The following is a 56918-nucleotide window of genomic DNA, read 5'->3' as shown; positions in this document are numbered from 1 at the left end:
CGTGGACGGACGCGTCGGTCCACGGCTCGCGGAGCGACTCGACGCCGCGGCGCACGGAGTCGAGGTTGCCCAGGATCGTGCGGGCCGTGCCCAGGCGCGCGAACTGGTAGCCCTCGAGGCCCGGGTCCTGCTCGCGGAGCTGGGCCACCATGACGTTGCGCGGGGTCTCGCGCAGCCCCTCGACCCAGGACGACGAGATGGACTCGCTGCGCACGAGCGTGGCGTAGAGGATCGGCATGGGCCGCTCGCGCAGCCGCTGCCCGATGCGTGCGACGGCGATGGCGACGTCGGAGACCGTCGCCATCGCCTCGGCCGTCACGTACGGGGCCATGGACTCGTCGAGCGGCGCCGGGAAGTAGCGCAGGTAGGTGCCGCCGCGGCGGTCGGCCGAGCGCATGGCGCTGAGGTCGCCGGCCTGGTGCTCGCGCTGCCAGAGCGCACCGTCGCGCATCGTGTCCCCTTCCCGAGACCATCCTTGGGTTAAGGATAGTGCCATATCCTTGACTGTAGCCAGGGAGGGGCCGGGGTTCGGGAGGTGCGCCCGCCGCTCGCCCGCGGGATCGTGGAGCCATGCCGACGGCGGTGACCGACGGGCTCGCCTGGTGGGGCGCCGGCGACTACGACGTGGCCCGCCAGGTGCTCCAGCGCGGCGTGGCCGCCCTCCTGGTGCTGGCGTTCGCCCAGGTGGTGACCCAGTTCCGGCCCCTGCTGGGGTCGCACGGGCTGCTGCCCGTGCCGGACTTCGTCGCCCGGGTGCCGTTCCGCGTCGCGCCGTCGCTGTTCCACCGGCGGTACTCCGACCGGCTCGTCGTCGGCGTCGGCGTGGCCGGCGCCGTGCTCGCGGCGTCCGTCGTCGCCGGGCTGCCGCAGCGGGGGCCGTGGTGGGTGCCCGCCCTGGTGCTGCTGGCGTGCTGGGCCCTGTACCTGTCGGTCGTGAACGTCGGCCAGCGGTTCTACGGGTTCGGCTGGGAGTCGCTGCTGTGCGAGGCCACGTTCCTCGTGGCCTGGCTGGGCTCCGACGCCGAGCCCGTGCCCTGGGTGGGGGTCGTCGCGGCCCGCTGGCTGCTGTTCCGGCTCGAGCTCGGCGCCGGGCTCATCAAGTGGCGTGGCGGGCACGAGTGGCGCGACCTCACCGCGCTCGACTACCACCACGAGACGCAGCCGATGCCCGGCCCGTTCTCGTGGCACGCCCACCACCTGCCGCGCTGGTGGCACCGCGTCGAGGTGGTGGGCAACCACGTCACGCAGCTCGGGTTCCCGTGGCTGCTGCTGCTCCCCCAGCCGTTCCCGTCGGTCGCGGGCGCCGTCGTCGTGCTCACGCAGGCGTGGCTGGTGCTGACCGGCAACTTCGCCTGGCTCAACTGGGCGGCCATGGTCCTCGGGGCCGCGATGGTCTCGGACGGCGTGTGGCGCACGGTCGGGTCGTGGACCGGCGTCGCACCCTCCGCGAGCGCCGCGACCTCGGTGGCGTCGTCGTCGTTCGTGGTGGCGACGGCGCTGGTGGGTGCGTTGCTGCTGGGGCTGTCGTGGCGGCCGGCGCGGAACCTGGTGGGGCCGCGGCAGCTGATGAACGCGTCGTTCGAGCCGTTGCGGCTGGTGAACGCGTACGGGGCGTTCGGGCGGGTGACGCGGCGGCGGGAGGAGGTGGTGGTGGAGGGGACGGACGCGGAGCGGCCGGGGGTGGAGGCGGTGTGGCGGGAGTACCTGTTCCGGGGGAAGCCGTGCGAGCCGGGGCGGCGTCCGCCACAGGTGGCGCCGTGGCACCTGCGGTTGGACTGGGCGTTGTGGTTCGTGCCGTTGGGGTCGCCGTCGGGGTGGGTGGTGGTGCTGGTGGAGCGGTTGCTGGAGGCGGACGCGACGACGTTGCGGCTGCTGCGGGTGGACCCGTTCGGGGGTGGGCGGCCGCGGTGGGTGCGGGTGCGGCTGTTCCGGTACCGGTACACGACGCGGGCGGAGCGGCGGGCGTCGGGTGACTGGTGGGTGCGGGAGCCGGTGATGGTGCTGGTGGACCCGCGGGGGCGGTGAGGGTCGTCAGACGAGGGAGTCCTGCCAGGCGTTGTGGAGGCGGGCGTAGTGCCCGTCGGCGGCGATGAGCTGGGCGGGGGTGCCGTCCTCGATGATGCGGCCGTGCTCCATGACGAGGACGCGGTCGGCGCCGGCGACGGTGGAGAGGCGGTGGGCGATGATGATGGCCGTCCGCCCGGCCAGCAGGCTCTTGAGGCCTTGCTGGACGAGCCGCTCCCCGGGGATGTCGAGCGACGACGTGGCCTCGTCGAGCACGAGGACGGCGGGGTTGGCGAGGAAGGCGCGGGCGAAGGAGAGCAGCTGGCGCTGGCCGGCGGAGACGCGGCCGCCGCGCTTGTTGACGTCGGTGTCGTACCCGTCGGGCATGGCGGTGATGAAGCCGTGGGCGCCGACGGCGCGGGCGGCGGCCTCGATCTCGGCCTGGGTGGCGTCGGGGCGGCCGAGGGCGATGTTCTCGCGCACGGAGCCGGAGAACAGGTAGGCCTCCTGGGTGACCATGACGACGGCGCGGCGCAGGTCGGGGGTGGCGAGGTCGCGCACGTCGACGTCGTCGAGCCGGACGTGGCCGCTGGAGGCGTCGTAGAAGCGGGTGACGAGCTTGGCGAGGGTGGACTTGCCGGCGCCGGTGGTGCCGACGAGGGCGAGGGTCTGCCCGGCGGGGATGTGCAGGTCGAGGTCGGGCAGGACGACGGGGCCGCGCGGGTAGCGGAAGGTGACGTGGTCGAGCCGGACGTCGCCGCGGGCGGTGCGCAGCGGGACGGGGGTGGCGGGCTCGACGACGGTGGGCTCTTCGGCGAGGAGGGCGGAGAGCTTCTCGAGGGCGGCGGCGGCCGACTGGAACGAGTTGTAGAACATGCCGACCTGCTGGATCGGCTGGAAGAACCGCTTGACGTAGAGGAGGGCGGCGACGAGGACGCCGACGGTGAGGTCGCCCTGGAAGACGCGCCAGCCGCCGTAGGCGAGGGCGGCGACGACGGTGAGGTTGCCGATGAGGACGAGCCCGGGCTGGTAGCGCCCGTTGAGGGAGAAGGTGTCGAGGTTGGCCTGCCGGTACTCCTCGGCGAAGCGGTCGTAGTCGTGCTCGGTGGTGGCCTCGCGGCGGAACGCCTGGACGGCGCGCATGCCTGTCATGGTCTCGACGAACTTGACGATGAGGCGGGCGGACGCGGTGCGCTGCTGGCGGTAGAAGAGCTGTGAGCGCCGCTGGAACCAGCGGGTGAGCAGCCAGGCGGGGACCATCGCGACGGCGAGCACGAGCGCGGAGCGCCAGTCGATGAGGGCGAGGCCGACGGCGGTGAACACCATCGAGAGGACGGAGGACACGACGCCGGTGAGGCCGCCGTCGAGGAGCTCGCGGAGGGCTTCGAGGTCGGACGTCTGGCGGCTGATGATGCGCCCGGACGTGTAGGACTCGTGGAACTCGAGGGAGAGGCGCTGGGTCTGGCGGAAGACGCGGCGGCGCAGCTCGAGGAGGACGGCCTGGGAGATCTGGGCGGCGGCGCGCACGTAGGCGCCGTTGGCGAGGCCGGCGACGACGGCCGCGACGACGAGCAGCGCCCCGTAGGTGACGAGGGGGCCGTGGCGGCCGGCGTCGAGGGCGGGCAGGGCGCTGTCGACGGTGGCGGCGACGAGGGCGGGCCCGGCGACTTGTCCGGCGGTGGACGCGATCACGAGGACGCCGGACCACGTCAGGAGGCGCTGGTGGGGCCGCAGGAGGGTGCCGAGCAGGGACAGGGAGCGGGTGCGCGCCTCCCGGGACTCGTCGCGCGTGAGGTCGTCGGTGGTGCTCACAGCCGGGCTCCCGTCGCCTCGTCGTCGTGCAGGGTCTCGTCCTCGCCGTCGCGTGCGGCGTCGGGGGGTGCGGGCGCCTCGGCGAGGGTGCCGATGCCGTGCTCGGCGGCGTCGCCCTCGAGGCTGGAGATGACGTACCGGTAGTGGGCGTCGGTGGCGAGCAGCTCGGAGTGGGTGCCCACGGCCGTGATGCGCCCGTCCTGGAGGACGGCGACGCGGTCGGCGAGCGCGACGGTGGAGGGGCGGTGCGCGATGACGAGCGTGGTGGTGCCGTGCAGCACCTCGCGCAGCCGGCCGGTGACGGCCTCCTCGGTGGCGACGTCGAGCGCGGAGAGCGGGTCGTCGAGCACGAGGACGCGGGGGCGGGCGGCGATGGCGCGGGCCAGGGCGAGGCGCTGGCGCTGCCCGCCGGACAGGGACAGGCCCTCCTCGCCGATGCGGGTCTCGACGCCCTGTGGCAGGCGGGCGGCGAAGTGCGCCTGGGCGACGTCGAGGGCCTCGGCGAGCAGCTCCTCCTTGACGGCGCCGGGCAGGGCGTCGTCGACGCCGAGGAGGACGTTGTCGCGCACGGACGCGGAGAACAGCGTCGGGTCCTCGAACGCGACGGCGACGGCCTGGCGCACGTCGGCGCGGCGCAGGTGGCGCACGTCGACGCCGTCGAGCTCGACGGAGCCCGACGTGACGTCGTAGAGGCGCGGCAGCAGCATCGCGAGCGTCGACTTGCCGGACCCGGTGAGCCCGACGAGCGCGGTCGTGGTGCCGGCGGGCAGGTCGAGGTCGACGTGCTCCAGCACGGGCACGGCCGCGTCGTCGTACCGGAACGTCACGTCGCGCAGCCGCACGTGCCCGTGCGGCTCCCCCGGCGCGGCCGGCTCCGCGGGGTCGGTCAGCGGGTTGGCGGTGGTGAGCACGTCGAAGTACCGGTCGACGGCGGTGCGCGCGTTGAGCGTCATCGACAGCGTCATGCCCAGGTCGACGACGGGACCGTTGATGACGGCGACCGTGGCGAAGAACGCCGTCAGCGACCCGACCGTCAGCTGCCCGTCGTGGGCCAGCAGCGCCCCGAGCACGAGGCAGACCGCGAGCGTCAGCTCCGGGATGAGGGTCAGGGCGACGTTGACGGACGCCTGCGAGCGCGCCTTGGCCAGCTCGGTGGTGCGCAGCCGCTCGGCCTGCCCCGTGAAGGAGTCGAGCGCGTCCCGGCCGCGGCCGAACGCCTTGAGGACGCGGATGCCGTGCACCGACTCCTCGACCGTGGTGGCCAGGTCGCCCGCCTGGTCCTGGGAGCGCCGCGCGATGACCCGGTACCGGCGCGCGAACCGGAACGCGATCACGGTCACGGGCACCGCCCCGGCCAGGTAGACGAGCCCGAGCCAGCCCGTGGTCGCCACGAGCAGCCCGACGCCGACGACGACCGTGGCCACGGACACGACGAGCTGCACGAGGCCGAACACGAGCCAGCGGCGCAGCAGGCCCAGGTCGGACATCGACCGGGACAGCAGCTGCCCGCCGGCCCACCGGTCGTGGAACGCGACGGGCAGGTCCTGCAGGTGGCGGAACAGCGCCATGCGCATGACCGCCTCGACCTTGGTGCCGGGCAGCATGACGAGGTTGCGGCGGGCCAGGATGAGGCCGGCCTCGGCGAGGCCGAGGGCCAGGACGAGGCCGATCGCGCCCCACAGGGCGGACGCGTCCTGGTCGCGGGCGCCCTCGGCGAGCGGGCCGTCGACGAGGTGCTGCAGGACGCGCGGGATCGCGAGAGCGGCCAGCGAGGCGCCGAGGGCGGAGGCCATGCCGCCGACGATGCGCGGCAGCGCCGGGCGGATGAACGGCATGAGCCGCAGCAGCGCGGCGACCGTGGAGCGCTCGGCGGCAGGGAGGGAGGCGGGCGTGGGCGTCGGGGCTACGGCGGAGGGCATCGGTGCCATTCTGCACCCGAAACGATCCGATCGTTGCCCCGATCACCCACTGGACGGACCCTGCCGGCGGACCCTGCCGGGCTAGGCCGCCCCGACCCAGCCCGCGTCCGGCACGTGCGGGGTGAGCAGCAGCTCCATGCCCGCCTCCGCGGGCGTGCGGTCCGCCTTGAACCCGTTGCACGCCGAGCAGGCCGCCACGAGGTTCAGCCACGACGACGCTCCCCCGCGCGAGCGCGGCAGCACGTGGTCCACGGTGTCCGCCGGGCCGCCGCAGTACGCGCAGCGCCCGTCGCGGGCCCGCACGCCGGCCTTGGTGCACGACGGCGCCTGGTCGCGCCGGTAGCGCCACCGCATCGCCACGTACCGCACCAGGCGCAGCACGCGCGGCAGCGGGTAGGGCCCGAACGTCCGCTCCCCCACCGACTCCTCGACCACGGCGACCCCGCGCACGAGCATGTGGATGGCGTGCCGCACCGACACACGGTGCAGCGGCTCGTAGCCGGCGTTGAGGACCAGCACGTCAGCCATGGTCGCCTCCTTCGTCGTCGTCGGTCGTACAAGGTCCCAGGACGACGAAAGCCGCCCAGGGACAGGTCCCTGCGACGGCTCCGGGGCTGACCGGGCGATGCCCGTCAGGCGTGGTGAGGGCCGCAGGAATGGTCGATGAGATCGGTGCGGTGCAGGTCGAAGCGCCGCTGCGCGCCCAGCTCCGGGCGCGCGACGACGACGCCGCGCGTCGGTGCGATCGACCAAGGGGTCACGGTGCCTCCTTCGTGTGCTCGTGCGTGTGCGTGCAGCGCCAGGTGCCCTGCCTGCAGCCGAATGTACGCCCCGCGACGACGTCGAACCAGAGTTTTCGGCGGGATGTCGCCCAAACGCCACCTGGCGTTCACGCGCGACGCGTTCACGCGCGACGCGTTCACGCGCGACGCGGGCCTCACTCGACGTGCGCGGCGAGCAGGTCCTCGGTGCGCTCCCACGCCGCGCCGGCCAGGGCCTCGTCCGCGAGCACCGGCGGCTGGCGGCGGGCCGGGCGGCCGCGCTCGTAGTACAGGCCGGGCTCCCAGTCCCGGGCGGACGCCATCGCGACGAGCTGCTCGGCGCCCTTCGCCGGGGAGGACAAGAGGACGTCCTTGAGGCGGGACCGGTAGAACCAGCCGACGACGCCGTCGCCGTCGGCGGAGAAGTGGGAGCCGACGACGCCGGGGTGGAACGCCGCGGTGGTCACGCCGCGGCCCGCGACGCGGCGGTGCAGCTCGGCCATGGCGAGCAGCCCGGCGGCCTTGGCCTCGGCGTAGGCGCGCAGCGGCCGGTACCGGGCGCCGGGGTCGGGGGTGCCGAGCGTGGCCGGGTCGAGGGTGCGCACGGTGCGGGCGGCGGCGCTGGAGGTCCACAGGACGCTGCCGCGCGCGGCGAGGACGTTGCCGAGCAGCAGGCGCGTGAGCAGGTAGGGGGCCAGGTGGTCCACCTGGAAGGTGCGCTCGAACCCGTCGGCGGTGGTGGCGAAGGACTCGTGCAGGGCGCCGGCGTTGTTGGCGAGCACGTCGATGCGCGGGTGCGCCGCGACGAGGTCCGCGGCGAGGCGCGAGACGTCGTCGAGGCGGGCGAAGTCGGCGACGTGGCCGGTGGTGCCGAGCTCGCCGGCCAGCCGGGCCGTCTTGTCCGGGTCGCGGCCCACGACGACGACGGTGTGCCCGGCCGCGTGCAGCGCGCGGGCGGCGGCGGCCCCGATGCCGTCGGACGCGCCGGTCATCACGATGGTGCGGGCGTCGGGCTGGTGGCTCGTCATGCCCGCATCCTGCCGTACCGCGGCGCCGCAACACCCATACGATGCCTTGCATGGAGTTCGTCGGGCTCGTGGTGATCGGTGCCCTGGTCGTGGGAGGTGCTGTGGTTCTCGGTGTGTTCGGACGACGTCGGGACCGGGAGAGGCAGGCGGCGCAGCTGTCGGCGTCCCTGGCGGGCCTCGAGAAGGAGGCCGGCACCGCGCTGGTGCGCACCGACGAGCGGCTGCGCCTCGCCGACGACGAGGCCGGGTTCGCGACCGCGCAGCTCGGCGAGCAGGACGCGCGCGAGCTGACGACGGCGCTGCGCGCGGCCCGCACGAACCTGCAGGAGGCGTTCCATCTCCAGCAGCTGCTGCACGACGAGGTCCCGGACACCGACGAGCAGCGTCACGCGTGGCTGACCCGCATCGTCGAGCTGTGCCGCGGCGCGGACGAGGCCGTCGCCCGGCAGACCGCCGGCCTGGCCGCGCGCCGGGAGGCGCAGGGCCGCACGCCGTCGACGATCGCGGCGGTGCGCGCCGACGCCGAGCGGCTGCGCGCCACGGTCCCCGTCGCGCAGGGCACGATCGACGGGCTCGCCGCCCGGTACACGCCCGCCGCGCTGCAGGCCGTGGCGTCCAACCCGGAGCAGGCCGAGCGGCTGCTGGAGTTCGCCGGGCGCAGCGCCGAGGTGGCCGCCAAGAAGCTCACCGAGAACCGCGGCCGGGACGCCGAGGCCGCCGCGACGGCCGGCACGGAGGCCGTGCACCGCGCGCAGGGGCTGCTGGAGGCCGTCGACCGGTTCGAGATGGACGCGCTGTCGGCGGAGGCGACCCTCGGCGCGATGATCGCCGAGTCGCGCCAGGAGCTGGCCGCCGCCGGCGCCCTGCCCGCCGCGCAGCGCGCCGGCGCCGTGGACGCCGGCATCGCCGGGCTCGAGCAGGCGCTCGCGTCGCTGCCCGCGCCCGGGGCGCCGGCCGACCCCGTGGGCGGGCTGACCCGGGTGCGGCAGGCCAACACGGCCCTCGACGACGCCGTGGCGGCGGTCGCCGCGGCCGGGCAGCGCGCGCAGGCCGTGCGCGCCCAGCTCGGCACCGCGTTCGACGACGCCGAGCGGCAGGTCCTGGCGGCGCGACGCGCCGTCGACGACTACCGGGCGCCCGTCGGGCCAGAGGCCCGCACGCGCCTGGCCGAGGCGGAGCGCGAGCTGTCCGAGGCGCGCGCCGAGGCCGACCCCGAGCGGCAGCTCACGCGCGCCCGCCGGGCCGCGTCGCTGGCGGCCGAGGCCTCCGCGCTGGCGAACCGCGACCTGGCCAACGTCGGGTACGGGCAGCCGGGCTACGGGCAGGGCGGGTACGGGTACGGCGGCTGGCAGGGCGGCGGACAGCGCTCGGGCGGCAACATGCTCGGCGGCATCCTGGGCGGCATGGTGCTCGGCGGCATCCTCGACGACATCGGGGACATCTTCGACTGACGACGCCCCCGGGTCCTGCGACGGTCCTGCGACGTCGTCCCGCGCGCCCGTCGTCCCGCGCGCCATCGCAGGACCAGGCGTCAGGACGCCAGCGCGGCGCCGAACCGGTCGGCCACGATGGCGACGAGCTCCGGTGGTATCGGCCCGTCCGCGGTCAGCAGCGGGGCCGTCGTCACGTCGCCGCCTGCGGCGGCGACGAGGTCGGCGAAGTAGCCCGGCGCGAGCAGGAAGGTCGCGACGACGACACGCGGCGCGCCGCCCCCCGACGCCGCGGCCGGACCGCGGGCCGCCGCGACCGCGGCCGGCACGCGCGGCTGCGCCGCCGAGACGTACGCGAGGGTGACCGGCTGCGTGCGTAGCCGGGCGGCGAGCTCCCGGGCGACGGCCTCGCAGTCGTCGAGGGCGCGGGCGTCGGAGGACCCGGCGGCGGCGAGCACGACGTGGTCGCCGTCGCGCAGCCCCGCCTCCGCGAGGCGGCGCTGGAGCACGTCGACGAGGCGGTCGTCCGGGCCGAGCGCGCCCGCGAGCCGCACGTCGGCCCCGGCCGCGCGCGCGGCGGCGACGTCGTCGCGCAGGTCGACGTGCACGTGGTACCCGGCCGCGAGCAGCAGCGGGACGACCACGACGGGCGCGCCGCCGGGCCCGTCCGCGCCGAGCGCGGCGAGGCTCGCGGGCACGTCGGGCTGCTGGACGTCGACGAACCCGCCCGCGACGCGGCCGCCCCGGTGGTCGACCTCCTGGTCGAGACGGTGGTCGCGGAGGTGGTCGCGCACGGCGTCGACGAGCGCGGCGACGGCCGCGGCGCCCGTGGGCGAGGACGTGCCGTGCGAGACGGCGAGCAGGTCAGCCATGGGCCCTCTCGATCCGGTAGCCGCGCTTGACGACGGTGCGGATCAGGTCGCGGCGCCCGACGGCCTCGCGCAGCCGCCCGACGGCCACCTCGACGGCGTGCGGGTCGCGCGACTCCCCGGGCAGCACGTCGAGCACCCGCTCGCGCGAGACGACGGCGCCGCCTGCCGCGGCGAGCAGGCGCAGCACCTCGACGCCCGTCGGCGACAGGGGCAGCACGTGCCCGTCGAGCACGGCCACGCGCGCGCGCACCACGAGGGGCCCGGCCACCGTGGCCAGCGCGACCGACTCGACACGCTCGTAGTGGGCCACGAGCGCCCGCACGAGGGCGCCCAGGCGGCCCCGTTCCGGCTGGACCGGCGTGATGCCCCGCTGGACCAGCGGTCGGGCGGTGACGGGCCCCACGGCGGCGGCGACGAGGTCGCCGGCGAGGAACCGCTCGATCACCTGCGGGCCGTACCCGGCCTCCTCGGCGGCCGTGAGCCACGCCTCGGCGCCCGGCGCGGACGTGAACACGACGGCGTCGACGTCGCCGGCGGCCGCGGCGCGCGCGGACTCGGCGACGACGGCCGGGTCCGGCGCGGGCCCCCACCGGTAGACGACGAGGTTGGTGACGCGGGCGCCCGCCTTCTCCAGGACGACGTCGAGGCCGTCGGCCCCGGCCCCGTGCTGCTGGACGGCCACGTGCAGGCCCGCCACGCCCTCCGACAGGAGCCACTCGGCCACCTCGGCGGACGTCTCGGACTCGGCCACCCAGTCGGCCTGGAGCCCGGCGGCCTGGATCGCCCCGCGCGCTTTGGGCCCGCGCGCGACGAGGCGCGTGCCCGCTAGCGCCGTGGCGAGCTGGTCGGCGAGCCCGTGGGCGTCGGCGGCCTCGATCCAGGCGCGGAACCCGACGCCGGTGGTGGCGACGAGCACGTCGGGCGGGTGGGCGAGCAGGGTCCGGGTGGCGGCGACGAGGGTCTCGTCGTCGACGTGCGGGACCATGCTGAGGGCGGGCGCGTGCCGGACGCGCGCGCCGCGGCGCTCGAGTGCGGCGGCGAGCTCGCCGGAGCGGCGGTCGGCCGTGATGAGGACGGTGGCTCCGGCCATGACGGGTGCCAGCGGGCGCAGCTCAGCCACGAACGGCGCCGTGGCGGGCGACGGGTCGTGCGTCATCCGAGTCCTCCTGAGGCAGGTGGCTCAGAGTATCCGGCGTGCCGCGTGAGCAGGAAGGTCGTCCGCGGCCGGGGGCGGCGCTCACGCGGTCTCGCCCGCAGCGTCGTGACCCGTGCCGTGACCCGGGGCGTGCGGGGCGCCGACGTGCACGACGCCGTCGCGGACGGCGACCTCGTAGGTGGTCAGGTCGGGGCCGTGGCCGGCGACGGGCTGGTAGCCCATCGTCTCGAGGCAGCGGCCGGTGCGCAGCGAGAAGACCTGCTTGTAGACCGGGGAGGCGACGGTGGGCTCGCCGGAGCGGGTGCCGACGAGGCCGCGCGCGAGGACGTTGGCGCCGGAGAACGGGTCGGCCTGCTGGACGGCGAGCACGGCGTCGTCGTGCAGGCGGAAGAGCGCGACCTGCACCGGGGTGCCGTCGACGGCGACGAGGGCGGCGGCGCCGCGCTCGACGGCGAGGGAGGTCAGGGGGCAGACCGGGGCGAGCTCGGCGGTGGGCACTGCGGTGGACACGGCGGCGGACATCAGGCCTCCTCGGGGCGGCGGACGGGCAGGGTGGCGCCGGCGACCAGGACGGGGGCGCCGAGCAGGTCGGCGCCGGCCGCGCGCTCGGACGCCGTGGCGGGGCGGCGCTGGCCGCGCTCGGCCACGTAGGCGAGGTCGGGGTCGGGGGTGGTGGGCGCGTTGACGAAGCTGGAGAACCGGGCGAGCTTGTCGGGGTCGTCCAGGACGGCCTTCCACTCGTCCTCGTAGGCGTCGACGTGGGAGGCCATCTGGGCGTCGAGGTCGGCGCAGATGCCGAGCGCGTCGTCGAGGACGACGGCGCGGACGTGGTCGAGGCCGCCCTCGACGTCGTCGAGCCAGGCGGCGGTGCGCTGGAGGCGGTCGGCGGTGCGCACGTAGTAGAGCAGGAACCGGTCGATGGTGCGGACGAGCTCGTCGTCGGTGAGGTCCTCCGCGAGGAGGCGGGCGTGCTTCGGGGAGAAGCCGCCGTTGCCGCCGACGTACACGTTCCAGCCCTTCTCGGTGGCGATGACGCCGACGTCCTTGGCGCGCGCCTCGGCGCACTCGCGGGCGCAGCCGGACACGCCGAGCTTGAGCTTGTGCGGGGAGCGCAGGCCGCGGTAGCGCAGCTCGAGCTGGACGGCCATGCCGACGGAGTCCTGGACGCCGTAGCGGCACCACGTGGACCCGACGCAGGACTTCACGGTGCGCAGCGACTTGCCGTAGGCGTGGCCGGACTCGAAGCCGGCGTCGACGAGCCGCTGCCAGATGGCGGGGAGCTGCTCGATGCGGGCGCCGAACATGTCGACGCGCTGCCCGCCGGTGATCTTCGTGTAGAGGCCGAAGTCGCGCGCGACCTCGCCGACGGCGATGAGGCCCTCGGGGGTGACCTCGCCGCCGGGCATGCGCGGCACCACCGAGTACGTGCCGTCCTTCTGCATGTTGGCGAGCACGTGGTCGTTGGTGTCCTGCAGGGTGGCCTGCTCGCCCGCGAGCACGTGGCCGTTGCCGAGGCTCGCGAGGATGGAGCCGATGACGGGGCGGCAGATGTCGCAGCCGCGCCCGCCCTGCCCGAGCCGGTCGAGGATCTCGGAGAAGGTGTGCAGCCCGGCGACGCGGACGGCCTCGAACAGGCCGGCCCGGGACAGCGCGAAGTGCTCGCACAGCGCCGTGGAGACGGTCACGCCCGCCTTCTCCAGCTCCGTGGTGGCGATCTTCTTGACGAGCGGCAGGCAGGACCCGCACGTGGTGCCCGCCCGCGTGCACGCCTTGACGCCGGCCAGGTCGGTGCAGCCGTGCTCGGTGACCGCCGCGCGGATCGCGCCCGCGGAGACGTTGTTGCACGAGCAGACGTTGGCGTCGTCGGGCAGGTCGAGGTTCGGTGCGCCGCCCGTGCCCTCCGGCAGCAGGTACGCGGACGGGTCGCCCGGGAGGGTCGCGCCGAGCATCGGGCGCAGCGACGCGTACGGGGCGGCGTCGCCGACGAACACGCCGCCGAGCAGCGTCGTCGCGTCGTCGGACAGGACGAGCTTCTTGTACACCCCGGCGACGGGGTCCGCCCAGACCACCTCGACCGCGCCGGGCGTGCGGGCGTGCGCGTCGCCGAAGCTGGCGACGTCGACGCCGTTCAGCTTGAGCTTGGTCGCGGTGTCCGCGCCCGGGAAGGTGGCCTCGCCGCCGAGCAGGCGGTCGACGACCACCTCCGCCATCGCGTAGCCGGGGGCCACCAGGCCGTAGCAGACGCCCTCGACGGCGGCGACCTCGCCGATCGCGTGGACATGCTCGTCGGACGTGCGGCACGCCAGGTCGACGACGACGCCGCCGCGCGCGCCCACCTCCAGGCCGGCCGCGCGGGCGAGCTCGTCGCGCGGGCGCACGCCCGTGGCGAGCACGACGACGTCGACGTCCAGGCGGCCCCCGTCGGCGAACTCGAGGCGACCCACGTGGCCCGTGCGGCGGTGCGGCCTCATGGCCTGCGTGGCGGTGCTGCATCGCACGCCGATGCCCTTGGCGTTGATGAGCCGGGCCAGCGCCTGCCCGCCGCCCAGGTCGGTCTGCACGTCCATGAGGTGCGTGCCGAACTGGATCACGGTGGCGTGCGCGTCGAGCGCCGTCAGCGCCCCCGCCGCCTCCAGGCCCAGCAGGCCGCCGCCGATGACGGCGCCGCGCACGGGCCTGCCCGCCGGGTAGTCGCGCCGCTTCTGCTCGACCCAGCCGCGCAGCGCCGCGACGTCGTCCACCGTGCGGTACACGAACACGCCGGGCAGGTCGTTGCCCGGGATGGGCGGGACGGCGGCGTACGAGCCCGTGGCGAGCACGAGCTCGTCGTACGCGTGCACGCGGCCCAGGCGGTCCGTGACCGTGCGCGCCTCGCGGTCGATCGACTCGACCTTCACGTCGCGGTGCAGGGTCACGAGCGGGTCGGCCCACAGGGCGGGGTCGCCGAGGGCGAGCTCGTCGGCGTCGCGCGCCTCGAAGTACTTGGTGAGCTGGACGCGGTCGTACGGGAGGCGCGGCTCCTCCGCGAAGACGTCCACGTGCCACGCGCCGGCCTCGTCCCGGGCGCGCAGCGCCTCGACGAGCCGCTGGGCGACCATGCCGCCGCCGACGACGACCACCCTGCCCGGTGCCTGCGATCGTGCCTGTGATCCGCTCATGCCACGACGGTAGGAACGCGCCGTTACCCGCGGACGCGCGGCCGGTTACCCTCCGGGAACGTTGTCCTCACACCCGCGGGGGCGGGGGCGTGAGCGGCCCGCGGCCGGACGCCGTCAGGCGCCGGTGCGAGCAGCGAGCGCCGCGTAGGTGGTGGCGCGCACGTCTCGCCAGCCGTCGTCGCGCAGCACCGTCGCGGCGCCGCGCGAGCGCAGCCCCTGCTCGCACACGACGACGAGCGGGGCGTCGACGGGGTGGTCGAGGACAGCGTCGGGCAGCCGCCCGGCGACGAGGTCGTCGAGGCGCACCCAGACGCCGCCGTCGACGACGGCCTCCACGCCGACGTCGACGACGAGCGTGCCGGGGGCGGCCGCGCCCACGGGCGGGGCGGCCGCGGCTCGCTCACCCGCCCGGCCCTCGTCGTCCGCCACCAGCGGGACCGTGTCCCACGTGCTCGTGCGCGCGTCGTAGGTCAGCAGGCGGCCCAGGGCCGGGTCGCCCGTGCCCGTCACGAGCTTGACGAGCTCCACGGCCATGGTCGTGCCGACGACGCCGCACGCGGGGCCGAGCACGCCCGCCGTCTCGCAGGAGTCGCCCTCGGCGGGCTGCTCGCCGAACACGTCGCGGTACGTCAGCGCGCGCCCGTCCGGCGCCGCCGACCACCACACCGACACCTGCCCGTCCCAGCCGAGCACCGTGCCCCACACGACCGGCAGCCCCAGCCGGGCGGCCGCGTCACCGACGACGTAGCGGGTGGCGAACGTGTCGCACGCGTCGACGACGACGTCGTAGCCGGTCAGCAGCGCCGCGGCGTTGCCGGAGGTGAGCCGCAGCGGGTGCTCGACGACGTCGACGTCGGGGCGCAGCGCCCGCAGGGCCGCGGCGGCCGAGGCCGTCTTGCGCTCCCCCAGGTCGGCGTCCGTGTGGAGCACCTGGCGTTGCAGGTTCGACGGCGAGACGACGTCGTCGTCGACGATGCCGAGCGTGCCGACACCGGCCGCGGCGAGGTACTGGAGCACCGGCGACCCCAGGCCGCCCGCGCCGACGACGAGCACGCGCGCGGACGCGAGGCGCGCCTGCGCGTCGGGGCCGAAGCCGTCGAGGAGCAGGTGCCGCGACGCCCGGCGCCGCTCGACCTCGTCGAGGCGCACGCGCACGGGCACGGGCACGACGGGTGCCAGCGCCCCGGTCATCCCAACGCCCCGGTCATCCCAACGCCCCGACCCACTCGGAGGTCCCGTCCGTGAAGCCCTGCTCCTTCCAGATGGGCACCTCGGCCTTGAGGTCGTCGACGAGGTCGGCGACGGCCGCGAAGGCCGCCCGGCGGTGCCCGGACGCCACCGCCGCGACGACGGCGGCGTCACCGACCGCGAGGGGCCCCACCCGGTGCACCACCGCCACGCGCAGCGCGTCGCCCGTCTGCGCGGCGACCCGCGCGGCGACCCGCTGCGCGACCTCCGCGAGGACGGCGGCGGCATCGGGGTGCGCCTCGTAGGCGAGCGCGGTCACGCCGCGGCCCTCGTCGTGGTCGCGCACGTACCCGGTGAAGGTGGCGACGGCCCCGCACGTGTCGTCGCGCACCAGGGCGACGAGCGCGTCGAGGTCGAGCCGGGCGGCGACGACGTCGGCGAGCAGGACGGCGGCGGCGCCCCCGGCCGGGTGCGTCACCGCGTGGTGGGCGACGTCGTGGTGGTGGGCGGCGTCGTGAGCAGGGCCGTCGTCGGCTTGCGCGTGGTCGCGGCCGCGGAGCTGGGCGGCCGCGTGCGGGAGGACGTCGGCGAGCGCGTCGAGCCCGTCGACGACGCCGCCCGGCGACCCGGGCAGGTTGACGACGAGCGTGCGGCCGGCGACGCCCGCGACGCCGCGCGAGAGGGCGGCCGTCGGGACGGGGTCCCGCCCGCCGCGCGGGGCCAGCGACGCGGCGCGCACGAGCTCGGCGATGCCGGGCACCTCCGTGTCGAGGAGGTCGCGCGTCACGTCGGGGGTGCGGTCGGTGGGCGAGATGCCCGTGCCGCCGCTCGTGACGACGACGTCGGGCGCGTCGGCGGACCGCAGCAGCGCGCGGAGCGCGGACCGGACTGGCTCGCCGTCGGGGACCACTCGGACGCTGACGGACCAGCCACGCTCCTCGAACCAGGCGCGCGCGGCGGGACCGGACCGGTCCTCGTACACGCCCGCGGCCGCCCGGTCGGAGGCGACGACGACGGCCGCGCGCAGCCCGTGCGTCCCGCTCATGCGTCCTCCCGCGTCCAGTCGCCGGACCTGCCGCCCGACTTGGCGACCACGCGCACGTCGGTGAGGACGGCCTCGCGGTCGACGGCCTTGATCATGTCGTACACCGTCAGGCCCGCGACCGTCACGGCCGTGAGGGCCTCCATCTCGACGCCGGTGCGGCCGCGGGTGCGCACGGTCGCGGTGATGTCGACGACGTCGTCGTGCGGGACGACGTCGACGTCGACGCCCGTGATCGGCAGGGGGTGGCACAGCGGCACGAGGTCGGGGGTGCGCTTGGCGCCGAGGATGCCCGCGACGCGGGCGGTCGCGACCGCCTCGCCCTTGGGCAGGTCGCCCGACGCGATGCGCGCGACGACGTCGGGGCGGGTGCGCAGCACGCCCACGGCGGTGGCCTCGCGGGCGGTGACGTCCTTGGCGGACACGTCGACCATGTGCGCGGCGCCGTCGGCCCGGTAGTGGGACAGGTCGGTCATGAGATCTCCCAGATGTCGACGACGTCGCCGGCCTCGAGGCGGGCGACGCCGGCCGGCACGTGCACGAGCACGGTCGCGGCGGCGAGGTGAGCGAGCAGGTGCGAGCCGGGACCGCCGACGAGGCGGACGCGGCCGTCGGCGTCGAGGCGGCCGCGGCGCACCTGCAGCAGGGCGGGCGGCGAGTCGAGGGGCTCGGCGAGCGGAGCCCGGCGGGCCGGGCGGGCGGCCGGGGCGACGCCCGTGGCGCGGGCCAGGACGGGGCGCAGGAAGAGCTCGAAGCTGACGAGGGCGCTGACGGGGTTGCCGGGGAACGCGACGAGCGGGACGACGCGGCGGGCGTCGCCCACGGTGACCAGCCCGAGGCCCTGCGGGCCGCCGGGCTGCATCGCGACGCCGCCGAACCAGGCGTCGTCGAGCGTGCCGCGGACCACCTCGTAGGCGCCCGCCGAGACGCCGCCCGTCGTCAGGACGACGTCGGCGTCGCCGGCCTCGGCGAGCACCCCGAGGAGCGCGGCCGGGTCGTCGGGGACGACGCGGGCGGTGACCCGGCACCCGACCTGGCCCAGCCCGACGGTCAGCGCCGCCCCGTTGGCGTCGCGCACCTGGGCGGGCCCGAGCGGCCGACCGGCGGGCACGAGCTCCGTGCCGGTCGAGAGCACCAGGACGTGCGGCGGCCGCTCGACCAGCACCTCCGCGACGCCCGACGCCGCGAGCGCCCCCGCCTGCGCCGCGCCGAGCGGGGTGCCGGCGGCGACGACGACGTCCCCGGCGGCGACGTCGGAGCCGGCGACGCGCACGAAGGTGCCGGGGGCGACGGGGGCGGCGAACGCGACCGCGGTGACGGTGACGCCCCCGCCGGGGCCGGCGCCGAACGTGGGCGGGTCGGCGTCCTCGATGCGGACGACGGCGTCGGCGCCCGGCGGGACGGGTGCGCCGGTCATGACAGGGGCCGCGGTGCCCGGCACGAGGGGGCCGGGTGCGACGCCGGCGGGGACGGCGGGCCCGACGGCCTGCCGGACGGGAGCGGCGGGCGACGCGGCGGCGAGGTCGGCCGCGCGGACGGCGTACCCGTCCATCTGGGAGTTGTCGAAGCCGGGCAGCGCGACGACGGCGCGGGCGTCGGCGGCGAGACGCCGCGGGAGCGTGGCGCCGGTCGCGGCGGCGGCGAGCAGGGCGGCGACGGTGACCCGCTCGGCGGGTCGGGCCGCGAGCGCCGGGGCCACGAGGGCCTCGACCCGTGCGGCGTGCTCGGCCGGGCTGCGGCGGTCGGTCCCAGTCACGCGTGCACCTTACTCACCCGGCGTCGGGCACGGCCCGGCCGCGGGGTTCGCCGGGTTGTGCCGGAGGGCGGGTGAGCGGGCCGGGCAGGCGGGGCAGCCGGGCGCCTGAGCGGGTCGTGCGGTGCACCTAGACACCGCCGGACCGGATGCCCTCCGCCGTGCCCGACCGGACCTCGTCCGTCGTCCCGCCGTCTGCGGCGGGGCCCGGCCGGTCGTCCCCGCCCGCCCCGCCCGCCCCGCCCCGCGTCCCGGCGAGCCAGCCGCACAGCCCGCGGACGGCGTCCGTGCAGCCGCCGCAGCCGGTCGTGGCGCGGGTGGCGCGGGCGATGTCGGCGACGTCGCGGGCTCCGCCGTCGACGGCGGCGACGACGTCGGCCTTGGAGACGCCGTTGCAGCGGCACACGACGGCGTCGTCGGGCATGTGCTCGGGGCTCGCGGCGGGAGCCGCGGCCGGGGCGACGGGCGTGAGGAGCAGGAACGCGGGGTCGGCGGGGACGGGGGTGCGGCGCGTGTAGGCGGCGGTGAGGTCGGCGGCGACGCGCGGGTCTCCGACGCACGTGGCGCCGACGAGGAGGCCGTCGGCGACGACGGCCTCGACCCAGCGCCCGCCGGCGGGGTCGTCGAGGCGCACGGACCGCTCGCCGGGGCGCGGCGTGCGCCCGGCGCCGCAGGCGCCCATCGCGACGACCGACAGGGGCCCGGCCTTGACCTTGACGACGTCGGTGCCGCGGGTCTCCACCCCGCGGTCGGTCGCGGCGCGCGTGGCGAGCAGGGTGCCGAGGCGCAGCGCGAGCGAGGGCCGCTCGGCCTCCCAGGGACCGCGCAGGTGGACGCGGGGCCCTGCGGGGACCGCGGGTGGCGGGGGCTGCCGGGAGGCGTCGGCGAACGCCTGGGCGAGGCGGCGTGCCTGGTCCCAGCCCTCGGCGACCAGGCCGCGGGACCCGTCGGGCGGCTGCGCGCAGTCGCCGATCGCGTACACGGCGGAGTCGTCGACGGAGGCGAGGTCGGCGCCGACGACGACGCCGCGGGCGACGCTGAGCCCGGCGTCGGCGGCGAGCCCGGTCTCGGCGGTCGTGCCGCAGGCGAGCACGACGAGCCCGGCGGCGAGCACCTCGTCCCCGGCGGGCCCGTCGACGCGCACCCCGACGGCCCGTCCGCCGACGACGAGCACCTCGGACCGCCGCGTCCCGGTCACGACGCGCACGCCGTGCAGCGCGAGCGACCCGGCGAGCACCGCACCGGCGCCGGCGTCGAGCTGGCGGTCCATGACCGTGGCGCCCGGGTGGACCAGCGCGACCTGGAGGCCGCGGGCGGCGAGCCCGAGCGCCGCCTCGACGCCGAGCACTCCCCCGCCGACGACGACGGCGCGCGGCGCGTTGAGGGTGGCGGCGACGATCTCGCGGGCGTCGTCGAGCGTGCGCAGGGGGTGGACGCCGGCCGGCAGGGCGGCGCCGTCGAGGCCCGGGATCGCCGGGACGCGCGCGGCGGAGCCGGTGGCGAGCACGAGCCGGTCGTACGGGTGCCGCGACCCGTCGGACGCGAGGACGACGCGCGCCTCGCGGTCGATGCCGGCGGCGGCGACGCCGCGCAGCACCTGGGCCCGCCCGCCCGGCAGGGGCAGGTGGATCGCGGCGAGGTCGGTGCGGCCGGCGACGACGTCGGACAGGAGGACGCGGTTGTACGGCTCGTACTCCTCGGCGCCCAGCACGGTGACGTCGAGGCCCCACGGGTCGCGGCGCTCGAGCTCGTCGACCAGCCGGGCGCCGACCATGCCGAACCCGACGACGACGACGCGCACGGGCACGCGCGGCCCCGCAGAGGTCGCAGGAGACGCGGTCACGGGGGTCATGCGGCCTCCTCGACGACGGGCGCCACCTGCACGGCGCACACCTTGAACTCGGGCATCGCCGAGACCGGGTCCACGGCGTCGGTGGTGAGCAGGTTGGCGCTGCCCTCCCCCGACCAGTGGAAGGGCAGGAACACGGTGTCCGGGCGGATCGTGTCGGTCCAGCGGGCCGCCGCGGTCGTGGTGCCGCGGGCGGTGGTCAGGCGCACGCGGGCGCCGTCGGGCACCCCGAGGCGCGTGCCGAGCAGGGGGTGCAGCTCGACGTACGGGCGCGGGACCAGCCGTTCGAGCTCGGGCACGCGGTGGGTCTGCGCGCCGGACTGGTAGTGCTGGAGCACCCGCCCGGTGATGAGCCACAGGGGGGCGTCGGGGCGCAGGTCGTCGCTCGGGCCGACGTGGTCCACGGGGATCATGCGGGCGCGGCCGTCCGGCGTCTCGAACCGGTCGAGGAAGTGCCGGGGCGTGCCCGGGTGGTCGGCCGCCGGGACCGGCCAGTGGAAGCCCGGGCCGCCCGCGGCCTCGTCGGCGTCGAGCCGGGCGTGCGAGAGGCCCGCGTAGTCGGCCGGGCCGCCCGCGGACGCGCGCGCGAGCTCGTCGAACACGTCGGCCGGGTCGGTCGCCAGGTGCACGGGCGAGCCGAGGCGGCGGGCCACCTCGGCCCACACCCACAGCTCGGAGCGGGCCTCGCCGGGGGCGTCCACCGCCTTGCGCCGGCGGATGACACGCCCCTCGAGCGACGTCATGGTGCCCTCCTCCTCGGCCCACTGCGTCACCGGCAGCACGACGTCGGCGACCAGCGCCGTCTCGGACGGCACGACGTCGCACACCACGAGCAGGTCGAGCGCCGCGAGACGTTCCCGGACCTTGTCCGCCGACGGCGCAGAGACCAGCAGGTTGGACCCGTGGACCAGCAGGGCTCGCGGCCCGCCGGGTGTGCCGAGGGAGGCCAGCAGCGCGACGGCGGGCACCCCCGGGCCCGGGATCGTCGCGGGGTCCACGCCCCACACGGCGGCGACGTGCTCGCGGGAGGCAGGGTCGTCGATCTTGCGGTAGCCGGGCAGCTGGTCTGACTTCTGCCCGTGCTCGCGCCCGCCCTGCCCGTTGCCCTGGCCCGTCAGGGCCCCGTACCCGGAGCCGACCGTGCCCACCAGCCCCAGGGCGAGCGCGAGGTTGACGGCCGCGGTCACGGTCGCGGTGCCCTGCGTCGACTGCTCGACGCCACGGCCCGTGAGGACGTACGCGCCGCGCCCGCCGCGCGCCGGAGACGCCGCGGCCAGCAGCCGGGCCACCCGTCGCAGCTCGCCCTCGGGCACGCCCGTGACGATCTCGACCCGCTCGGGCCACCAGGCCGCCACCGACCGGGCGACGGCGTCGAGCCCCGTGGTGCGCGCGGCCAGGTAGGCGGCGTCGGCGAGGCCCTCGGCGAGCACCACGTGCAGCAGGCCGAGCAGCACGGCCAGGTCCGTGCCCGGGACGGGCTGCAGGTGCACGCCCTGCCCGTCCTCCGTGAGCCGGGCCGTCGCGGACCGCCGCGGGTCGACGACGACGAGGCCGCCCGCCGCCCGCGCCCCGGCGAGGTGCTGCACCGACGGCGGCATCGTCTCGGCCACGTTGGAGCCGAGCAGCAGCACGGCGGCGGCACCGCCCAGGTCGGCCAGCGGGAAGGGCAGGCCGCGGTCCGCGCCGAGCGCCCGGTTCGCGGCGGCCGCCGCCGACGCCATGCAGAACCGCCCGTTGTAGTCGATGAACGGGGTGCGCAGCACCGCCCGGGCGAACTTGCCGAGCGTGTACGCCTTCTCGTTCGTCAGGCCGCCGCCGCCGAACACGGCGACCGCCTCGGGGCCGGACTCCGCCTGGACCGCGGCGAGCCGGATGGCGACGACGTCGAGGGCCGTGTCCCAGTCCGTGGGCTCCAGCGCACCCGACGCCCCGCGCACCAGCGGGACCGTCAACCGGTCGGCGGCGCGCAGCACGGCAGCCGAGGTCCACCCTTTCTGGCACAGCCCGCCCCGATTGGTGGGGAACTCCCGCGGGCTGACGTCGACCGGCTGCGGTCGCGCGACCCTGGATGTCCGGTTCTCAGGCCCAGAAGCGGACATCGAGGGTCGCCCGCCGGCGGTGACGGTGGTGGCGGTGGTGGCGGGGGCCGTGGCGTCGGTGGCGGCGGCCGGGGTGATCGTCAGGGTCATGGCGCACTGCAGGGCGCAGTACGGGCAGTGGGTCGCCGTCCCGTCCAGCTCTGGTCCGGCGGGCCCGGTCCCCGCGTGCTCCGCCGCCGGCGTCGTCGTGCCTCCTGCGACGCTCACACCCGCACCGCGCCCATCCGGCCGCGCGTGTACACCGCCGCGGTGAGCGCGGCGAGCGCCACGTACACGCCGACGAACACGAGCAGCGCGGGCACGAGCGAGCCGGTCGCCGTCGTCGAGACGGCGAAGCCGCGCGGCACGAGGAACCCGCCCAGGGCACCGACGGCGCCCGCGATGCCGATGCACCCGGCCGCGGCCCCGGCCCCGGCGCCCGTCTCGCGGAACACCGCGGGGATCATGCGGTACACCGACCCGTTGCCGATGCCGGTGGCGACGAACAGGACGAGGAACGCTCCGAGGAACAGGCCGAAGTCGTGCCGCTGGAGGGCGACGACGGCGCCCAGCGTGCCGGCCGCCATGACGCCGAAGGCGGCGATGGTGACGCGGGCGCCGCCGACGCGGTCGGCGAGGATGCCGCCCAGCGGGCGGGCCAGCGAGCCCACGAGCGCGCCGAGGAACGCGACCTTGAGACCCACGTGCGGGAACACGCCCGCGAGCAGCGTCGGGAACGCGCCCGAGTAGCCGATGAACGACCCGAAGGTGCCGATGTAGATCGCCGAGATGATCCACGTGTGGGGCAGCCGGGCCGCGGCGGCGTACGTGCGCGGGTCCGACCTCGCCGTGGCGAGGTTGTCCATGAACCGCCAGGCGAGCACCGCCGCCACGAGCACGAGCGGGACGAACATGAGCCCCGCACGCTCCAGCGCGAGCCCGCCGCCCGCGACGATCACGAACGGCACCGCGAGCTGCACCGCGGCCGTGCCGAGGTTGCCGCCCGCCGCGTTCAGCCCGAGCGCCTTGCCCTTCTCAGCCGCCGGGTAGAAGAACGAGATGTTCGCCATCGACGACGCGAAGTTGCCGCCGCCGAACCCGGCGAGAGCAGCGACCCCCAGGAGCACCCCGAAGGAGGTGTCAGGCCGCTGGACGACGACGGCCAGCGCCGTCGTCGGCAGAAGCAGCAGCAGCGCCGAGACCACCGTCCAGTTGCGGCCGCCGAACAGCGGGACCGCGAACGTGTACGGCAGGCGCAGGAACGCGCCGACCAGGGACGGGACGGCGATCAGCCAGAACATCTGGTCGGCGGTCAGGGTGAACCCGGCTGCGGGGAGCTGCGGCACGACGATCGACCAGAGCGCCCACACGGAGAAGCCGAGCAGCTCGGCCACGACCGACATGGCCAGGTTGCGGCGGGCGACCCGGCGGCCCCGTGCGGCCCAGAAGGCGGCGTCCTCAGGGTCCCAGCGGTCGATCCAGCGTCCTGGGCGCCGGGCGGCGCTCCCGGTCGCCGGGACGGTCGTCGGCGTGGTCTGCGTGGTCTGCACCGCCATGCGGCCTCCTTCGCCACGCGCCCGACGACGTCGGGCGCCCTGGACCGCCGGCAGGCACCGGCGGCGGGTGCGGTCCGAGGTCTCCACAGCGGCTCCGGACCAGCGGGCACGACGCTAGGGACGGGGTGTTTCGGGGCCGCCGTGGGTGCGTGAACTTCCCGTGAGGTCTAGCGCACAGGGTGCGGCGCGGGCCTGAGAGGTGCGGAACGGTTCTCATCATGAACATCGATGACGCCAAACTCGATGGCATTCCCCAAGGGCGTTAACTGCCCTTCCTTGACCGAAGGCATACCCCTTGATGGGCCCTTAAGTCACGAGCACACATCGCCGCCAGGCCACCGTGCGTCCGGCGACCGCTCGCTCCTCGGCCCCCTCTAGTTGTCACTACCTTGGGGCCACCTTCGAGCGACCGTGGTGGCCGCTCGAGCATCAGTGGAAGTACGGAGGTGCTGTCGATGCGACTGCGTAGATCTATCGCGGCAATCGCGGTCGTGGCGGCGGGGATCGGCGTGGGGCTGGGGACGGCGTCGCCTTCGACGGCGGGTGTGATCAACGAGCCGTCACCAGGTACGCCACAGCAACTGCTGAAGGAAACCTTCACGGGCTCGACGTTTACCAACAGTGCGTTCACTCTGCTCGGCCACGCCGGCCTCACTAACGCGCCGGACCCAACGCCGACAGAAGACCCATCGACCTTGGATCCCTGCAAACCGATGCCCAGCGCGAGTTTCGCACCGAAACTCGGGTGCGACCTGAAGGACGACGACGGGAAGGCGCTCTCTCCGCCACTTCTCCAAGCCGACGCACGTAGAGACGCCCCAAAGCCGAGTGAAGCAGACGAAGGGTTCCTTCAGCTCACGGACAGCAACCACGACAAGGTCGGCGGGGTGCTTTACAACTCTCCCCTTCCCACCAGGGGAGGCCTCGATATCACCTTCGAGATGTACCAATTCAACTCGACGACGCGGGGCCAGTACGCCAGAGGGCACAGGGACGCTCCCGCAGCCGACGGCATCGGGTTCTTCATCACCGACGGCACGGAAGACAAGCAGTTGACGGAGCCTGGCGCCTATGGCGGCTCCCTCGGCTACGCGCAGAAGTACGACCAGTGGAACGGCACGTGGACGCCCGGAGTCTCCAACGGATATCTCGGCATCGGCTTTGACGTGCTTGGGAACTACATCCAGGACGATACCGAGTGCCGCGGGTCCACCGGCATGAAATGGCGGTGCACTTTCGCGCCCGGCGCGAGCCGCTCACCAGCCGGGACGGAATGGGGGCAGAACGTCCCCAACACCATCACTTTGCGAGGCCCCGGCAACGGGTTCAACGGATACGAGTATCTGACGTCGACCGTTGTACTGGACGGCGACGGCGTCGCTCGGACCAGCTCGCTCGGCAGCAGTCTCCTGAGGGGACCCAGCGTACTGGACGAGCCCTGGCGCACCCTCCCCGAGCGCCTCGCGTCATCAAAGCGCCTGGTGCGAATCATAGTCTCACCGGAGGCCAATCCATTGGTGCGCGTGTTCATAGCCTTCGACGGCGCCGAGAGCACTCTCGCGGCGAGCACACCGCTGCTGTCACACCGGATGACTCAGGCCATGCCGGAGTACTTCAAGTTCGGATTCACCGGATCGACGGGCGACTTCACGGACGTCCACCTGATCCGCATGCTTGAGGTCACCACACTCGTGAATCCTCCGTCGCCTGCCCTTACCATCGAGAAGAGCGTCGACGGTAAGGTCGACGGTTACCAGAAAGACGAACAGATCGCCTACAAGTTCGATGTGGTCAACACCGGGGACACCGTATTGACGGGAATCACCATCGAGGACGACCTGATCGACCACGGCACGCTCAGCCCATCAGCGGGGGTCACCCTCGCTCCCGGTGAGACGGCCCAGTTCACTGGGCACCACAAGCTCACCGCGGCGGAGATCGATGACGCCCAGACGGCACCGCAGAAGTGCGAGTTCGTAAACACCGCGCACGCCACCGCTCGGTTCGGAGCGCAAGAGGTCACCTCGGTGAGTTCCGCAGCGAGCGTCACAGTCGCGGGTTGCTCGGAGCCTGCGTCGCCGCCGCCTAACCCTGGCGACGCCGCTGGCACAGTCCCTCTGCCGGCCGTTGGTGGGCCCCCCAGTACGTCTGGTGGCGGGGCCATTGCGGTCATCGTCGCCCTTACCGCCTATCTCTTTGCCGCCCGTCGTCGCCGCGGAACGCGCAAACCGTAACTCCAGACGTTTCGCTGTCCCCCGATGCCCGGGGCCCACCCAGAGAGAAGGAACCTGCAGTGGTCAAGAACACCAGGGGCCGCATAGCGGTTCCCCTCGCTGCAGCGCTTGCGTTGCTCACGACACCGCTCATCGCATCAGGCGCCGCCGCGGCAGATCCGCCAGCCCCGCCCGCGACCATCGACTCAACCCACGCGCGCAGCCTCACCATCACAAAGCTGGCCGCGACCGAAGTCCCTGGGGCGCCCGCGGACGGCTCCGTTCTGGATCACCAGGGGTTCCCCATCAAGGGGGTTGCGTTCACAATCGAACTCGTACCTGGCATCGATCTGACACAGAGTGCTGGGTGGGAGGCTGCAGCAGAGATGGATGTCGATGCAGCCCGAGACGCCATTGATGCGGCTGATGACGCCAGTCGCCTCAAGAGATCTGGGACGACCGACGAGAAGGGGGAACTGAGGTTCGTTGGCAGTGCGCCATTCGAGGATCTCCCCCTTGGCGTGTACCTAGTCACTGAGACGGGCAACAGCTCGTCCTCTTCGAGTGTCACGCTCGACGGCAACCTCATGAAGTTCCTGGTGACACTCCCGCTACCGGACCTAGACAATGGCGGATGGGTCTACGACGTGAACGTCTATCCGAAGAACACGGCAAACTTCATGGTTAAGGAGGTCAGGGACTCAGATCCGTATTTTGAAGATCGTCTTGTCCACTACGACGTGCGCATCGAGGTCCCCAAGAGTGCGACAAAAGTCGAGCTCAGCGACACGTTTGATCCTCTGCTCTCGGTTGACTGGTCGACTCTGGAGACCGGTGCAGGGTGGGGTCATTTGTCACATCCTAGTTGGAGCGCCGAGTCGTCACCGAAGCCGAACGACACGCGGCCGCAGGAAGCTACTTTTGGCACCGCTAAGCTTACCGACAGGACACTCACCGTTGTCTTCTCGGAAGACGAGATCGCCGACCGCTTCAGCGATCAGACCGGCGAGACGATGGTTTTTCGGTTCTCAGTGAACGCTCGGGCCATCGGAACCGGCATGATTGAGAACGATGCTTCGTACATCGTTACCTCACCTGCCGGAACCTACACTGGCGACTCGTCTCCGGTGTACACGAAGTGGGGCAAACTTGTAGTCACGAAGACGAGCGAGAGCGGATCTCTTCTCCCGGGTGCCGTCTTTGAGGTTTACAAGGATAGCGATGTCGAAGACGGCGCACTGAAGAATGGTGCCACGCCATTGGCAACGGAGCGTACCGATGACTCTGGCATCGCTACGTTTCTCCTGCGGTACTCGGACTGGGCCGACGGCGGAGGAACGGAGGGAAATCCCGGAAAGGGAGACGTAACCTATTGGGCTGTCGAGAAGACGCCGCCTGCAGGCTACAAGGTCGGCCCGGATAACAAGCCGCGCCAGTTCCGCATCACCAACCGTGACAACGCCGTCGTCACTATGGAGTATGTGAACTCGCAGCGAGAGGGCTTCGAACTTCCTTCCATCGGTGGCAACCGCGCCATCCTCCCGATCCTCGCGACTCTCGTCGTCGCTGGCGGCGTCGTCTGGCTCGTTCGGTCCCGTCGCGTGAACGACTGACCTCACGCAACGCACGGTGCGGCCCCGGGGCGTCACTTCCGGGGCCGCACCACCGATCGCACCTTCCCAGCAACTCCGCACCTTCCCAGCAACTCCCACTAGGGAGGAGGTTCCATGTCCCGTCACAAGCTCGAGAAGCCCGGCCAGCGCCGCGACCTCACGCGTCGGGTCGTCGTCGCCACCGTCGTTCTCGGCGCGCTGGTCGTCTGGCAGTGGAACCCCGCTCTCACATGGTTCAACGACCGGGCCGCATCGCAACGCACGACGGAGTTCGCCCGGATGACGGCGTCGACGCCCTCGGACGAGCAGGACGCCCAGTTCGCCGCGGCGCAGGAGTACAACGCGTGGCTGGCAGCGGGCGGCGCGAGTGAGATCGGGCACGCCATCCACGAGTTCGGTGCGGCCGACGAGACGGCCCTCCTGTACAGGGACTACGAGAAGCTGCTCTCGCTCGACGGCACCTCCTTGATGGCCGACCTGACCGTCGACTCCATCGACGCGCGCCTGCCCGTCGTCCACGGCACCTCCCCCACGTCGCTCGACGTGAGCGCCGGCCACCTCTACGGCACCTCGCTCCCCGTGGGCGGCCCGTCGACGCACGCGGTGATCGGCGCGCACTCCGGCTGGAGCAAGGCGACGCTCTTCAACCGGCTCGCGAAGGTCGAGGTCGGCGACGTCTTCACGATCTCCGTGATGGGCCGTCAGCTCGCGTACAAGGTCACCGACATCACCCCGGTCAAGGCGACCGACTCGACGGACCTCATCCGGATCGAGGAGGGCAAGGACCTGGTGACCCTCACGACGTGCTACCCCACGTACGTCAACACCCACCGCCTGCTGGTCCGGGGCGAGCGGACCACCGATCCCGCCCCCGACACGGACGACACGGTGACGTACCAGACCGCCGACCCCGGCTTCCCCTGGTGGGCCGCCACCACCGGCGGCGGCGCCACCGGAGTGATGGCGCTCGCCTTCTGGCCGACGCGCCGCAAGCCCACCCCGAGTACCACGGAAGGCACCTGTGATGAAGCGCCCCGCAACCTGGCTCGTCGCGCTCGCCGCGGCCTTCGCGCTCTCGCTCGCGGCACCCGTCGCCGCCTCGGCCGCGTCGATCGACCCGTCGAGGCCGTGCAGCCTCACGGTCCGCAAGTACCTGGTCGGCGACGATGACGCGACCCTCGGGACGCCCGACGCCGGAGCCGTCTTCGCCCTGGGGCGCGTGCCCGGGGTCGACCTCACCACGACCGAGGGCTGGCTCGCCGCGGAGGCTCTCGCCGGCCAGGACCCCGCCACCGTCACCACCGAGCCGGTGAGGCAGGGCGTCACCGACGCGGACGGCGAGGTCGCCTTCCGGAACCTCGCCCTGGGCCTGTACAAGGTCACGGAGGTCGCGCCCGACGGCGCCGACGTCGTCGCACCGTTCCTCGTCACGCTCCCCATGACCGACCCCGTGGCTCGCGACAAGTGGCTGTACGACGTCGTCGCGTCCCCCAAGGTGACGCCGTCGCCGGCCGACGACGCACCGGTCTACGACCTCGCCCTGCGGACCTGGGTCTCGGAGGTCTGGCGCGACGGCGCGCGCGTGTTCGAGCGGCAGTCGCCGACCACGGACACCGGGCCGGAGTTCGTGGTCCCGCACGTCACGTTCGACGACCCGACGGTCGACATCCGCGTCGGCGACCTCGTGGTCCACGACATCCACCTGTTCAACCAGGGCAACCGGACCGCGCGCGTCGACGAGCTCGTCAACCACTCCGCCGCGGGCCTGGACTACGCGGGCGGCCTGCTCATGAACACCGTGCCCGGCCACGACAACGATGGCTGGGAGCTCGCGGCGGACGGCCTGTGGCACATGTCGATGGAGGAGGCCGGCATCGTCCTCGCACCGGGCGAGGACTTCGAGGTCCACCTGACGCTGCAGGTGCTGCCGGAGGCGCTCGGCTCGGGCGTCGACGTGGCGGACCACTACAGCTTCGTCGAGATCTCGAAGTTCAGCGGGTGGGTCCCGACCTCGGCCGAGCCCGCGCAGAACCGCACCGCCTCGGCCGGCGCCGTCACGGCCTCGAACGTTGCCTTCGGCGTCGACGTGCAGCCCCGGGTGACCGCGCGACCCCTCGCGGCGACGACGTACGACGGCGTGCCCGGCACCTGGCAGCAGGTCGCGGACGTCGACTCCACCCCCGCGCGGACGAACCTCGCCGTCGAGCGAGACCGGCTCGTCTACCACTCGTGGGAGGACAACGAGATCGACGAGTCCAACACCTCGATGAGCTCGGACGACGAGCGCAACGACTACGACAACGACGAGGACGACCACGACGGCACCATCATCCAGGTCGTCCGCGACCTGGGGCAGGCCACGACCCCGCCCGTCGTGCGGCTGCCGCGCACGGGTGCCGAGATCGGCGCCGCGGCCGCTGCCGCGGTGGTCCTCGTCGTCGCCGGCGCGTGCATCGTCGGGGCCGTCCGCCGTCGTCGTGACCGAGAGGTCCCGCCCTCCCGCGCCTGACGGCGGCCGCTGCGGCCGTACGTCGTGCTCGCTCACGCGATGCCGGCCAGGTCGTGCGTCCCCGCCGCGCCGCGGCGGGGACGCACGCAATGACCCAGGTCCTCACCGCTCGACGACGCCGGCCGTGAGCATTCCGCCACGAACGCGAGATCTCGGCCCGGTACGGTTCCACGCCGTGAGCAGCACGCCCTCCGTCCGCACGATCGACGAGCACGTCGCGACGCTGCTCGCGCGCATCGCGGCCGTGCGGGGCGCGGCCGTGCGGGGCGCGGCCGTGCGGGGCGCGGCTGGGCGCGGCACCGGCAACCACGTCCACAGCAGCGGCGCCTTCGTGGACGGCGGACCGTCCGCTCCGGCATGGCTGCCGCTCGACGACGCGGCCCTCGCCGAGCCCGGGATCGCGCTCGCCGACGACGTCGTCGCCGTCGCGCCCGTGCCCGGCTTCGACCACGCAGCGGTCGACGGGTACGCGGTGCGGCTCGCCGGCCTGCCCGACGACCAAGCGGTGACGCTGACCGTCGCCGGTGCCGTCCGCGCGGGCGATCCCGGACCTGCCGTCCTCGGACCCGGCGAGGCCGTCCGGATCATGACGGGCGCGCCCCTGCCGCCCGGGGCCGACGCCGTCGTGCCCGTCGAGGCGACCTCGACAGGGCGGTTCGCCCCCGGCCGCGACGGCACCGAGGCCACCGTGACCCTGACCCGGCCGCACAAGGCCAACGTCCGGCGGCGCGGGGAGGACGTCGCCGTCGGCGTGGTGCTCGCGCGGCGTGGCGACGCCGTGACCCCCGCGCTGATCGCCGCGGCGGCGGCCTCCCGCGTGGGCGGGCTGCGGGTGGCCCGCCGGCCCGCCGCCGGCGGACCCGGCGCCGCCCGGCCGGGCGCCGGGTCCTCACCCGCGTCCTGCCGTCCCGGCACCACCGAGTCGGGCGCCGCACACCCGCTCGCCTCGGACACGCACGCCCCGGACGGGCCGCCCGCCGTCCCGACTCGCGGCACGGGCACCCCGCGCCCCTACATCGCCGTCGTCTCGACGGGCTCCGAGCTGCGGCCCTGGGGCGGGAGCGTCGGCCCGGGCGGCGTCGTGGACTCGAACTCGCTCATGGTCGGCGCGATCGTCCGGGCGGCAGGCGGCGAGCCCGTCCGTCGCGGCGGCGTGCCCGACGACGCCGCGGCGCTGCGCGCGGTCCTCGACAAGCTCGCTGGGGACGTCGACCTGATCGTCACGACGGGTGGGGTGTCCGCGGGAGCGTGGGACGTCGTCCGCGAGGTGCTCACCGCACCGGGCGGTCCGGCGGCCGACGTCGACCTGACGGGCGTCGCCATGCGCCCGGGGCGGCCGCAGGGGCTCGCGACGTGGCGCGGCGTCCCGTGGGTCGCCCTGCCCGGCACGCCCGTGGCGGCGTTCGCGGCGACGTACCTGTTCGTGCGGCCCGCGCTCGCCGCGCTCCGGGGCGAGACGGGTCCCTGCTCGGCGCTGCTGGCCGTGGCGCCGGATGCGGTGGGCTGGGGGACGGCGCACGGCCGCGGCTGCGGCAGTCCCGGGATGTTCACCCGGGTCGTCCCGGTGCGGACGACGGTGGACGGCGTCGTCCCGGCGTCCGGTGCCGCGACGGGCGGGCACGCGCTGTCCGCGCTGCTCGGCGCCGACGGCCTCGCCCTCGTCCCGGCCGACGGTGCCGGCCCCGGCGACCTGCTGGAGGTGGTGCCGCTGTGACGGCCTTCGACGCGATCGTGCTCGCGGGGGGCCGGGCCGCCCGCCTCGGCGGCACTCCGAAGCCGGGCCTGCTGCTCGGCGGGACGCGCCTGCTGGACCTGGCCCTGGCCGCTGTCGCCGAGGCCACGGCGGTCGCCGTCGTGGGGCCGGCGGACCTCGCCGACGCCGTCGGGCGGGCGGTGCTCACGCGCGAGGACCCGCCCTTCGGTGGACCGGTGGCCGGGATCGACGCGGGCCTGCGGGCGCTCGCACGGCCCGGGTCGCCGGGCGTCGTCGTGCTCCTCGCCGTCGACGTCCCCGGCGCGGGCCGCGCGGTGCCGCGGCTGCTGGCGGCGGTCACCGACGACGTCGACGGCGCCTGCCTCGAGCGCGGCGGGCACGCGCAGTGGCTCGTCGCGGCCGTGCGCCGCGACCGGCTGGTGGCCGCGGTGGAGACGCTGCGCGCGCAGGCGGGTAGCGTGCACGACCAACCGGTCCGTCGTCTGGTCGCCGCGCTGCGGCTGGCCGCGGTGCCGGACACCGACGGCGCGAGCGACGACGTCGACACGTGGGACGACCTCGCACGAATGAACCAGGCGCGGCGCGACGCCGCGGCACGGAAGGGGATGCCGTGAACGACCCGGAGACGCTGCTGTCCGGCTGGGTGGCCGCCCTCGAGCGCGAGCTCGACCTGCCCGCAGGCACCGTCGACATCCAGTCCGTGCTCGACCTGACCCGCGAGGTCGCGCACCACGTCGCCCGCCCCGCCGGACCGGTCGCCGCGTACGCCGCGGGGTACGCCCGCGCGCTGGCGGACGTGGCCGCGCGCGCCGCCGCGGCCGTGTCCGAGGCGCCCGTGCCCGAGGCCGCACCCCTGACCGCGGGCGCGTCGGACGCCGTCGAGCGGGCCGCGGCGCTCGCCCGGGCGTGGGAGCCCGACGCCGCGGGGACGCCATGACGGCCGTCGCCCTCGGCATGCCCGTGCTGCCGTCCGCGGTGCGCGCGGGGGACGTCTCCCTGCCGGACGACCGGCCGCGGGTGCCGGGGCTGGTCGACCGGTTCGGCCGCACGGCCACGGACCTGCGCGTCTCGCTGACGGACCGCTGCAACCTGCGCTGCACCTACTGCATGCCCGCGGAGGGCCTGCCGACGCTCCCCCGGGACGCCGTGATGACGCGCGAGGAGATCGCCCGCCTGGTCGGCGTCGCCACGCGCGACCTCGGCGTCCGGCAGGTGCGGTTCACGGGCGGCGAGCCGCTGCTCCGGGCCGACCTGGTCGACGTCGTCGCGGACGTCGCCGCGCTCCCGGCCCGCCCCGAGATCTCCCTGACCACCAACGCCGTGGGGCTGGACCACCGCGCGCGGGCGCTCAAGGACGCGGGCCTGGACCGGGTCAACATCTCGCTCGACACGCTCGACCCCGACACCTTCGCCCGGCTCGCGCGGCGACCGTTCCTGGAGCGGACGCTCGCGGGGATCGAGGCGGCCGCCGCGGTGTTCGACGTCGTCAAGGTCAACGCCGTGCTCGTCCGCGGTCTCAACCTGGACCATGCGGCCGACCTGCTCACGTGGTGCCTGGACCGCGGCTTCGAGCTGCGGTTCATCGAGCAGATGCCGCTCGACGCCGACCACGCCTGGGACCGGGCGGCGATGGTGACGGCCGCGGAGGTGCGCGAGCAGCTCGGCGGGCGGTTCGCGCTCGCCCCCGACGAGGAACCGCGCGACGGCGCGCCCGCCGAACGGTTCGTGGTGCGCCCGCGCGCGGGCGGCGACCCGCTGGGCCGCGTCGGCATCATCGCCTCGGTCACCGAGCCGTTCTGCGACGACTGCCGCCGCACACGGCTCACGGCCGAGGGCGGGGTGCGCAGCTGCCTGTTCGCGCACACCGAGACCGACCTGCTCGGGCCGCTGCGCGCCGGCGCGGACGACGAGGCCTTGGCGACCCTGTGGCGGACGGCCATGTGGGGCAAGGCCGCGGGGCACGGCATGACGGCGGCGGGGTTCGTGCAGCCGGCCCGCACGATGAGCGCGATCGGAGGCTGACGATGACGACGAAGACGACGACGACGGCGGCGGCGGCGGCGGCGGCGACGGTCGAGGTGAGCGCCTTCGCGGCGGCCCGCGCCGCGCTCGGGTGGTCGCAGCACCGCGTGGTCCTGGACGCCGGGGCGTCGGTGGCGGACGTCGTCGCCCGCCTCGCCCAGGAGGCCCCGGGCGCGGCACCCGTGCTGGCCCGCTGCGCGCTGCTGCTCGACGGGCGGCGGGTCGCGGACGCCGCCTCCGCCGTCGTGCCGGACGGCGCCCGGCTCGACCTGCTGCCGCCCTTCGCCGGCGGCTGAGCGACCCGCCCGCACAGATCCGTCTGCACAGATCCGTCTGCGCAGACCCGTCCGCGCAGACCCGTCGACGCAGGCCCGGGCCCTTCCCTGCACCGACGGACGGGCGCACGCCGATCCGTGAGCCGCGACCGGGCGAAACGCGCCAGGCGCGGGGCGCCCCCGGTTTCGGCCTGCCAGGATCGCCTCCCCTCGTGCTTCCGGGGGTCCGCGTACGTGCTAGCACGGTCCGTGCCGGGGCCCGGCCTGTGCCGCGGCGTGGAATTGCCTCCAGATGGCAAGGCAGCCAGCCCCGCCGCTAGGAGGCACCAGCACGATGACCCCGAGCCCGCACCGGACGCTCCACCGTCACCGCGGAGTGACCCCCCGTCACGCTCACACGACGGCCCCGACCTCGCGCGTCCCCGCACGCGGCCAGGCACGGTCGCGCACCGCCCGCTTCGGCGAGCTCACCGTCACGTACCTCGAGCACGGCGCCGTGCGCCTGGACACCCCCGAGGTCGCCTGGGGGTCCGACCCCGAGACGCTGCGCCTCATGGTCGTCGTCGAGGGCGAGGTCGGGCTGCGCCACAGCGAGGCCGCCGCGACGCTCACCGCGCGCGACTCGGCGCTGATCCTCGGCACCAGCCCGGTCTCTTACACCTCCGAGGCGCCCGCGCGCGTCGTCATCTGCGACATGCCGGCCGACCACGCGGGCCTCGCCGCCCTGCCCCGCTCGGCCCCGTTCGTCGTCGGGCGTGCCGACGCCGCGGTGCCCTGCGCGCTCGGCGCGTTCCTGCTGGACCTCCTGCGGCAGGACGCCGACCGGCTCGCGCCGCTGGCCCGCGCCCAGGTCGGCGACGTGCTCCGCACGCTCGCGACCAGCACGATCATGGCCCTCGCCGTGGCCGGCTGCTCCGGCTGGGAGCTGCGCCGCCAGCGCCTGGCCGCGCTGCGCCACATCGCCGCCCGGTACACCGACCCCGAGCTGTCGTCGGCGTCTGTGGCCGAGCACCTGGGCCTCTCGCGCCGCTCGCTCCAGCGCCTGTTCGAGGGCGAGGAGCGCACGGTGGCGCAGCGGATCCAGGAAGTCCGCACGCAGCACGCCATCACGCGCCTGCGCGACTCGCGCCTGGCCGCGGCGTCGCTCGCCGAGATCGCGACCCTCTCGGGCTTCGGCTCGACGGTGGCCATGCGCCGCGCCGTCCAGGACGCGACCGGCGTGACGCCGTCGGAGCTGCGCCGCGAGGCGGCCGTGGCGACGACGGAGGGCGCCGACGAGCCGGCCGACGACCACACCGGCGAGAGCCTGCACGTCACCGCCGTCGACGGCTGAGCACGGCTCAACCGTCGACGGCTGAGCACGGCTCAACCGTCGACGGCTGAGCGTGGGCCGGGCGCCCGGCGGAGCGGCCGCCTGCCCGGCGGGGCGGCCGTCCGTGGCACGATCAGGGCCGTGCCCCGCTCTCGACTCGCCCCGTGGTTCGTCTGGGCGGCCGGGATGGCCGTCTACGTCCTGGCGGTCGCGCACCGCTCGTCGTTCGGCGTCGCCGGTCTCGACGCCGCCGCGCGGTTCGACGTCCCGGCGACCGTCCTGTCCCTCTTCGCGGTGCTCCAGCTGGGCACGTACGCGCTCATGCAGCTCCCCATGGGCATGGCGCTGGACGCGTGGGGCCCGCGCCGGCTGCTGACGTCCGGCGCGGTGCTCATGGCCGCGGGGCAGGTCGGGATGGCGTTCGCCCCGAACGTCGGCGTGGCGATCGCCGTGCGCGTGCTGCTCGGGACCGGCGACGCCGCGGTGTTCATCTCGGTGCTGCGGCTCGTGTGGTCGTGGTTCGAGCCGCGGCGCGTGCCGCTGCTGACACAGCTCACGGGGCTCGTCGGACAGCTCGGGCAGGTCGTGTCGGCCGTCCCGTTCGCCCTCGCGCTGCACCGGTTCGGCTGGGCGCCCGCGTTCACCGCGATGGCCCTCGTGGGCGGGCTCACCGCGGTCGCCGCGGCCGTCGGCGTCCGGCCCGGTCCGCAGGACGAGCCGCCGCTGCGCCGCGGCCTGGAGGGGCTGGGCGCGGCCCTGACCAGCCCAGGCACCTGGCTCGGGTTCTTCGCGCACCTGCTCGGCGGCGTCAGCATCAACACGTTCCTGCTCATGTGGGGCGTCCCGTTCCTCGTCGAGGGGCAGGGCCTGAGCACCGGCCAGGCGGGCGCGCTGCTGTCGCTCAGCACGGGCGTCGCGATCGTCGCCGGCCCGGTCGTGGGCGAGTTCACCGCCCGCCACCCGCTGCACCGCACCTGGGGCACGCTGTCCGTCACGGCGCTCACGTGCGCCGCCTGGGCGCTCGTCCTCCTCCCGACGACGCCGCGGCCGTTCGGGGTGCTCGTCCTGTTCACGGTGCTCGTCTCGGTGGGCGGCCCCTCCGCGCTCATCGGCATGGACCTGGCTGCCTCGTTCAACCCGCCCGAGCGCCGCGGCACCGCCCAGGGCGTGGCGAACATGGGCGGGTTCCTCTCGGCCGTGCTCGTCATGCTCGCCGTCGGCGTCGTGCTCGACCACCGCTCCCCCGGCGGCACGCCCTCGCTCGCCGACTACCGCGCGGCCCTGTCCGTGGTGCTCGCGCCGATCGCTGTCGGTGTCGTCGGCGTGCTCGTCACGCGGCGCCGTGTCCGCGCGGCGGCGGGCATCGTGGTGCCGACCATGGCCGAGCTGTGGGAGCGCCGGCGGAGCTGACCCGCGTCGAGGCCGCCTGAGCAGCGGCTTTGCCGGGCGCTGCGGGGCGTGCGACTCTCGTCCGAGGACCTGACAAGGTCTCCGGACGAGGGGTGCCGTACCCGGTCAGCGACAAGACGGCTCCAGGGAGCACGTCATGTCCTGGCTCGTCGCCGCACCGTCCGCCTCGCTCGTCGCCTGGGGCGCCCTGGCCGTCTCCGGCCTCCTCGAGGCCGTCTGGGCCACCGCCCTGTCCCGCTCGCACGGCCTGACCCGCCTGGGGCCCACCGTCGTCTTCGCCGTGGCCGTCGTGCTGAGCATGGCCGGGCTCGCCCACGCGATGCGCACCATCCCCGTCGGCACCGCGTACGCGGTGTGGGTCGGCATCGGCGCCGCCACCACGGTGGCGTACGCGATGGCCACGGGCGCCGAGCCCGTGTCGCTGGTCCGCATCGCGCTCATCGCGGGCCTGATCGCCTGCGTCGTCGGCCTCAAGCTGACGTCCTGACGGTGGCGGGCGTCCCGGTCCGTCACGCCACCGATCCCGATGGCGTGACGGACCGGGACGCCCGGCGCCCGCTGCGGCGCCCGGTGCGGCGCGCTACAGCGTCGCGCGCACCGCGCGGGCCGCCGCGACCAGGTGGCGCAGCGACGCCGTCGTCTCCTCGTAGCCGCGCGTCTTGAGGCCGCAGTCGGGGTTGGCCCACACGAGCGCCGGGTCGACGGCGCCGGCAGCGAGCGTCAGCAGCTCGGTGAGCGCCTCCGTCGTCGGGACGCGCGGCGAGTGGATGTCCCACACGCCCGGGCCGATGCCGCGCGCGTACCCCGCCTGCTGGAGCTGCGGCACGATCTCCATGCGGGAGCGGGCCGCCTCCAGCGACGTCACGTCCGCGTCGAGGCCGTCGATCGCGTCGATGACATCGCCGAAGTCGGAGTAGCACAGGTGCGTGTGCACCTGGACGTCCGGCGCGGCGCCGCCCGTCGCGACGCGGAAGGACCGCACCGACCACGCCAGGTAGGCGGGCTGGTCGGCCGTGCGCAGCGGCAGCAGCTCGCGCAGCGCGGGCTCGTCCACCTGCACGACGGCGGTGCCGGCGGCCTCGAGGTCGGCGACCTCGTCGCGCAGGGCGAGCGCCACCTGGCTCGCGACGTCGGCGACGGGCAGGTCGTCGCGCACGAACGACCAGGCGAGGATCGTGACCGGCCCCGTGAGCATCCCCTTGACCGGACGCGACGTCAGCGACTGCGCGTAGCGCGTCCACGCGACGGTCATGGGCGCAGGCCGGGAGACGTCGCCCCACAGGATCGGCGGGCGCACGCACCGCGACCCGTACGACTGCACCCAGCCGCCGGCCGTCACGGCGAACCCGTCGAGCTGCTCGGCGAAGTACTGGACCATGTCGTTGCGCTCGGGCTCGCCGTGCACCAGCACGTCGAGGCCCAGCTCCTCCTGGAGCGCGATGACGTGGGCCACCTCCGCGCGCATGGCGTCCGCGTACGCGGCGTCGGTCGTGGTGCCCTGCGCCCAGGACGCGCGGGCCGCGCGGATCTGCGGGGTCTGCGGGAACGAGCCGATGGTCGTGGTCGGCAGCGGCGGCAGGCCCAGGCGCGCGGCCTGCGCCGCGGCCCGCTCCGCGTACGGGGCGCGGGTCGCGTCGGCGTCGTCGAGCGCCGCGGCACGCGCCCGCACCTGCGGGACGACGACGCCGGCCGCCGTCGCCCGGTCCGCGAGCGCCGCCGACGCCGCGGCGAGCCGGTCGGCGACGGCGTCGGCCCCGTCGCGCAGGCCGCGGGCGAGGGTGACGACCTCGGCGACCTTCTGGTCGGCGAAGGCGAGCCAGCCGGCGAGGCGGGGGTCGCGGCCGTCGGTGCCGTCCCAGGTCTCGTCGGCGACGTCGTGCGGCACGTGCAGGAGCGACGTGGAGGTGGCGACGGTGACGGCGCCGGCGCCGGTGCGGGCGCCGAGGGCGGCGGCCTGGTCGAGGCGGGCGGCGAGGTCGGCGCGCCAGACGTTGTGGCCGTCGACGAGGCCGGCGACGAGGGTCTTCGTCTCCAGGCCGGCGACGGGGGCGTCGGCGGGGGCGCCGCGCACGAGGTCGACGGCGAGGGCCTCGACGTCGGTGGCGGCGAGCACGGCGAGGAGGTCGTCGCGGCCGGTGCGCAGGTCGCCATAGGGCGCGGCGACGAGGATGGAGGGCCGCCCGGGGACGCCGGTCAGGGCCGTGTAGGTGCGGCGCACGGCGGCGGCGAGCTCTCCGGGCGCGAGCCCGGCGGTGACGGTGTCGGCGACGAGCGCCGGCTCGTCGAGCTGCACCCACGGCGCCCCGGCGGCGCCGAGGGCGGCGAGCAGCTGCCCGTAGGCGGCGACGGCGTCGTCGAGGCGGTCGAGGGGCCGGAACCCGTCGGGCGCCCCGGCGGCCGCGGTGGCGAGCAGCAGGAAGGTGACGGGCCCGACGACGACGGGCCGCGTGACGACGGGTGTGCCGCCGTCGGCGGGGCGCGCGGCCTCGGCGAACCAGCGCACGGGGGCGTCGTCGGCGTACGTGATCGGGGTGTCCGGGCCGATCTCGGGGACGAGGTAGTGGTAGTTGGTGTCGAACCACTTGGTCATCTCGAGCGGCGGGCGGGTGGCGTCGCCGCGCGCGGCGGCGAAGTAGCCGTCGGCGGGCTCGACGCCGAGCAGCACGGCGGCGTCGAGCACGTGGTCGTAGGGCGAGAACGACGACGGGACGGAGCCGTCGGCGGGGTCGAGGCCGAGCGCGACGAGCCGGCGCACGGTGGCCAGGCGCAGCGCGGTGAGCGTCTCGTCGAGCTCGGCGGCGGTGGTGCGCCCGGCCCAGTGGGCCTCGACGGCGCGCTTGAGCTCGCGGCGGCGCCCGATGCGGGGGTAGCCGAGGATGGTGCCGCCGGGGAACGCCGGGGTGATGGATGGCATGAGAAGTCCTGACGATGGTGGGACTGCTCGGGCCCTCGGCCGTCAGGCCAGGTTGCGGGGTCGCAGCCGCCGAGGTGTTCACCCTCGAGCGGGCGCCGGAGCGCGGTACGCGTGATGCCGTTGGCTCCCCACGACGGCTACGTCGAGCCGGGGCCAGCTGCCCTGTGGGGAATCGCGTCCGCACCGTACGCACGGGCGGATCCGGAGGTCAAGGCTCGGGATGGTCCGTCCCGGCCACCGGATGCAGCGCCTCCCTGACGAGGGTTTTCCACCGTGTGAAGGGGTCGGCCTCGGCGGCCGGGACGCCTTCGCGGATCGCGCGGGCCTCGTCCCAGTCCAGCGTCTTGTGCTGCCGGTAGTGGCTCAGGATCAGCACCAGGCACACGGCCTGCACGGCCACGCCGATGACGACGGACGTGATCATGAGGGCCTGCGGCAGCGGGTCGGCGGCCTGCGCGACGGACTCGGCCGCCATGGGGGCGGTGTGGCCGGGGCTGGAGAACATGGTCACGAACGCGAGGATGATCGCGGTGTTCATGATCGACGTCGCGATGACGGTGATCATCATGTTCTTGCGCAGGGCCATGCCGGCCAGGCCGACGAAGAAGAGCACGACGGCGGTGTTGGGCCCGTTGAGCCAGTCGAGCACGTCAGGCCTCCGAGGCGAAGTAGAGGAACATGATCGACAGCCCGCAGAACACCTTGAGGCCCAGCAGGCCGTTCATCGCGATCATGTAGGGCGCGTACACGTCCGGGGTGACCTCGCGCAGGCCCATGAGGACGTACGTGACGACCGACAGCACGAAGACGACGAAGATGACCTTCTCGAGCGTCTCGAGCCCCTGGGTGGTGCGCGGCCCGCGCGCCCCCACGAGGTAGCGCCCCACCACGACGGCGGCGAGCAGGCCGGCGCCCTGGAACCCGCCGCCCGGGGTCTGCGGGTCGCCCACGACGAGCGCAGCGCCGGCGACGACGAGCACGGGCGTGAGGATCTGCATCGCCTTGACGAGCGTGGGGTGGCTGCGGCCGAGGGCCTCGTTCTCGGGGGCCGACATCTGCCCGTCGGAGCGGGTCAGGTGCATGACGCCCAGCACGGCGACGAGCAGCATGAGCGCCTCGAGCACGGTGTCGAGCACGCGGTAGTGCAGCAGGATGCTCGTGACGGGGTTGACCGTGCCGGACCCCTCGAGGAAGCGGCGCATGACCTCCTCGTGGACGGGCGCGACCGCCACCTGCGGGGACCGCGCGGTGAGCCACAGCACGAGGGCGGCGCCGCCGAGCATGAGCAGGTCGACGCCCTTGCGGTGCCAGATCATCCGGGGGATGCCGGGCACGGAGACGTCGTCGTAGTTGCGGATCGTCAGGATGAGCAGCACGGTGCCGAGCGAGGACGCGACCACCGCCTCGGAGACCGCGACGTCGGGCGCGTGGTAGAGCAGGTACGCGAGCGAGGCGAACAGCCCGAACACGCCCGCCGTGATGATCGCGTGCTTGAGGCACGACGCGAACACGGCCCGCACCGCGAACACGATGAGGAACAGGAAGACGACCTGGTCGATCCCCATGTCAGTCCTCCCCTTGGGCGCGCGCCTGCTGCCTGGCGTACCCGGCCGCGATCGCGGAGGTCACCACGGGGTTGGCGACGATGACGACGGCCAGGATGAGCAGCGCCTTGGCGCTGAACCACGTGACCCCGGACCGCAGCACGAGCCCGACGACGATGGCGACGAACCCGACCGTGTCGATCTTGGCGCCCGCGAGCAGCCGCAGGGTGAAGTCCTTGAACCGGAACACCCCGACGAGCCCGAGCAGCACGACGAGGGCCCCGACGGCCATGACGACGTCGCCGACGACCTCAAGCATCGGACGGCTCCTTCCCGGCCATGTACTGGGACAGGACGAGCACGCCCACGTAGCTGAGCAGCGTGTAGACCAGCGCGATGTCGAGGTAGAACGTGCGGCCCGACTGCAGCCCGAGCACCACGACGAGCATGTTGACCTTGCCCGCGACGAGGCAGTAGCCGAGCAGCCGCGACCACGCGTTGCTGCCGCGCAGCACGACGATCCCGCTGAGCACGCACGCGGTGGCCAGCACGTAGCTGATGACGGTGAGGATCACGAGCGCCCCTTCCCGATGCGGGCGATCGCGCGCTCCACCCGGCGGCACGCGGCGACCGCGCGCTCGACGTCGTCGTCGCACGTGAGCACGACGATCCGCCGCCCGTCGCGGTCGAGCGCGACGGACCCGGGCGTGAGGATGATCGAGTTGGCGAGCAGGAAGAGCAGCACCTCGTCCTCGAGCTCGCTGACGAGCTCGAACCGTGTGACGGTGGCGCGCCCGCGCACGATGGTCACGGCCATGTGCCACGCCGCGACGGTGATCTCCTTGGCCAGCAGCAGCCCGTAGCGGACCGTCGCGACGGGGCTCAGGAACACCGTGGTGGCGTAGTCGATCCGCAGGAGCCGGTTCGTCAGCCAGAGGGCGGCGACGCCGACGACGAGTCCCGAACCCACGGCGAGCGGGCTGAGCCGCTCGTTCATGACCACCCAGACGAGCGCGAGCAGCAGGACGACGACGACGTTGCGGCGCAGCACGGCCATCACCTCACCGCCACGGTGCCGGCCAGGGCCGTGACCCCGAAGAACACGGTCAGCGCGACCACGCTCTGCGGCAGCGACAGCGACGTTAGGAGCAGGCCGCGCGCCTGGCGGGCGTACGGCAGCGTCGCGCGCCGCAGCAGGTACGCCCCGACGGCCAGCAGCGCGAAGACGCCCACCTTGGTGGCGCTCACCCCCACGGCGGCGACGACGTCGGGGCCGAGCATGAGCGTGGAGAGCTGCGGCGCGAGCACGCCCGCCGCGAGCGCGACGGCGGTCAGGGCCAGCACGACGACACGCTGGGTCGGGTCGACGCCGCGGCGCGGCGCCGCAGCGGGCGTGGCCGGCGTGCCGAAGAACATCGCCCCGTACTTGAGGAACACGAGCATGGTGCCCGCGTTGACGACCCACGCGGCGACCTCGGCCCAGCCCGTGGCGCCGAGCAGGATGAGGTCCTTGGACGCGGCAGCGCCGGTCAGGGGCGCGCCGACCATGCCCAGCACCGCGACCATGCTGGCGCCCGCCACCCACGGCAGGCGCCGCGCGACGCCGCGGAGCTCGGCGAGCTTCGCCGTCCCGTAGGTGCGCACGACGACGCCGGCCGCGAGGAACAGCACGGACTTGAGCAGCGCATGGTTGACCAGGTGCAGCAGCCCGCCGCCGGTCGCCGTCGCGGTGCCCGCGGCGAGCCCGATCGTGACGAGGCCCGCCTGGGACACGGTCGAGTACGCGAGGATCAGCCGGACGTCCTGCTGCGCGAGCGCCTTGACCGCGCCCGCGACGCCGGTCAGGAGCCCGAGGGCGACGAGGAACCCGCGCAGGTCGAGCGCCGGGACGAACACGGCGACGAGGCGCGCGACCCAGAACATCGCGCCCGTGGCCAGCACCCCGGACATGAGCATGAGCACCACGGTGGGCGCGCCGGGGTTGCCGTACGCGCGCGGCACGTAGCTGAACAGCGGAAAGAAGCCTGCCTTGAGCGCCAGCCCCGTGAGCAGGAACGCGAACGGCAGCACGAGCGCGTGCGGGTCGGCGCCCGTCGCGACGAGCCGGCCGATCTCGGTGACGTCGAGGACGCCGAAGGCGCGGTACAGGTACGCGACGCCGAACAGGAAGAAGAGCATCGCGACGATCTGGATCGTCAGGTAGAAGAGCCCGTCGTACACCGACCGCCGCTCGACGCGGAACATCACGAGCAGGATCCCGACGAGGGTCGCGACCTCGAACAGGACGAACAGCGTGAAGATGTCGTCGGCCAGGAAGAGGCCCGCGGTCAGGCCCTGCAGGGCGAGCAGGAGGAGCAGGAGCGTGGTGCTCGCGTACCGCTCCCCCAGCACGTAGACGATCGCGGCGGAGAAGAGCACGACGCTGAGCAGCACGAACGTCAGCGCGGCCGCGTCGGCGCGCAGGGTGACGTGGAGCAGGCGCTGCGTCCCGCCGAGCACGTCGACGAGCTCGCCGTCGCGGGCGGTGCGTGCGAGCAGCGCCACGGTCGCGGCGCCCAGGCCCGCCTGGCCGAGCAGCGCGAGGACGCGCGCCGCGGCGAGCGGCAGCTTGTAGAGCGCGACCCCGAGCAGGACGGGGGCCAGCACCAGGGCGACCATCGTCCGTCCTCCCGTCTCGGTGGCGTCGTGGAGGAAGGTGGGCGCCGGGCGCGCGGCGGGCCCCCGCCCCCCGCGTGCCGGCCGCGTCGTCCCCCGCGTGTGCCATCTGAGACTAGGTCGAGGATGCCTCGCGAACGCGGGGGAGGCTCGAAACGCCCCGGGTTTCGGCACCCGCGGCCACGGTGGGAGGACGCCGCCGGGCGGGCTCGACCTGCCCCGCACCGGGACGACGCCCGTCGGACAGGTGACCGGCCCCACAGCCGACGAGCTGGCGAATTAAACCCCCGGGGGTATATGGTCTCGACCATGGCACCCCGGGAGAACACCTTCGAGACGACCCCCGACGACAGCGCACGCCCGACCAGGATCGTGGTCGTGGGCGGCGTCGCCGCCGGGATGAGCGCAGCGGCACGCGCCCGCCGCCTCGACGAGTCCGCCGAGATCGTCGTCCTCGACCGGGGCGAGCACGTGTCGTTCGCCGGGTGCGGGCTGCCGTACCACGTAGGCGGCGAGATCGCCTCGGCCGACGCCCTGCTCGTGCAGACGCCGGACTCGCTGCGCGCCGCGCTGAACCTCGACGTGCGCACGCGGCACGACGTCGTCGCGCTCGACGCCGCCGCCCGCACCGTCACCGCCCGCACGCCCGACGGCGACCGCACGATCGCGTACGACGCGCTCGTGCTGGCCCCCGGCGCGCAGGCCGTCCGCCCGCCCCTGCCCGGCATCGACTCGCCGCGCGTGCGCACCCTGCGGACCGTGCCCGACGCCGTCACGCTGCGCGGCTGGGTGGGCGCCGGCGCCCGCCGGGCCGTCGTCCTGGGGGCCGGGTTCATCGGCCTCGAGGCAGCCGAGCAGCTCGCCGCCGCCGGGCTGGACGTCGCGCTCGTCGAGCTCGCCGACCACGTGCTGCCCCCGCTGGAGGCCGAGCTCGCCAGCCTCGTGCGCGACGAGCTCACGCGCCTGGGCATCGCGGTCCACGAGGCCACCGCCGCCACGGCCGTCGAGCCGGGGCCGGAGCACGACGTCGTCGTCCTGGGCGACGGCGCGCGCCTGCCCGCCGACCTGGTCGTGCTGTCCGTCGGCGTGCGCCCCGACACGGCCGTGTTCGAGGCGGCCGGGATCGCCACGGAGCGCGGCGCGATCGTCGTCGACGCGCACGGCCGCACGAGCCTTCCGGGCGTGTGGGCCGCCGGCGACGCCGTCGTGTCCACGCACGCGGTCACGGGCGCCCGCCGCCCGGTCCCGCTCGCCGGACCCGCCAACCGCGCCGGGCGGCAGGTCGCCGACGCGATCCTGCGCCCTGCGACAGCCCGCCCGATCCCCCCGGCCGTCGGCACCGCGATCGTGCGCGTCGGCACGCTGGCCGCCGGGCTCACGGGCGCCAACCGCGCCGAGCTCGACGCCGCGGGCATCGCGCACCACACGATCCACCTGCACCCCAGCCAGCACGCGGGCTGGTTCCCGGGCGCCACGCAGGTCCACCTGGTGCTGCACGTCGGCGAGGACGGCCGGATCCTCGGCGCGCAGGCCGCGGGCGCCGACGGCGTCGACAAGCGGCTCGACGTGCTCGCCACGTCGATCCGCGGCGGCCTGACCGCCGAGGACCTCGTCGACCTCGACCTCGCGTACGCCCCGCCCTTCGGCGCGGCGAAGGACCCGGTCAACCTCGCGGGCATGCTCGCCGCCAACGTGCTCGACGGCACGCTGCGCCTCTGGCACGCCGCAGACCTCGACGACGTCGAGGCGACCGCGCTCGTGCTCGACGTCCGCAGCGCCGCCGAGTTCGCGAGCGCGCACCTGCCCGGCGCGCTCAACGTCCCGCACACCGAGCTGCGCGCGCGGCTCGCCGAGGTGCGCGACGCCGCCGCCGGCCGCCCCGTGCGGGTCACGTGCCAGTCCGGCGTGCGCGCGCACATCGCGCACCGCGTCCTCGTGGCGAACGGGTTCGACTCCGCCTCCCTCTCGGGTGGCATGCTCACGCTGCGCGCGGCGCTCGGCCGCGCCGCAGACGCCCGACTGGTCACCGAGGAGGTGCTCGCCCGATGAACGCCACCGGCTCCCCCGCCGCCGACGCCACGCCCGACGTCGTGCCCGACGTGATGCCCGACGCCACGCCGTCGCCCGAGGCGCGCGCGCAGGCGCAGCGCAAGATCGTCAACCGCCTGCGCCGCGCCCGCGGCCAGCTCGACGCCGTCATCACCGCCGTCGAGGCGGGCGGCTCGTGCCGCGACGTCGTCACGCAGCTCGCCGCCGTCTCCAGCGCGCTGGACCGGGCGGGCTTCGCCATCGTCGCGACGGCGATGCGCGAGTGCGCCGCCGACCCCGAGGGCGCCGCCGAGACGCAGGGCGGGCTCACCACCGAGGAGCTCGAGAAGCTCTTCCTCATGCTCGCCTGAGCCCCGGCAACCACCGCACCACACGCACCACCCGTCACGACGCACCACCCCCGAGGAGAACCCCGTGTGCTACCCCGTCACCTGTGCCACCTGCGGCAAGACCACCTGGGCCGGCTGCGGCCAGCACGTCGCCGACGTCGAGCGCACCGTGCCCGCCGCCCAGTGGTGCCCTGGGCATGAGGACGCCGCCCCGCAGACCGGGTTCCTGGGACGGCTCTTCGGCCGCTGAGCCCCGGACGACCTCCGGACACGCCCCGTCAGGCGCGCGCGTTCCCGACCGCCGACCGCAGCCCGAGGCGCCACCCCGTCGGCGCCGCCGAACCCGCGCCGAGGTCGGTGATCGCGTCCCGCATCGCCCCGGCCAGCAGCGAGACGTCGGTGCCGAGCACCACGTAGTCGACGAGGTCGCGGTCGATGAGCCGGGCGGCGTACCCGGGCGAGTCGGCGAAGACGCCGAACGTCACGTCGCGCCGGCGCGCGAGCGCCGCGAGCCGCTCGATCGCCTCGAACACCGGGCCGTCCTCCCAGGTGCCGTGCCCGGGCAGCCCGAGCGAGAGCGCCAGCTGCGACGGCACCAGGCGCAGGGCGTCGAGCCCCGGCGTCGCGGCGACGGCCTCGGCGGCCGCGACGCCGGCGGCCGTCTCGACCTGCGCGACGGCCAGCGCCGCACCCGGGGCCGGCGTCGCGGCGGGGCCGAGCGGCTTGACCGCCGCGACCAGCGCGGCAGCCTGCGCGGTCGTCTCCACGCCCGCCAGGGTGATCCCACGCGCCCCCGCCGCCAGGAGCCGCGCGACGCCGCCCGGGTCGACGTCGGCGACCTGCACGAACACCCGCAGCCTGCTGTGGGGCACGCCCCGCATGAGCGCGCAGGCGGACTCGGTGGTCAGCTCGCCGTGCTGGAGGTCGAGGACGACGCCGTCGTACCCCGCCGCGAGCGCCCACGACGTCACCGACGGCGTCGGCAGGAACTGGCGCAGCAGGACGGGAGGCGTCTTCCGGAACGCCGAGTACCGCATGCGTACCCTCCCGAGGTGTCGTGCGACGACCTCGGGAGGGTACGCAGGTGGGTCCGCGCGGCGGCGGGCTCCCGTCGCTCTGGGATCGCCCGGCCGCGCGGCCGGGTCAGCTCCGGGCCGCCTTCACGATCACCTTGGTGACGAGGTCGGGGTGGCTCATCATCACGACGTGCGAGCTGCGCACGTGCACGGTGTCGGCGCCGGCGCGGGCGGCCATGACGCGTTGCGCCTCGGGCGGGATGATGCGGTCGTCGTCGGCGACGACGTACCAGCTCGGGATCGTCTGCCACGCCGGGACCCCGGACGGGGAGAGCAGTGCGCCGAACGCCCCGGGCCGCTGGCTGGCGGCGAGGAACCGGGCTTCCTTGCGCGGCAGGTCCTGCGCGAAGAGCTGCGGGAACCACGCCGGGTCGATGGAGGCGTCGGCGTCGTTCGCCGGGGCTCCGGGGTAGGGGCGCACGACGAGGTGGTCGGTGACGGTGGGGTGGCCGCCGCCGAGCGTGTTCGCGGCCGCGACGCTCTCGCCCTCCGCCGGGGCGTACGCGGCGACGTAGACGAGCGCCTCGACGTCCGGGTCTCCGGTCGCCGCGTTCGTGATGACGACGCCGCCGTACGAGTGCCCGACGAGGACGACGGGGCCCTCGATCGTGGCCAGGAACTGGCGCAGGTACTCGGCGTCGGACGCCGGGCCGCGCAGCGGGTTGGAGAAGGCGAGGACGTCGTAGCCGCGGTCGGTGAGGTCCTCGGCGACCTCGCTCCACCCGCTGGAGTCGGCGAACGCGCCGTGCACCAGCACGATGGTCGGCCGGTCGGGGCCCTGGTGGCGGCCGCCGGCGGACGCGGCGGACGACAGCGCGAGGGCTGCGGCGGCGGTGAGTGCTGCGACGGCCGTCAGGCGGCGCCGCGGGCGTGGGGTGCGCATCGTTCTCCTCCGGGTAGGTGGTGCGGGGCTGGTGCGACGATCGTCGGGCCGCGGCGTGCGGGGACGGACCACGTGCGGCACGTAGTCCCCCGCGCGGGCGGGCGCTCCCGGCCCTACGTTGTGGGGCGTGACGGCTGCTGGCGCGGGGCTGGTGGGTCGCGACGACGAGAAGGCGCGCCTCGGCGCGCTCCTCGGTCACGCGCGCAACGGGAGCGGCGGGGCGCTCCTCGTGCTGGGCGACCCGGGCATCGGCAAGACGGCTTTGCTCGACGACGCCGCGGCCGCCGCGGTCACCGCCGGGTCGCAGGTGGTCCGCCTGGACGGGTACGAGTCGGAGTCGACGCTGCCGTTCGCGGCGGTGCACCGGCTGGTCTCGTCGCTGCGGGAGCACCTGGGGCACCTGCCGCCACGGCAGCGGCAGGCGATCGAGGTCGCCACGGGGCAGGGCGAGGGCCCGCCGCCGGACCGGTTCCTCGTCGGCCTCGGCCTGCTGGGCCTGCTGGGCCGCGCCGGGGACGCCTCCCCCGTCGTCGGGGTCGTCGACGACGCCCACTGGCTCGACACGGACAGCGTCGACGCCCTGGCCTTCGTGGGCCGGCGGCTCGCGCAGGAGCGCGTCGCGCTCGTCGTCGCGGCGCGGCACGAGACCGTCGCGGAGCGGATGGGCGGGATCGAGCGGCTGCCGCTCGACGGGCTCGACACGCGCGCGTCGCTCCACCTGCTCGGCCGCGCCCTGGACACGCAGGTCGACCCGTCCGCCGCCGCGGCGGTCGCCCGCGCCACGGGCGGCAACCCGCTCGCCCTCATCGACCTCGCCGCGGACCTCACCGGCCCGCAGCTCGGCGAGCTCGCCGTCGGCGACGGGAACGTCCCGGTGGGGAGCCACCTCCAGCGGCACTACGCCCAGCGGCTCGCGCAGCACGACGCCGTCGTGCGCACGTGGGTGCTGCTCGCCGCCGCCGACACGTCCGGGAACCTCCAGCTCATCACCGCGGCGGCCAAGGAGCTCGGGCTGGGCGCCGACGGCGTCGACCGCGTCGAGATCCCCGGCCTCGTCACGCTCTCGCCCGTGGTCCGGTTCCGGCACTCGCTCGCGCGGGCCGCGTGCTACGACGCGGCGAGCGGCGTGGACCGGCGGCGCGCCCACCGAGCGCTGGCGGCGGCCGCCGACCACCTGGGCGACGTCGAGCTCGAGGCGTGGCACGCGTCGCGGGCCGCGGCCGGCCCCGACCCGGCGGTCGCGGCGCGCCTCGCGCACGCCGCCGAGCTCGCCGCCCGCCGCGGGGCGTCGGCCTCGCGGGCGCGCATCCTCGCCCGCGCCGCCGACCTCACCCCGCCCGGCCCGGAGCGCGACGCCCGGCGCATCAGCGCCGCCGAGGCGGCGCTCACCGTCGGTGCGGTGCACGTCGCGCGCCGGCTCGTCGAGAGCGTCCCGGCGGAGACGGCCGACCCCGTGACGCGCGGCCGCGGCACCGTGGTGCGCTACCAGCTGACGCTGTTCCTCGCCGACGGCGAGAACCTGCGCGGCACCGTCGCCACCCTCGTCGCGGCCGCCGACGACTTCCACGGCCGCGAGCCCGACCTCGAGCGCCGGACCCTCATGCAGGCCTTCGAGGCCGCCGTGACGGTCGCCCGCTCGATGACGGGGACGACGCTCGGCGCGCTGGGGCGCCGCCTCGACGCCGCCGCGGACGCCGGCGGGCGCGACGCCACCGTGCTGCGCGGCCTCGCCGCCGTCGTCCTGCTGCCGTACGCCGACGCCGTCGCGCCCGCCCGGGCGGCCTTCGACGCCCTGTGCGACCGCCCCGACGGCGAGCTCATGCACCTCGGCACGGCCGTCGCGGCGCTCGGCGCGTTCCTGTGGGAGGACACGACGCGGGCCCGGGCGCTCGACCGCGCCTACGCTGCCGCCCGCGACGCGGGCGCCCTGCGCGTCATCGACACCCTGGCCTGGGTCGCGTCCGCGGCCGAGCTGCTCGGCGGCTCCGTGGACCGTGCCGTCGGGTTCACCGAGAAGGTGCTCGCCGTGCGCCGGGCGATGGGCTACGACAGCGAGAACGTCGTCAACGCCCCCGTCATGGCGTGGCAGGGCGCGCCGCGCGCCCTCGTCGGCGCCGTCACCGACGGGGCGGCCGCGACCGGCTTCGGCGGCGTCGAGGACCTGGGCGCGTGGGCGCTCGGGGTCCGCGACCTGGCCGACGGCGCCTACCAGGACGCGTTCGACCGCCTCGCCCCGCTCGTCGACGACCCGTTCCTCCAGCTCACGCCGCTGCAGTACCCGGACTACGTCGAGGCGGCCGCCCGCAGCGGCCACCTCGACGCGGCCCGCCGCGTCACGGCCCTGCTCCAGGAGCGGGCCGCCGCGAACGGGGCGCCCTGGTGCCGCGGGGTCACCGAGCGCTGCCTCGCGCTGCTCGCGCCCGACGACGCCGCGGGGGCGCACTTCGAGGCCGCGATCGAGGCGCTGTCGCGCACCGTGGCCGCGACCGACCTGGCGCGCACCCACCTGCTCCACGGCGAGTGGCTCCGGCGCACCCGCCGGCGGCGGGACGCGGCCGACGAGCTGCGCCTCGCCGTCCGGCTGCTCCAGGGGTGCGGCGCGGGCATCTTCGTGCCGCGCGGGCAGGCCGAGCTCGCCGCGACCGGGGCGGGGGCGGCCGGGGCGGCCGGCCCGGTGGGCGCGGAGGCGCCCATCGCCCCGCTGACGCCCCAGGAGCGGACCGTCGCCCGGCTCGCCGCGGCGGGCAGCACCAACGCCGAGATCGCCGCCCAGCTGTTCCTCAGCCCCAGCACCGTCGACTACCACCTGCGCAAGGTGTTCCAGCGGCTCGGGATCTCCTCGCGCCGGCAGCTCGCCGAGCACCTCGAGCCGCGCGAACCCTGACCCGTCCCGCGGACTACGTGGTTTACGTGGTGCGGGCGCCCGGCCACCGGCGCAGGCTCGAAGCACCACGTCACCCTCACCGTCACCTCACCGAGGAGTCCCGATGCCCACCGTGACCGCCGACGACGGCGCCCAGATCTTCTACAAGAACTACGGAACGGACGGCACGCCCGTGCTGCTCAGCCACGGCTGGCCGCTCAACGCCGACGCCTGGGAGGCCGCCGCCCGGTTCCTTGCCGAGCACGGCCACCGCGCCATCGCGCACGACCGCCGCGGGCACGGCCGCTCCAGCCAGACCTGGCACGGCAACGAGATGGACACCTACGCCGACGACCTCGCCTGCCTGATCGAGACCCTCGACCTGCGCGACCTGACCCTCGTCGGGCACTCCACCGGCGGCGGCGAGATCGTCCACTACGTCGGCCGCCACGGCACCGCCCGCGTCGCCAAGATCGTCCTCGTCTCCGCGGTCCCCCCGCTCATGCTGCGCACCGACGACAACCCCGAGGGCATGGACGTCAGCGTGTTCGACGGGATCCGGGCGGGCGAGGCCGCCAACCGGGCCCAGCTCTACCGCGACCTGGCCGACGGCCCCTTCTTCGGCCACAACCGCCGCGGCGACGTCGCCCAGGGCTTCCGCGACGCGTTCTGGCTCCAGTCCATGGCCTGCGGCCACCGCGCCGCCTACGAGTGCATCGCCGCGTTCTCCGCCACCGACTTCCGCCCCGACCTGGCCAAGATCGACGTCCCCACCCTCGTCATCCACGGCGACGACGACCAGATCGTCCCGTTCGAGGTCGGCGGCAAGCGCTCCGCCGCCCTCGTCGACGGCGCCACGCTCACGGTCTACGAGGGCAGCGGCCACGCCCTGCCCGACACCGACCGCGACCGCCTCCACGCCGACCTCCTCGCCTTCGTCGACGGCTGACTCCCGTGCGCCTCACCCACCTGGGCGGGCCGACCGTGCTCGTCGAGCTCGACGGCTGGCGGATCCTCACCGACCCCACGTTCGACCCGCCCGGGCGCACCTACGGCTTCGGGCTCGGCACGTCGTCCACCAAGGTGGCAGGCCCGGCGCTCGAGCCCGAGCAGCTCGGGCCGGTCGACGTCGTCCTGCTCAGCCACGACCACCACGCCGACAACCTCGACGACCGCGGCCGCGCCCTGCTGCCCTCCGCGACCACGGTGCTCACCACCGCGTCCGGGCGCGACCGCCTCGGCGCACCGAACGTGCGCGGGCTCCGCCCCGGCGAGACCGTCACGCTCGCCGGCGACGGCCGCCCGCCCCTGCACGTCCGCGCGACGCCGTGCCGCCACGGGCCGCCGCTCAGCCGGCCCGTGGCGGGCGACGTCGTCGGTTTCGCCCTCACGCCCGGCGACGGCGACCGCGTGGCGCTCTGGATGACCGGCGACACCGTGCTCCACGCCCCGGTACGCCGGCTCGCGAGACGCCGCGACGTCGACGTGCTGCTCATGCACCTGGGGCGCGTCCGGTTCCCGGTCACGGGACCGCTGCGCTACTCGATGGACGGCCGCGACGCCGTCCGGCTGGTGCGCCTCGCCGCGCCGCGCGTCGCGGTGCCCGTCCACTACGAGGGGTGGTCCCACTTCTCCGAGCCCGCGGAGCGGCTGCGCGCCGCCCTGACGGGCGCGCCGGTCCGCTGGCTCGAACCCGGCACGCCCAGCGAGGTGTAGCCCCGGCCGACGCACGACACCCTCATGAACCTGCCGCAGTAGGACGCCTCAGCGGCGGCGGCCGAAGAGCCCGCGCCTTGGCGCGGGTGGCGGGTTGCGCAGCATCGTGATCGCCTCCGCGATCGTGTCCCGGTCGGCCTGGTCCCCGTCCGTCTGCGCGACGCGTGCCTCGACGTCGTCGAGCACGTCCGCGGGCACCGTCGCCCGCGCCTGTACGGCCGCGACCACGAGCAGGCGGACGGCGCCGAGCTTGTCGCCCTCGCGGGACGCGGCCCGGGCCGTCTTGCGCACGTCGGCGCCCACCTGGCTGCCGGACGGCGCCTCCCACAGCGGCACGTCGAACGACGTGCCGGAGTTCCCGAGGGCCGAGTCCAGCTTGGCGAGTGCGAGGTCGATGCCGTCCACGCCCCGACGCTACCCGCGTGGGGCGCCGCCGGGCGGCGCGCTTCGCGTCACGCCACACCGCGCGACGCGGCCGGACCGGTTCGCGGAGACGCCCGGCCGGTCTCGCGGGCCGACCGGCCACGCCCCGGGCGGGCGGCGAGGGCAACGGGGTCGTTCAGCGGTCGCGGGGCGCGGCGAGGTCCGTCACGTCGGCGACGTCCGCGCGGAGCACGCGGACCAGGGCGTCGGCGTCGAGCGTCGCGGCGACGCCCGGAGCGCCCGCGCCGACGGACACGGGCCCCGCCCCCGCCACGTGCGCGTCCGCGACGACGGGCCAGGCGCGCCACGAGCCGAACGGCGTGATGGTGCCGCGCTCGTAGCCCGTCACCTCGCGCGCGACGTCCTTGTCGGGCAGCGAGAGCCGCGAGACGCCGAGCAGGTGCCGCAGCTTGGGCCAGGAGATCTGCCGCCCGCCGGGCACGAGCACGAAGAGGAAGTCGTCCTCGCCCCGGCGCACGACGATCGTCTTGAGCACCTGCTCGGGCCGCAGCCCGCGGGCCGCCGCCGCCTGCTCGAGCGAGTCGACGGGGCCGTGCTCGGTGATCGCGTAGGGGGCGCCCGCGGCGTCGAGCGCCTGGCGGGCGCGCTCGCGCGGGGCGACGTCGGGGGCGGGCGTCTCGGGAGGCACGCCCGACCGTACCGCGCGGCTTGACGACCCCACTAGAACTCAATGATCATTGAGTCAATGAACGTTGAGCGAGAATCCCTCGACGGGCGCGTGGAGCGGTTCGCCGCGCTCGCCGATCCCGTGCGCCTGCGTATCGTCGACCTGCTCACGCTCGGCGACGCGTCCCCGGTCGAGCTGCAGCGCGAGCTCGGCATCGCCTCCAACCTCGTCGCGCACCACCTCGGCATCCTCGAGCGGGCGCGCCTGCTGACGCGCACGCGCTCGGAGTCCGACCGGCGCCGCACCTACGTGCACCTGAGCCCGGGCGCCCTGGCCGGGCTGCTGCCCGCCCCGGCGCTCGCGGCCCGCCGCGTCGTCTTCGTGTGCACCGGGAACTCGGCACGGTCCCAGCTCGCGGCCGCCCTCTGGGCGCGCCGCTCGGCCGTGCCGGCCACCTCCGCGGGCACCCACCCCGCCCTGCGCGTCGCCCCCGGGGCGGTCGCCGCCGCACGACGGCACGGCCTGCCCCTGCCCGACGCGGTGCCGCGCTCGCTCGACGGGCTCCTCGCCGCCGACGACGTCGTCGTCACCGTCTGCGACTCCGCCCACGAGGAGCTCGGCGACTCCGCCCACGAGGAGCTCGGCGCCGCCGGGAGCCTCCACTGGTCGGTCCCCGACCCGGTGCCGGTCGGCACCGACGCGGCCTTCGACGACGCGTTCGCCGACCTCGCCGCCCGCGTCGACGCCCTGTCCGGCGTCGTCACACCCCGCTGAACCCTCACCAACGAAAGCAGCCACCATGCCGTCCGCCCTGTTCGTCTGTGTCCACAACGCCGGCCGCTCCCAGATGGCCGCCGGGTTCCTCACGGCGCTGTCCGACGGCGCCGTCGAGGTCCGCTCGGCGGGATCGGCGCCCGGCGTCGCCGTCAACCCCGTCGCCGTCGAGGCGATGGCGGAGCGCGGCATCGACATCAGCGCCGCGACGCCCAAGGTCCTGACGACCGAGGCGGTCCAGGCCTCCGACGTCGTCATCACGATGGGCTGCGGCGACGCGTGCCCGATCTTCCCCGGCAAGCGCTACGAGGACTGGCAGCTCGACGACCCGGCCGGGCAGGGCATCGAGGCCGTCCGCCCCATCCGTGACGAGATCGAGCGGCGCGTGCGCGTGCTGCTCGCGGAGCTCGGCGTCGACGCCGTCGCCTGAGAGACGCGGGAGGCCGCACCCGCAGGGGTGCGGCCTCCCGGGCGTCGTCCGTTCAGCAGCAGACCGGCGCGCAGCAGGCGGACGCCGTCGCGACCCGCGGCCGGCGGACGTCCCGCAGCCAGGCGCGCAGCGTCCCGGCCGGGTCCCGGTGGGGGCGCCTCGGGGTCCGCTCCGCTGCCAGGCGGCGCAGCTCCAGGCGGCGCTCCCGCTCCGCCAGCTCGGCCAGGTAGACGCGGTACTCGATCTCGGGCGAGACCCGCACGGTCATGCCTCCCTCGGCCTGGTCGCCTGGACGATCGCACCGTGCATCTCGGGCGCGGCCTCGTGCGTGAACCGCACGCTCGCGTCCACGAACCCGGCGGCCGCGAGCCCGTCGAGGTACTCCCGCCGCGACAGCGCCCCGGCGACGCACCCGACGTACGAGCCCCGCTCGGCGCGCTGCGCGGGCGTCACGTGGTCCTCCGCGACGACGTCGGAGACGCCGATGCGCCCGCCCGGCGCCAGGACGCGGAACATCTCCGCCAGCACGGCGGGCTTGTCCGTGGACAGGTTGACGACGCAGTTGGAGATGACGACGTCGACCGACGCGTCGTCGAACGGGAGGTCCTCGATGGTGCCCTTGCGGAACTCGACGTTGCCGGCCCCGGCCTCGGCCGCGTTCGCGCGGGCCAGCTCCAGCATCTCGTCGGTCATGTCGACGCCGTAGACGAAGCCGGTGGGGCCGACGCGCCTGGCCGAGAGGAGCACGTCGATGCCGCCGCCCGAGCCCAGGTCGAGCACGCGCTCGCCAGCGCGCAGGTCGGCCACCGCGGTCGGGTTGCCGCAGCCGAGCGACGCGAGCACCGCCGTCTCGGGCAGGCCGGCCACCTGCGCCTCGTCGTAGAGGCCGCGACCGAACCGGACCTGCACGGCGCCCGACGGGCCGCAGCAGGACGACCCGCCGCAGCACTCCTCCAGGGCGGCCGTCGCCTGTTCGTCGGCCTCGGCGAGCCGGCCCGCGCGGGCCGTCCTCGCCGCCTCCGCGTACCGCTCGCGAACGTGCTCGCGCACCGCCTCGCCCTCACGCACCGCCTCGTCCACGCGCACTGCTTCGTCCGCCATCGTGGCCTCCCGTCGACCGCCGAAACTTCATCGAAGAACTTCGATATGAGAACCGTGAACCACGCATCGACGTTTGTCAATGCGTGTGCGAGGATGTCTCTCGTGACCACCCTCCTCCCCTCCTCGAGGCTCCCGCGGCCGGGTGCTGCGCCCCGGCGCCCGCCGGTCTCGGCCCCGAGCAGGCAGCCGCCCTGGCCAGGACGTTCAAGGCGCTGGCGGACCCGGCGCGGGTGCGCCTGCTGTCGATCATCGCCGCGGCCCCCGACGGCGACGCCTGCGTCTGCGACCTGACCGAGCCGGTCGGTCTCTCCCAGCCCACGGTGTCCCACCACATGAAGCTGCTGGTCGAGGCCGGGCTGGTCACGCGCGAGCAGCGCGGCCGGTGGGCGCACTACGCGGTCGCCCCGGCGGCGCGCGACGCCCTGCAGGGCGCGGTCGCCGCGGTGCTGCCCACGGCCTGACGCCGGCGCCGCCACCGTCGGTCGGGTGCGACGCCGCCACGGTCGGGCACTGGCGTCGGCGGGTCGCCCGCAGCAGAATCCGGGGTCATGCCCCTCCCCCTCGGCGACGCCGACGTCGCCCTCGTCGAGACCTCCAGCGGCGCCGTCGGGCCCGCCGACGCGATCGTCGTCTTCGGCACCTCGCACTGGACGCCCGCGGAGGTCGCGGCCGACCTGTACCGGCAAGGCCTCTCCCCCGTGGTCGTCACCACGGGAGGCTCGGCCCGCAGCCGGGACGGTGCCTGCGAGGCGCTGCTGCACCGGGACCTCCTCGTGGCCGGCGGCGTTCCCGCCACCGCGATCCGGTGCGAGACGGCGTCGACGTCGACCTACGAGAATGCGCTGCTCGTCCGGCCGCT

53 protein-coding genes, 1 pseudogene and 1 riboswitch (2 of these 55 running past the window's edge) are annotated in these 56918 nt (G+C 75.2%); of the genes and pseudogenes, 24 read left to right on the top strand and 30 right to left on the bottom strand.

Features of this window, described 5'->3' with window-relative positions:
- Nucleotides 1-451: the beginning of a Fic family protein gene (locus ET471_RS14010; protein ID WP_165350505.1), read on the bottom strand. It extends 890 nt beyond the left edge of the window; 451 of the gene's 1341 nt are visible here — the first part of the coding sequence; it begins with the start codon at nt 449-451; the stop codon falls past the left edge of the window.
- 119 nt (nt 452-570) lie between these two features.
- Here ET471_RS14010 and ET471_RS14005 point away from each other — a divergent pair, with 119 nt between their 5' ends.
- On the top strand, nt 571-2025 hold the full coding sequence (locus ET471_RS14005) for a lipase maturation factor family protein (RefSeq protein ID WP_129189290.1): 1455 nt from the start codon (nt 571-573) through the stop codon (nt 2023-2025).
- A 6-nt stretch (nt 2026-2031) separates the two neighbouring features.
- Here the strand turns inward: ET471_RS14005 and ET471_RS14000 are convergent, their stop codons facing one another.
- From ET471_RS14000 to ET471_RS13985, 5 genes are all read right to left on the bottom strand, one after another.
- Entirely contained in the window at nt 2032-3816 is a 1785-nt protein-coding gene (locus ET471_RS14000) for an ABC transporter ATP-binding protein (protein ID WP_129189288.1), read from the bottom strand.
- Entirely contained in the window at nt 3813-5744 is a 1932-nt protein-coding gene (locus tag ET471_RS13995) for an ABC transporter ATP-binding protein (RefSeq protein WP_129189286.1), read from the bottom strand. The genes ET471_RS14000 and ET471_RS13995 overlap by 4 nt, the downstream gene beginning before the upstream one ends.
- A gap of 72 nt (nt 5745-5816) precedes the next feature.
- Nucleotides 5817-6263: an HNH endonuclease gene (locus tag ET471_RS13990; RefSeq protein ID WP_129189284.1), complete on the bottom strand. Its 447-nt coding sequence runs from the start codon at nt 6261-6263 to the stop codon at nt 5817-5819.
- A 104-nt stretch (nt 6264-6367) separates the two neighbouring features.
- Entirely contained in the window at nt 6368-6496 is a 129-nt protein-coding gene (locus ET471_RS18875) for a hypothetical protein (RefSeq protein ID WP_280949874.1), read from the bottom strand.
- A 176-nt stretch (nt 6497-6672) separates the two neighbouring features.
- A complete protein-coding gene (locus tag ET471_RS13985) occupies nt 6673-7524 on the bottom strand; it encodes an SDR family NAD(P)-dependent oxidoreductase (protein ID WP_129189282.1) in 852 nt (283 codons plus the stop codon).
- Between the two features lie 50 nt (nt 7525-7574).
- Between ET471_RS13985 and ET471_RS13980 the strand changes: the two genes are divergently transcribed.
- Nucleotides 7575-8975, top strand: a complete 1401-nt coding sequence (locus tag ET471_RS13980; protein ID WP_129189280.1) for a coiled-coil domain-containing protein — start codon at nt 7575-7577, stop codon at nt 8973-8975.
- Between the two features lie 80 nt (nt 8976-9055).
- Here ET471_RS13980 and ET471_RS13975 read toward each other — a convergent pair whose 3' ends face one another.
- From ET471_RS13975 to ET471_RS13925, 11 genes are all read right to left on the bottom strand, one after another.
- The gene (locus tag ET471_RS13975; protein WP_129189278.1) at nt 9056-9826 is read right to left on the bottom strand and encodes a sirohydrochlorin chelatase; all 771 of its coding nucleotides are present in this window, start codon (nt 9824-9826) and stop codon (nt 9056-9058) included.
- Nucleotides 9819-10982 (bottom strand): uroporphyrinogen-III synthase, encoded by a 1164-nt coding sequence (locus ET471_RS13970; protein WP_129189276.1) that lies wholly within the window; start codon nt 10980-10982, stop codon nt 9819-9821. Before ET471_RS13970 ends, ET471_RS13975 begins: the two co-directional genes overlap by 8 nt.
- A gap of 81 nt (nt 10983-11063) precedes the next feature.
- On the bottom strand, nt 11064-11504 hold the full coding sequence (gene nirD / locus ET471_RS13965) for a nitrite reductase small subunit NirD (RefSeq protein WP_129189274.1): 441 nt from the start codon (nt 11502-11504) through the stop codon (nt 11064-11066).
- Nucleotides 11504-14140 (bottom strand): nitrite reductase large subunit NirB, encoded by a 2637-nt coding sequence (nirB, locus tag ET471_RS13960; protein WP_129189272.1) that lies wholly within the window; start codon nt 14138-14140, stop codon nt 11504-11506. Before nirB ends, nirD begins: the two co-directional genes overlap by 1 nt.
- A gap of 114 nt (nt 14141-14254) precedes the next feature.
- Complete coding sequence (locus ET471_RS13955; protein WP_129189270.1) at nt 14255-15331, bottom strand: HesA/MoeB/ThiF family protein; 1077 nt, start codon at nt 15329-15331, stop codon at nt 14255-14257.
- Between the two features lie 13 nt (nt 15332-15344).
- Nucleotides 15345-16373 (bottom strand): molybdenum cofactor biosynthesis protein MoaE, encoded by a 1029-nt coding sequence (locus ET471_RS19000; protein ID WP_129189268.1) that lies wholly within the window; start codon nt 16371-16373, stop codon nt 15345-15347.
- Nucleotides 16370-16846: a cyclic pyranopterin monophosphate synthase MoaC gene (gene moaC, locus ET471_RS13945; RefSeq protein ID WP_129189266.1), complete on the bottom strand. Its 477-nt coding sequence runs from the start codon at nt 16844-16846 to the stop codon at nt 16370-16372. Before moaC ends, ET471_RS19000 begins: the two co-directional genes overlap by 4 nt.
- The gene (locus ET471_RS13940) at nt 16843-18126 is read right to left on the bottom strand and encodes a molybdopterin molybdotransferase MoeA (protein ID WP_129189264.1); all 1284 of its coding nucleotides are present in this window, start codon (nt 18124-18126) and stop codon (nt 16843-16845) included. The genes moaC and ET471_RS13940 overlap by 4 nt, the downstream gene beginning before the upstream one ends.
- 127 nt (nt 18127-18253) lie before the next feature.
- Nucleotides 18254-19975, bottom strand: a complete 1722-nt coding sequence (locus ET471_RS13935) for an FAD-dependent oxidoreductase (RefSeq protein WP_129189262.1) — start codon at nt 19973-19975, stop codon at nt 18254-18256.
- Nucleotides 19972-22161, bottom strand: coding sequence for a molybdopterin oxidoreductase family protein (locus tag ET471_RS13930; RefSeq protein WP_129189260.1), 2190 nt, complete (start codon nt 22159-22161; stop codon nt 19972-19974). Before ET471_RS13930 ends, ET471_RS13935 begins: the two co-directional genes overlap by 4 nt.
- A 113-nt stretch (nt 22162-22274) precedes the next feature.
- Nucleotides 22275-23606 (bottom strand): MFS transporter, encoded by a 1332-nt coding sequence (locus ET471_RS13925; RefSeq protein ID WP_129189258.1) that lies wholly within the window; start codon nt 23604-23606, stop codon nt 22275-22277.
- A gap of 455 nt (nt 23607-24061) precedes the next feature.
- Between ET471_RS13925 and ET471_RS13920 the strand changes: the two genes are divergently transcribed.
- From ET471_RS13920 to ET471_RS13870, 12 genes and pseudogenes are all read left to right on the top strand, one after another.
- Nucleotides 24062-25840 (top strand): DUF7507 domain-containing protein, encoded by a 1779-nt coding sequence (locus ET471_RS13920; protein WP_129189256.1) that lies wholly within the window; start codon nt 24062-24064, stop codon nt 25838-25840.
- A gap of 59 nt (nt 25841-25899) precedes the next feature.
- Entirely contained in the window at nt 25900-27432 is a 1533-nt protein-coding gene (locus ET471_RS13915; protein WP_129189254.1) for a SpaH/EbpB family LPXTG-anchored major pilin, read from the top strand.
- Between the two features lie 114 nt (nt 27433-27546).
- Nucleotides 27547-28281 (top strand): annotated as a pseudogene (locus ET471_RS18635) (class C sortase); the annotation flags it as partial.
- 175 nt (nt 28282-28456) lie between these two features.
- Complete coding sequence (locus ET471_RS18085; RefSeq protein ID WP_165350504.1) at nt 28457-29941, top strand: SpaH/EbpB family LPXTG-anchored major pilin; 1485 nt, start codon at nt 28457-28459, stop codon at nt 29939-29941.
- A 175-nt stretch (nt 29942-30116) separates the two neighbouring features.
- Nucleotides 30117-31655: a molybdopterin molybdotransferase MoeA gene (locus tag ET471_RS13905; protein ID WP_165350503.1), complete on the top strand. Its 1539-nt coding sequence runs from the start codon at nt 30117-30119 to the stop codon at nt 31653-31655.
- A complete protein-coding gene (gene mobA / locus ET471_RS13900; protein ID WP_242496298.1) occupies nt 31652-32269 on the top strand; it encodes a molybdenum cofactor guanylyltransferase in 618 nt (205 codons plus the stop codon). Before ET471_RS13905 ends, mobA begins: the two co-directional genes overlap by 4 nt.
- On the top strand, nt 32266-32592 hold the full coding sequence (locus tag ET471_RS13895; protein ID WP_129189249.1) for a DUF6457 domain-containing protein: 327 nt from the start codon (nt 32266-32268) through the stop codon (nt 32590-32592). Before mobA ends, ET471_RS13895 begins: the two co-directional genes overlap by 4 nt.
- Complete coding sequence (moaA, locus tag ET471_RS13890) at nt 32589-33677, top strand: GTP 3',8-cyclase MoaA (RefSeq protein WP_129189247.1); 1089 nt, start codon at nt 32589-32591, stop codon at nt 33675-33677. Before ET471_RS13895 ends, moaA begins: the two co-directional genes overlap by 4 nt.
- 2 nt (nt 33678-33679) lie before the next feature.
- Complete coding sequence (locus tag ET471_RS13885) at nt 33680-33973, top strand: MoaD/ThiS family protein (protein WP_129189245.1); 294 nt, start codon at nt 33680-33682, stop codon at nt 33971-33973.
- 355 nt (nt 33974-34328) lie between these two features.
- Nucleotides 34329-35285, top strand: coding sequence for an AraC family transcriptional regulator (locus tag ET471_RS13880; protein ID WP_165350502.1), 957 nt, complete (start codon nt 34329-34331; stop codon nt 35283-35285).
- A 120-nt stretch (nt 35286-35405) separates the two neighbouring features.
- Nucleotides 35406-36674: an MFS transporter gene (locus tag ET471_RS13875; RefSeq protein WP_129189241.1), complete on the top strand. Its 1269-nt coding sequence runs from the start codon at nt 35406-35408 to the stop codon at nt 36672-36674.
- A gap of 61 nt (nt 36675-36735) precedes the next feature.
- Nucleotides 36736-36800, top strand: a riboswitch (guanidine-III (ykkC-III) riboswitch).
- A gap of 10 nt (nt 36801-36810) precedes the next feature.
- Nucleotides 36811-37161 carry a DMT family transporter gene (locus ET471_RS13870; protein WP_129189239.1) on the top strand — a complete coding sequence of 117 codons (351 nt, stop codon included), beginning with the start codon at nt 36811-36813 and terminating at the stop codon, nt 37159-37161.
- Between the two features lie 93 nt (nt 37162-37254).
- On the opposite strand, the gene metE is transcribed toward ET471_RS13870, so the two are convergent.
- From metE to ET471_RS13835, 7 genes are all read right to left on the bottom strand, one after another.
- Nucleotides 37255-39588, bottom strand: a complete 2334-nt coding sequence (metE, locus tag ET471_RS13865) for a 5-methyltetrahydropteroyltriglutamate--homocysteine S-methyltransferase (RefSeq protein WP_129189237.1) — start codon at nt 39586-39588, stop codon at nt 37255-37257.
- 208 nt (nt 39589-39796) lie between these two features.
- Complete coding sequence (locus ET471_RS13860) at nt 39797-40237, bottom strand: sodium:proton antiporter (protein WP_129189235.1); 441 nt, start codon at nt 40235-40237, stop codon at nt 39797-39799.
- Between the two features lies 1 nt (nt 40238).
- The gene (locus tag ET471_RS13855; protein ID WP_129189233.1) at nt 40239-41153 is read right to left on the bottom strand and encodes a hydrogenase subunit MbhD domain-containing protein; all 915 of its coding nucleotides are present in this window, start codon (nt 41151-41153) and stop codon (nt 40239-40241) included.
- Nucleotide 41154: 1 nt separating this feature from the next.
- Nucleotides 41155-41451 (bottom strand): cation:proton antiporter, encoded by a 297-nt coding sequence (locus ET471_RS13850; protein ID WP_129189231.1) that lies wholly within the window; start codon nt 41449-41451, stop codon nt 41155-41157.
- Entirely contained in the window at nt 41444-41707 is a 264-nt protein-coding gene (locus tag ET471_RS13845) for an MrpF/PhaF family protein (RefSeq protein WP_129189229.1), read from the bottom strand. Before ET471_RS13845 ends, ET471_RS13850 begins: the two co-directional genes overlap by 8 nt.
- Nucleotides 41704-42183: a Na+/H+ antiporter subunit E gene (locus ET471_RS13840; protein WP_165350501.1), complete on the bottom strand. Its 480-nt coding sequence runs from the start codon at nt 42181-42183 to the stop codon at nt 41704-41706. Before ET471_RS13840 ends, ET471_RS13845 begins: the two co-directional genes overlap by 4 nt.
- Before the next feature lie 5 nt (nt 42184-42188).
- The gene (locus tag ET471_RS13835) at nt 42189-43790 is read right to left on the bottom strand and encodes a complex I subunit 5 family protein (protein ID WP_129189225.1); all 1602 of its coding nucleotides are present in this window, start codon (nt 43788-43790) and stop codon (nt 42189-42191) included.
- A gap of 306 nt (nt 43791-44096) precedes the next feature.
- Between ET471_RS13835 and ET471_RS13830 the strand changes: the two genes are divergently transcribed.
- The 3 genes from ET471_RS13830 (at nt 44097) to ET471_RS18080 (ending at nt 46415) form a co-directional block, all read left to right on the top strand.
- The gene (locus ET471_RS13830) at nt 44097-45836 is read left to right on the top strand and encodes an FAD-dependent oxidoreductase (protein WP_129189223.1); all 1740 of its coding nucleotides are present in this window, start codon (nt 44097-44099) and stop codon (nt 45834-45836) included.
- A 53-nt stretch (nt 45837-45889) separates the two neighbouring features.
- Nucleotides 45890-46186, top strand: coding sequence for a metal-sensitive transcriptional regulator (locus ET471_RS13825; RefSeq protein ID WP_129191018.1), 297 nt, complete (start codon nt 45890-45892; stop codon nt 46184-46186).
- Between the two features lie 64 nt (nt 46187-46250).
- On the top strand, nt 46251-46415 hold the full coding sequence (locus tag ET471_RS18080; RefSeq protein WP_165350500.1) for a hypothetical protein: 165 nt from the start codon (nt 46251-46253) through the stop codon (nt 46413-46415).
- Nucleotides 46416-46443: 28 nt separating this feature from the next.
- Here ET471_RS18080 and ET471_RS13820 read toward each other — a convergent pair whose 3' ends face one another.
- Complete coding sequence (locus tag ET471_RS13820; RefSeq protein ID WP_129189221.1) at nt 46444-47202, bottom strand: aldolase/citrate lyase family protein; 759 nt, start codon at nt 47200-47202, stop codon at nt 46444-46446.
- A 106-nt stretch (nt 47203-47308) separates the two neighbouring features.
- Entirely contained in the window at nt 47309-48124 is an 816-nt protein-coding gene (locus ET471_RS13815) for an alpha/beta fold hydrolase (protein ID WP_129189219.1), read from the bottom strand.
- Between the two features lie 127 nt (nt 48125-48251).
- On the opposite strand from ET471_RS13815, the gene ET471_RS13810 reads away from it, so the two are divergent.
- The 3 genes from ET471_RS13810 to ET471_RS13800 all read left to right on the top strand — a co-directional run bounded on the left by ET471_RS13810 (nt 48252) and on the right by ET471_RS13800 (nt 52703).
- Nucleotides 48252-51008: a helix-turn-helix transcriptional regulator gene (locus ET471_RS13810; RefSeq protein WP_129189217.1), complete on the top strand. Its 2757-nt coding sequence runs from the start codon at nt 48252-48254 to the stop codon at nt 51006-51008.
- Between the two features lie 103 nt (nt 51009-51111).
- Nucleotides 51112-51936, top strand: a complete 825-nt coding sequence (locus ET471_RS13805) for an alpha/beta fold hydrolase (protein ID WP_129189215.1) — start codon at nt 51112-51114, stop codon at nt 51934-51936.
- Nucleotides 51937-51941: 5 nt separating this feature from the next.
- A complete protein-coding gene (locus ET471_RS13800) occupies nt 51942-52703 on the top strand; it encodes an MBL fold metallo-hydrolase (RefSeq protein WP_207207273.1) in 762 nt (253 codons plus the stop codon).
- A 48-nt stretch (nt 52704-52751) separates the two neighbouring features.
- On the opposite strand, the gene ET471_RS13795 is transcribed toward ET471_RS13800, so the two are convergent.
- Nucleotides 52752-53108, bottom strand: coding sequence for a hypothetical protein (locus tag ET471_RS13795; protein WP_129189213.1), 357 nt, complete (start codon nt 53106-53108; stop codon nt 52752-52754).
- 154 nt (nt 53109-53262) lie between these two features.
- Nucleotides 53263-53775: an aminoacyl-tRNA deacylase gene (locus tag ET471_RS13790; RefSeq protein WP_129189211.1), complete on the bottom strand. Its 513-nt coding sequence runs from the start codon at nt 53773-53775 to the stop codon at nt 53263-53265.
- Nucleotides 53776-53832: 57 nt separating this feature from the next.
- Here ET471_RS13790 and ET471_RS13785 point away from each other — a divergent pair, with 57 nt between their 5' ends.
- Both ET471_RS13785 and ET471_RS13780 read left to right on the top strand, forming a co-directional pair.
- Nucleotides 53833-54528, top strand: a complete 696-nt coding sequence (locus ET471_RS13785) for an arsenate reductase/protein-tyrosine-phosphatase family protein (protein WP_129189209.1) — start codon at nt 53833-53835, stop codon at nt 54526-54528.
- 25 nt (nt 54529-54553) lie between these two features.
- Nucleotides 54554-54958, top strand: a complete 405-nt coding sequence (locus ET471_RS13780; protein ID WP_129189207.1) for an arsenate reductase ArsC — start codon at nt 54554-54556, stop codon at nt 54956-54958.
- Between the two features lie 52 nt (nt 54959-55010).
- Here ET471_RS13780 and ET471_RS13775 read toward each other — a convergent pair whose 3' ends face one another.
- Both ET471_RS13775 and arsM read right to left on the bottom strand, forming a co-directional pair.
- On the bottom strand, nt 55011-55226 hold the full coding sequence (locus tag ET471_RS13775) for a hypothetical protein (protein ID WP_129189205.1): 216 nt from the start codon (nt 55224-55226) through the stop codon (nt 55011-55013).
- Complete coding sequence (gene arsM / locus ET471_RS13770) at nt 55223-56059, bottom strand: arsenite methyltransferase (RefSeq protein WP_129189203.1); 837 nt, start codon at nt 56057-56059, stop codon at nt 55223-55225. Before arsM ends, ET471_RS13775 begins: the two co-directional genes overlap by 4 nt.
- A gap of 83 nt (nt 56060-56142) precedes the next feature.
- Here arsM and ET471_RS13765 point away from each other — a divergent pair, with 83 nt between their 5' ends.
- Nucleotides 56143-56520 carry an ArsR/SmtB family transcription factor gene (locus tag ET471_RS13765; protein WP_129189201.1) on the top strand — a complete coding sequence of 126 codons (378 nt, stop codon included), beginning with the start codon at nt 56143-56145 and terminating at the stop codon, nt 56518-56520.
- An 87-nt stretch (nt 56521-56607) separates the two neighbouring features.
- Nucleotides 56608-56918, top strand: partial view of a YdcF family protein gene (locus tag ET471_RS13760; RefSeq protein WP_129189199.1) — the 5' portion only. It continues 295 nt past the right edge of the window; only the first 311 of its 606 coding nucleotides appear in the window; it begins with the start codon at nt 56608-56610; its stop codon lies off the right edge, out of view.

The sequence above is a fragment of the Xylanimonas protaetiae genome (assembly GCF_004135385.1).
Lineage (GTDB): Bacteria > Actinomycetota > Actinomycetes > Actinomycetales > Cellulomonadaceae > Xylanimonas > Xylanimonas protaetiae.
This window is presented reverse-complemented; position numbering and strand designations above follow the sequence as displayed.

Coding starts and splice junctions, on each gene's coding strand:
- ET471_RS13820 (WP_129189221.1), bottom strand. CDS start 47,202: ATGCGGTACTCGGCGTTCCGGAAGACGCCTCCCGTCCTGCTGCGCCAG.
- ET471_RS13825 (WP_129191018.1), top strand. CDS start 45,890: ATGCCCGACGCCACGCCGTCGCCCGAGGCGCGCGCGCAGGCGCAGCGC.
- ET471_RS13785 (WP_129189209.1), top strand. CDS start 53,833: ATGAACGTTGAGCGAGAATCCCTCGACGGGCGCGTGGAGCGGTTCGCC.
- nirB (WP_129189272.1), bottom strand. CDS start 14,140: ATGAGCGGATCACAGGCACGATCGCAGGCACCGGGCAGGGTGGTCGTC.
- ET471_RS13835 (WP_129189225.1), bottom strand. CDS start 43,790: ATGGTCGCCCTGGTGCTGGCCCCCGTCCTGCTCGGGGTCGCGCTCTAC.
- nirD (WP_129189274.1), bottom strand. CDS start 11,504: ATGTCCGCCGCCGTGTCCACCGCAGTGCCCACCGCCGAGCTCGCCCCG.
- ET471_RS13805 (WP_129189215.1), top strand. CDS start 51,112: ATGCCCACCGTGACCGCCGACGACGGCGCCCAGATCTTCTACAAGAAC.
- arsM (WP_129189203.1), bottom strand. CDS start 56,059: ATGGCGGACGAAGCAGTGCGCGTGGACGAGGCGGTGCGTGAGGGCGAG.
- ET471_RS14005 (WP_129189290.1), top strand. CDS start 571: ATGCCGACGGCGGTGACCGACGGGCTCGCCTGGTGGGGCGCCGGCGAC.
- moaA (WP_129189247.1), top strand. CDS start 32,589: ATGACGGCCGTCGCCCTCGGCATGCCCGTGCTGCCGTCCGCGGTGCGC.
- ET471_RS13850 (WP_129189231.1), bottom strand. CDS start 41,451: ATGCTTGAGGTCGTCGGCGACGTCGTCATGGCCGTCGGGGCCCTCGTC.
- ET471_RS13920 (WP_129189256.1), top strand. CDS start 24,062: ATGCGACTGCGTAGATCTATCGCGGCAATCGCGGTCGTGGCGGCGGGG.
- ET471_RS13885 (WP_129189245.1), top strand. CDS start 33,680: ATGACGACGAAGACGACGACGACGGCGGCGGCGGCGGCGGCGGCGACG.
- ET471_RS13830 (WP_129189223.1), top strand. CDS start 44,097: ATGGCACCCCGGGAGAACACCTTCGAGACGACCCCCGACGACAGCGCA.
- metE (WP_129189237.1), bottom strand. CDS start 39,588: ATGCCATCCATCACCCCGGCGTTCCCCGGCGGCACCATCCTCGGCTAC.
- moaC (WP_129189266.1), bottom strand. CDS start 16,846: ATGACCGACCTGTCCCACTACCGGGCCGACGGCGCCGCGCACATGGTC.
- ET471_RS13815 (WP_129189219.1), bottom strand. CDS start 48,124: ATGCGCACCCCACGCCCGCGGCGCCGCCTGACGGCCGTCGCAGCACTC.
- ET471_RS13955 (WP_129189270.1), bottom strand. CDS start 15,331: ATGACCGGGGCGCTGGCACCCGTCGTGCCCGTGCCCGTGCGCGTGCGC.
- ET471_RS18085 (WP_165350504.1), top strand. CDS start 28,457: ATGAAGCGCCCCGCAACCTGGCTCGTCGCGCTCGCCGCGGCCTTCGCG.
- ET471_RS13775 (WP_129189205.1), bottom strand. CDS start 55,226: ATGACCGTGCGGGTCTCGCCCGAGATCGAGTACCGCGTCTACCTGGCC.
- ET471_RS13990 (WP_129189284.1), bottom strand. CDS start 6,263: ATGGCTGACGTGCTGGTCCTCAACGCCGGCTACGAGCCGCTGCACCGT.
- ET471_RS13980 (WP_129189280.1), top strand. CDS start 7,575: ATGGAGTTCGTCGGGCTCGTGGTGATCGGTGCCCTGGTCGTGGGAGGT.
- ET471_RS13935 (WP_129189262.1), bottom strand. CDS start 19,975: ATGACCCCCGTGACCGCGTCTCCTGCGACCTCTGCGGGGCCGCGCGTG.
- ET471_RS13870 (WP_129189239.1), top strand. CDS start 36,811: ATGTCCTGGCTCGTCGCCGCACCGTCCGCCTCGCTCGTCGCCTGGGGC.
- ET471_RS13970 (WP_129189276.1), bottom strand. CDS start 10,982: ATGACGCACGACCCGTCGCCCGCCACGGCGCCGTTCGTGGCTGAGCTG.
- ET471_RS19000 (WP_129189268.1), bottom strand. CDS start 16,373: ATGAGCGGGACGCACGGGCTGCGCGCGGCCGTCGTCGTCGCCTCCGAC.
- ET471_RS13995 (WP_129189286.1), bottom strand. CDS start 5,744: ATGGCACCGATGCCCTCCGCCGTAGCCCCGACGCCCACGCCCGCCTCC.
- ET471_RS13925 (WP_129189258.1), bottom strand. CDS start 23,606: ATGGCGGTGCAGACCACGCAGACCACGCCGACGACCGTCCCGGCGACC.
- ET471_RS13855 (WP_129189233.1), bottom strand. CDS start 41,153: ATGGGGATCGACCAGGTCGTCTTCCTGTTCCTCATCGTGTTCGCGGTG.
- ET471_RS13975 (WP_129189278.1), bottom strand. CDS start 9,826: ATGGCTGACCTGCTCGCCGTCTCGCACGGCACGTCCTCGCCCACGGGC.
- ET471_RS13985 (WP_129189282.1), bottom strand. CDS start 7,524: ATGACGAGCCACCAGCCCGACGCCCGCACCATCGTGATGACCGGCGCG.
- ET471_RS13780 (WP_129189207.1), top strand. CDS start 54,554: ATGCCGTCCGCCCTGTTCGTCTGTGTCCACAACGCCGGCCGCTCCCAG.
- ET471_RS13930 (WP_129189260.1), bottom strand. CDS start 22,161: ATGACCCTGACGATCACCCCGGCCGCCGCCACCGACGCCACGGCCCCC.